This window comes from Pandoraea sp. PE-S2R-1, from assembly GCF_002179865.1.
Classification (GTDB): Bacteria; Pseudomonadota; Gammaproteobacteria; order Burkholderiales; family Burkholderiaceae; genus Pandoraea.
Map to the genome: position 1 here is coordinate 115344 of NZ_NGUR01000012.1, position 57671 is coordinate 173014.

The following is a 57671-nucleotide window of genomic DNA, read 5'->3' on the forward strand; positions in this document are numbered from 1 at the left end:
GAGCAGGATAAATAGGGTCGTAGAGGCAGAACGGATATAGCACGCGAGTTGCTTCTGCCAATGCGGATCGTCATGCATGACGAGCTTTGCGCGTAATTTGTCGAGAACCGTTGTGAGCATGGCGGCGCGAATCGATGGACTTGGCGTGACCATGCTGCCGGGCGCTTCGCCGCCGGAAGGTTCGGGCGGCCCCAGCGCGGCAAGCATTTGTTCGAAGACCCCGAGCTCATTCATCCATCCCATGAGGTTGGCAACGCTGTCGCCCCGAAACCGCAGGGCCCCGGGCTTACCGATTTCGATGGACCAGCAAATCAGGTCGCCCAGCGCGAGCAATGCGAAATACGGCGCCAGCATCATCCCCGGCGTGAAGACAGCGCTTCCGATGCGTAACACTTGAACGGGTGAATACGCCGGGTTGGGTGGAAATACTGTGGAAGAGGTGGAAGTCGATGGCACCATGGTCGCTTCGTACATAACCTCGGCAGCGATCCCGGCGAAGTACCCCGGCGCCATGTACGGGGCGGCTGCGCTTGCCGCTTGCGCGGCAAAATTGGCCATGTGGGCCATCAGCACCCCTGCCCCGGCAACCCGCGAATAGCGAGGAAGCGCCTCGGCCGGGAGCATGGTTTGGTGTTCCGAAGGAGGGTCGATTCCGGGAGGCGAGGAATTCAATGGGACAACTGATGTCGCTGCGGCGGGCAATCCGCCAATGCTGGATAGCATCCTGCAAGCTCCATGGCGCCGAGGTTCGTGCCATGGCACGACGCTAGCCGGCGACGTTGACGATGCCTGGCATCGCGTCACCCCACATTGCGTAGCGGGGGAAATCACAACGTTATGCGCGGCCATTGTCCATCCGCTTTCAGATTTCGCCTGCCTGGAAATGTCACCCGTCGGCACGCGTTTTGCGCATTCGCAGTATCATCGGCGTTCTGACGGCCGAACGCTCTGCAATGGGCGGCGCCCGACGATACATTTCCCCCGCACAATCAGCACAATCATGAATACCCCGCAAAACCAGAGCGACCGCTCCGAGATCACCTTCCGATTCCTGGCCGAACCGGCTGCCGTCAACTTTGGCGGCAAGGTGCACGGGGGCTCGTTGATGAAATGGATCGATGAAGTGGCCTACGCTTGCGCCGCCACGTGGTCGGGCCGTTATTGCGTCACGGTAAGCGTGGGCAATATTCACTTCCACCGGCCGATTCTGGTGGGCAATCTGGTGGAACTGCGTGCGCGCATCGTCGCCACGGGGCGCACGAGCATGCACATCCATGTGTCGGTGCACGCAGGTGACCCGAAATGGGGCGAGCTGCGTCAGACGACTGACTGCCTGATGGTCTTCGTCGCGGTCGATGAGAGCAATCACCCGGTCAGCGTGCCGTCGTTCGAGCCGAAGACCGACGAGCAGAAAGCGCTTGCGAAGTACGCCATGGACGTTCGTGCTGCCTTGGGCGCCATCGACGCCCTCAAGCCCGAGAACGTCGCCAACTAAGTCGGCAATGCGGGCGGTAGTCTCACCGCCCGCCATGCTGTTTAGTCAGCGTTCGCCGTACCCCCGCCCTGCCCCACTTCCCCTCGCTCCCACGTTCTGACGCTAGCGTCCCACGGCGTCTGACGGCTGTCGCCTGTCAACGTTGACAGTGTTTGGCCGTGATTCGTGGTGCTTCAATGAAGGCAACTCCGGCATATCGCCGCCTTCGTGGGAGCGTCAACATGTCTCCGATCAAGCATTTCAGCAGCAACGCACAATTGGCGTTCGAAACCTATGCGTCGATGAACCGGCACGTAGTCGTCAGCCCCAAAAGCGGTCAGGGCCTTTTAAGAATTCCGATCGCCAGTCTTTTCGCCGATGCCGGTACGTCACCGGCGCTCGACATCAGTCTGTCGTGCAAGACCCACGAAGGCGACCTCAATATTCTTCCTTGCGGCATCTACACGTCCTTTAATGACAGCATGGCCAGTGGCGGGGCCTTCCGTCGATATGAAGACCTGCCGTTGTACGACGGGCGCACACTCAACTTCGAGTTGCGCCGAGGTGAATCATTCAACGGCGGAGACTTTCTGATAGAGCAAGCAGGCAGCGCGGTGATTGTTTATCACAAGAATGGGATCTCCGAAAAATTCGAAATTAGTGAAACACTTGGGTCGCAGGCAAACGCTCAAAAATTATGGATATTCCCGACGCACTACATTCTGCCCTCGGGCCGATCACTGAAATTCGATTGGAAAACGTTCCGAGCCACACCGCGAGTTGTCGCCATCAGTGACGACGACGGGCGTCTGCTTGACGCGGACTGGATGGATTCTCCGGCCGACAGACGCGGCCTCGAGATCCCACCACCCGCCTTGAAAAACATCACCCTTTTCCCCGGTAGCGACGAACAGGTGAGCTACACCTGCAAATACGCCAAGTACCCCAACACTTTCGAGCAAACCATTGAAGTCACAGGCGCGATCGGAACCGCCAAGACAATCTACGTTCTCGAAAATGAACAAGGCGCGATCAAGAAATTCGAAATGCGCCGCCAGCAGTCACTGCCGGCGGAAAAGAAGGGAGATCCGGATGTGCTGGAAACCTCAACGCACGCCGAGTTGATGGAGTTCAACGACAAGCAGATCGTCAAGCACACCACCCTGCCCGGTGAGACCGTCACCGCCTTGATCGAGAGTTACAAGTACGACGCCAACAAGACCACCATTGCCTGCACACAAGGCAACAAGAACGTTCTCTCGCGCGTGTACTCGTTCAATGACACCGGACAAGTCTCCGAAGCCGTCACCGCCGCCGATGTCACCGTACTCACGGAACAAAGCGTCAGCATCGACAAGGCGCGCGGCACCGCGACGCATAAAACGATCAAGAAAATCGCCAATGTCGTCGTTGACGAACTCGCGCTCGAATACGATGCCAGCGGCAACCTCATCAAGTCCACTCAAGGTGACACGATCACCGAATGGACCTACTTCAACAACTACGCTGCGTACACGGTCAAGGAAAACGCGACGAGCTATCACGACACCAGCTTCTTCGGCATCCTGTTGAAGGTCGTGGATTTCACCAATCCGATTGGCCTCGGCTTCGTCGCGTTCGGTTCCGGTGGGCTGACATGGGGCACAAGAATCGATTCGACGGTCACGATGTCGATCACCAAAAACGACTACGCGAAAGCCGCCTTTCAACTCCCTTTCGACATGAGCTACGCGGGCGACACCCAGAACTTCACCTCGCACGTGGAGTCCGAACTCGTTTGTCGACGGGATGGCGACAAGAAATATGCGCTACGTCTCACGTACTACGGTTATGCCAGTCTCACCTGCAAACCCGTGAGTGGGGTTGACCGGGAATACGTGCTTCTGCCGGGCAGAAAACTCACCGTGATGCACCCGTCATACGAAGAAATCGACGTCAGCGCGGAGCAACTGAAAATCGCCAAAGCAGCCGCTAAGGCACTGTTCGATAGTCTCGACAAACAACTCAGTACCGCCGGCGACAAGAAATCCAAGGACCAGACGCAGAGCCTCATCGACACACTGAACAAAAGTCTGGTCCAGCAGAGCAAGACCAACGCCCGCGGTTTTAAATTGAAACAGCCAAGCGCCGGCAAGTGGACCGACCGCTCGATGCACCTCGAAGACATCGCCTATCAGACGAACGTCAACGACCCCGGGTTTGGCCAGATCAGCACAACCTCGGCGTGGCTGATCGGTGCGGGCGGCGGCAAGGTCAGAGGTTCGGAAATCAAGACCTCGTTCACTTACAAGACCGACGCCAAGAACAAGCGAAAGATCACCGTCCTGACGACGACCGAGACGGCGGATGCAACGACGTTCACATTGAGCCAGACACGCTCCGCGCTAACCGGACGCATCGATGAATCTGTCGATGGCGAGGGCGTCAAGACCACGTGCAACTATGACAAGGTCGGCACGCTGATCAAGGAAACCGCCTCGCAGGGGGGTGTCACTGCCGGGCAACGCGAGTACACCATCACACCGCTCAAAGGCCGGCGATGGCAGCACGAAACCCTCGACTCGGTTTCGAAGCAACGCACCCGTGTGATCCGAGACGAACTGGCACGCGATTGTGAGAGCTGGGCAAGTCCCGATGGCAAGGTCTGGTTGCTGATGAGCCGATGCACCTACGATGCCCAAGGCCGTCTGGCGAGCGACGAGCAATACGATTACGACTACGCGAACGTAAAACACAGCATGCTGACGACGAACTGGACCTATGACGACGCCAAAAACACGTGCAGCGTCAAGAAAGTTCAGACCGACGCCGGCGGGAAAGAGCTCGACACCCAGTCGCTGACACTCGCGAGCAAAGCCATGGGCGAAACCATGGTGGTCGGTGCCGCCGAAACGCAGCGCGACTACGATGCTGCCGAACGCACGCTCACTGAAAGTGCCGGCGCATCGGGTGCGCCGTCATTCAGGAAACTCACCGCCTTCGACGCCGGCGGCAACATGACGTCGGTCAACACCGAGACCATCGACGGGAGCAGAACAACGCTCCCCGGAGACAAGATCACGATGGCCTACGACGGCCAAGGCCGCCTGAAGACGCTCACGCCTGCGAAAGGCGCTCCCACGGCCTTTACCTACGACCGCTTCGACCGCTTGCTCACGTCGACCACCGACGGCATCGAGATCAGCAACATCTTTCCCGACGAAACACTTGCCAGTGTCGCCGTCACGGCTTACCTCAAGGACGACAAGGGCACGATCTCGCTGGGCGAACAGCGGGTCGACGGTCTCGGCCGTCCCGCCCGAGAGATCAGCAACGGCACCGATGCCATCTTCGAGTACAACGGCGCATCGCGCTGGGGCAGGCAAATCGATGCTGGCGAGCGTCCCGCAACGGTCACGGGCTACAAGAGCGAGATCGACGGCAGCGGGCTGAGGTACACCGAGACCATGACGGACAACGCTGGCACGCGTGCATCGAAGACACACTTCAGCCATCGGCAACAAATCATCGCGTTCGAGGACATCACCGGCGCGAAGACGGCCTTCCAGTACGACGCTTTCGGACGACTTGAGCGCTCCATCAACGATAGCTGCGAAGCCACGTACGTCTATTCGGATAACGGCCTGCTGTCGAAAGAAACGATCAAGGCCGCGAAACAGAATCTCACCATGACGGTGCAGTACAGCTACAACCGCTCGGGGATCGAGATCAAGCGCAAATTCGAATGCACCGGCGTCAAGACGCATGTCATTGAAAGCCAACGCATCGGCGACGGACGCATCGACCGCATCATGCTCAAGGTCGACGACAAGACGTCGAACGCCGACTACTTCGAGTACGACGCCTCACAACGCCTGAAAACCTGGTCCTGCTCGCAGGCGGGTTTCGCAGGTTATGGCGGCAAGCAATACGTCAAACAGGTCTTCGATTACGACAAGCTCGGTAATGTACTGTCGAGCGAGAACGAGTTCTACACCGGCACGAGCCGTCCGGAGGTGCTCTCGGTGTCGACGACGACGCGCACCTACGACGCCAAACCCGGTGTGCTCACCTCATTGGACGGCAAGCCGTACGACAACGATGACGCCGGGCGGCTGACCAAGCGATCGAACCGCACCCTCGCCTACTATGGCAACGGCCGGGCCAAGAGTTGCTCTGCCACGGCAGGTGGGAAAGACGGTGATTTCGTCTTCACGTATGACGATCTTGGGCGAATTCGTGGGGGTTCTGCCGGTAAGGGAAAGTGGAACGAGACCTACCACTACCGTGGGCAACGGCGATATGCCGTTTCTCAGCAGGACGATGCAAAGAAGCACGGTTTCAACAAGCGCACGCTCGTCCTGAAGAACGACAGCCCGTCATGCTTCCTGCAAGAAGCATCCACGACGATCGACGATAAGACGACGGCAACCAGTTCGTTCGAACTTCGCGATCAGGCGGGGACCGTATTCGCCAGCATCGACCTCGACACCAAGGCCATCACGTACTACCGCTTTTCCCCTTACGGCTACCGGACTTCGGATCCCGGTGCGGTCACCTGGCTCGGCTTCAAAGGCGAGCCGCTGAACTATGTGGGGTTCTACCATCTCGGCAACGGCTACCGGATGTACGACCCGGAGCATTGCCGCTTCCAGTCGCCCGACATCATGAGTCCGTTCGACATAGGAGGAATTGCCGCCTACGTCTATTGCCACGGCGACCCCCTCAACTATCACGATCCGAGCGGGCACGCGGAGATTGCGCAGTACAGTCGCCTCGACACGATGCCGCTCATGTACACGCAGGAATTCCGTATTGCGGCAAGCGTGCTGGGCCTTCTGGCGACGCCATTTACCAGCGGCAGTTCTCTTGCCCTTGCGATCGGCGTGACCGGGCTCGCTGCGGTCGGCAGCGCGTTCGATATTTCCTCCATTGTCCTGGAGGATAGTGATCCGGAGCTGGCGAGCGTACTGGGGTATCTCGGACTTGGTTTTGGTGTGGTCAATCTGGGCACCGGGGTATTGGGCACGGCACGGCGGGCGCCTGCGGTGGTTGCGGGTCAGGGACTTCGAGGCGGCGGCTTATATAGCCGGATGGTCGCTCGCTTTGGCCGGGTGAAGCCCGGCTTTGCCGGCAACGCCACGAAAAAAATGGGCCTCCAAGGCAACAAGGGATTCAAAGCGCTCACGAAGGGAAACAGCTACGCAGGCGTGATCAACGGTGCCTATGGATCCACGCCGTACGGCGACGCTGCGGCGAAAGTGTCCAACTACCTGTCTACCGATTTTTCAACGGCAGCCTACGCCAAGGAGATGCAGGGCCTTGCCAACACAAAGTCGCTCGACATAGGGGGGCTGTTCGGCAACTTGGACCGTCAGCACGGCGTCGACCTCCTCTTACCTATGCAACAAATCACGTTCGACCAAGTGATGGACGCCCTCGCCGGCGCCGGATACCACTACAAGGTTGTCGACGGTCTGTTTTGCCGCAATGCCACAAGCGTCATGGCACCGGGTTTCGCAAAGTCGGGGCTGAGCAGGATTTTTGACGGTATGGACTGGTGGAGCGGCGCTCGAATGACTTCCTGAGCGCAAGATCCGCAAGTCCTTTTAAGGAGCGAAAAATGTCACGAGGTAAAGTCAAATTCTTTAACAACAACCGAGGTTTCGGCATCATCACGCCGGATGATGGCGGTGATGCTGTCTTCCTGCCTTCGGCCTCACTCGTGGGGTTTGCAGCGATGGGTATCGAAGCGGACACGCCTGTCGAATATGACGTCGTTCAAGGCGCCAAGGGGCCCATGGCGAAGAATGTGAAAATCGTGGCAACCGAGTGATTCGCGGTGAGGCCCGCCCTGGTCCGGAAGCCGTCAACATCCGGCTCGTAGCCGCCGGCGCGTCACGCTCGCCGGTGCTTCGGAAAATGTGTGATGGGACTCGCGAACGCGAGTCCCTGTAAATGACGTTGTTGCTGCGGATTACTGCGTCTTGAGCAAGCGCTGCGGCGTGAGAAGTGCCTCACTGTCGAGGCGGGCGACGCCGAGCAGGCGTGCTGCGTTGTCATCGAACGCTTCCGCATAAACCTTCACTTCGATACCCTCTTCGTGCCCGGACGCGCAGGTGCGCAGCGTTTGCGGGCAACGCGTTTCGTCGAGCCGCAGTCGTTGACCGTGGCCGAAGCGCTTCGCAAGCGTGTCGTCGAGCCATACCGTCGGCAACGTCTTGAGCAACGCATCCACCGGCGCGAGCTTTTCCACCCGCTGCGGCTGGTCGATGGCGTTGAGGTCTTCCAGCGTCACCGCACCGTCAAGCGTCAACGGGCCCACCGCTGTCCGGCGCAGTGCTCGCAGGTGAGCACCACAGCCCAGCGCTTCACCAATGTCTTCCGCCAGCGTACGCACGTACGTCCCCTTGCTGCACGTCACACGGAAGGTGAACTCCGGCGCGTCGGGCAGCGAGCAATCCAGCAATTCGAGCGAATGAATCGTGATCTGGCGTGCTTCGCGCTCGAGCGTCTGACCGGCGCGTGCGTACTCATACAGCGGCTTGCCGTCACGCTTGAGTGCGGAATACATCGGCGGCACTTGCGAGATCGGTCCGGTGAATTGCGGCAATACGGCGCGAATGGCCGCCTCATCGACCGTCACGTCGCGGGTTTGCAGCACTTCACCTTCGGCATCCCCCGTCGTCGTGGTCTCGCCAAGGCGAACACGTGCCTCGTAAGTCTTGTCCGCTTCGAGCAAATCCTGCGAGAACTTGGTGGCCTCACCGAAACACAGCGGCAGCAAGCCGGTGGCCAACGGATCGAGCGTGCCGGTATGCCCGGCTTTCAACGCTTGCAGCAAGCGCTTGGCCTTGATGAGCGCGTCGTTCGACGACAGACCCAACGGCTTGTCCAATAGCAACACGCCATCGAGGGCGAATCGGGGAAGTTTTTGGCGGGGTGCCTGCGAACGCGGGTCCGTCATGATGCGGGAGAGCTTGAGATTTTCGTGGAGAATCAGCCACGCCGCGCGTCGTGCGCCAGCAGGCTTCGTGCACCGCCGGACTGGCCTTTCGGCAGCCCGGCGTGCTCAGTCGGTCGAACCCGGGACTACGGAGACCACCGCTTACTTGCGGTCGTCGTCCTTGCCTTCGTCCTTACCTTCGTTATCAACGTCGTTCGTGTCTTGTTCTTCTTCGTCGACACCGCCCGCTTCCTCTTCTTCCTTCGCGCGCGTGGCGTTGGCCGTGTCGATGAGGCGCGACATTTCGATCGCACGTTCGATCGATTGGTCGAAGTGGAAGTGCAACGTCGGCACGGTGTGAATGTGCAGACGCTTGAACAACATGTTTCGCAGATAACCGGCCGCTTCGTTGAGCGCTTCGCCCGTCTGCTTGGGGTCACCCGTCAGCGTGGTGTAGTACACCTTCGCATGCGCGTAATCCGGCGTGACTTCCACACTTTGCAGCGTCACCAGACCAATACGCGGGTCTTTCACTTCACGCTGGATCAGCTCGGACAGATCGCGCTGAATCTGATCGTTGATGCGCAGATTGCGGCCGCCCGGAATATTACGTTTCTTTGCCATGACTCACTCGCTAGTAATGCAATGGCCCACCCCACCGGTTACCCGGCCTGGTGGGCCATTCCACATCCGTTGAACGTCGCGCCTTACAGCGAACGCGCAACCTCAGTGATTTCGAACGCTTCCAGTTGGTCGCCTTCCTGGATGTCGTTGAAGTTCTTCACCGACAAACCGCACTCGAAGCCCGTCTTGACTTCCTTGACGTCGTCCTTGAAGCGCTTGAGCGAATCCAGCTCGCCCGTGAAGACCACGACGTTGTCGCGCAGCACGCGGACATTCGACGAGCGCTTGACGAAGCCGTCGAGCACCATACAACCGGCAACCGTACCGACCTTCGGCACACGGAACGTCTGGCGAACTTCGACGAGACCGGTGATTTCTTCCTTCTTCTCCGGTGCCAGCATGCCCGACATTGCCGCCTTCACTTCATCCACTGCGTCATAGATGATGTTGTAGTAACGGATGTCGATGCCGTTCGACTCGGCCAGCTTGCGCGCCAGTGCATCGGCACGCGTGTTGAAGCCGATGATGACCGCCTTCGAAGCCGTTGCCAGGTTGACGTCGCTTTCGCTGATACCACCCACGGCGGCGTGCACGATCTGCACACGCACTTCCGGCGTCGAGAGCTTGTTGAGCGACTGCGCCAGTGCTTCCTGCGAACCCTGCACGTCTGCCTTGATGATGAGGGGCAGCGTCTTGACTTCGCCGTCGGCCATCTGTTCGAACAGGTTCTCGAGCTTCGCGGCTTGCTGCTTGGCCAGCTTCACGTCGCGGAACTTGCCCTGACGGAACAAGGCGATTTCACGCGCCTTGCGCTCGTCTTGCACGACCAGCACTTCTTCACCGGCACCCGGCACTTCCGACAGACCCTGAATTTCCACAGGGATCGACGGACCGGCTTCCTTCGCGTTCTTGCCCGTTTCGTCGAGCATGGCACGCACGCGGCCATAAGCCTGACCGGCCAGCACCATGTCGCCACGCTTGAGCGTGCCCGACTGCACCAGAATCGTCGCCACCGGACCCTTACCCTTGTCGAGCTTGGCTTCGATCACGATCCCCTTGGCCGGGGCCGCTTCCGGTGCCTTCAGTTCCAGCACTTCCGCTTGCAGCAGCACGTTCTCGAGCAGATCGTCGATACCCGTACCGGTCTTCGCCGACACCGGCACGAACGGCGAATCGCCACCGTACTCTTCCGGCACCACGCCTTCGGCCACGAGTTCCTGCTTCACGCGGTCGGCGTTGGCTTCCGGCTTGTCGATCTTGTTGATCGCCACCACGATCGGCACGCCGGCCGACTTCGCGTGAGCGATCGCTTCCTTCGTCTGCGGCATCACGCCGTCGTCGGCCGCCACCACCAGAATCACGATGTCCGTTGCCTGAGCACCACGGGCACGCATGGCCGTAAAGGCCTCGTGACCCGGCGTGTCGAGGAACGTCACCGTGCCGCGCGGCGTTTCAACGTGATACGCACCAATGTGTTGCGTAATACCACCCGCTTCGCCCGACGCCACCTTGGCGCGACGGATGTAGTCCAGCAGCGAGGTCTTGCCGTGGTCGACGTGACCCATCACCGTCACCACCGGCGGACGCGGCAAGGCTTCGCCTTCCGGTGCGTCATTGCCCAGCGACAGCAGCGTTTCCGGATCGTCCATCTTCGCGGCAATTGCACGGTGGCCGAGTTCCTCGACCATGATCATTGCCGTTTCCTGATCCAGCACCTGGTTGATGGTCACCATCTGACCCATCTTCATCATCAGCTTGATGACTTCCGAGGCCTTCACCGCCATCTTGTGAGCCAGATCGCCCACGGTAATGGTTTCCGGCACGTGCACGTCACGTACGATCGGCTCGCTCGGTGCCTGGAACTGATTGTCCTGCGCATGACGATCGCCACGACGGCCGCCACGGCCACCGCCACGCCATCCGTCCGAGCCACCGCTTGCGTCGCCGCGGGTCTTCATGCCGCCACGCTTGTTGCGGTTATCGGCATCCTTCTGCCACTGACCCGGCTTCTTGTCCTTCTTGTCGGCGGTCGTCGTCGACGGTGCAGCCGTGGTCGCAGGCTTCTTGTCTGCCGGCTTGGCCGACGTCGAACCTTCCGGCTTGGCCGGCTTGTGCAACGTACCCTTGGCTTCCGGCTTGGCGGCGGCCGGCGCCGCTACCGGTGCAGGTGCCGGCTCCGGTGCCTTCAGCACGCGGCGCGGGGCATTCAGCATTTCGCGAATGGCACGCGCTTCGGCTTCCGCCGCTGCACGACGCTTGCGAATCGCTTCCTCTTCGGCACGCGCCTTGTCGGCCGCAGCACTGGCCTTCTCGGCGGCTGCACGCGCTTCTTCGCTGGCCTTGCGGGCCTGCTCGCGCTCAGCGTCTGCCTTGGCGGCCGCTGCCTTGTCAGCTTCCTGAGCAGCAGCTTGCTTGGCCTGCTCAGCCTTTTCCGTCTCGGCCTGAGCAGCCTTGTCGGCTTCAGCATCGACCTTGACTTCGGCTTTCGCTTCCGCCTTGGCCTTCAGCTCAGCCGCAGCCTTGGCCGCCGCCGCAGCGCGCTCCGCTTCTTCACGGGCACGACGCTCAGCCGCTTCCTTCTCTTCACGCTCGCGGCGCTCGGCCTCTTCGCGTTCGAGTTGCTCTTGGCGAAGCTTCAGTTCCGCAGCCTCGGCAGCAAGACGCTCCGCCTCACGGCGTGCGTCTTCCTCGCGTTGGCGCAGTGCTTCGTCTTCGGCCGAAACCGCAGCGTTTTCAGCGCCCTCAGCCACATCGTCGCGCTTGACGAACGTCCGCTTCTTGCGGACTTCGACTTGAATCGTGCGCGCCTTTCCGGTCGAGTCGGCTTGCTTGATTTCCGAGGTCTGGCGACGCGTCAGAGTGATCTTCTTTTTGTCGCCGTCGCCAGCGCCGTGCGATCGGCGCAGGTGTTCCAGCAAACGGGCCTTGTCGGCTTCCGTTACCGAATCGTCGGCGCTGAGTTTGTCCACACCGGCGGCTTTGAGTTGCTCCAGCAACACGCCGGCCGGCATTTTCAGTTCTTCAGCAAATTGGGCTACGTTGATGCTCGCCATTCAAACCTCTTCAAGCAAGGCCACGCGCCTTGCGGTTAACTTCAAAGTTCACTGTTCCATATGCATGCCGGGGCAGGTCATCATTGGAACCAGTGCTCTCGCGCTTTCATGATCAAAGCCTTCGCAGCTTCCTCGTCGACACCGGTCATTTCGGTCAGTTCGTCGACGGCCAGCTCGGCCAGATCATCGCGCGTCTGAATTTCATGCTCGGCCAGTTTGGCCAGCAACTCGGGCGTCATGCCGTCGAGGCTCTTCAGGTCGAGCGCAACGCCCTCAACCTTCTCCTCGGTGGCAATCGCCTGCGTCAGCAGTGCGTCGCGCGCACGGTTGCGCAACTCATGCACCGTGTCTTCATCGAAAGCTTCGATTTCGAGCATTTCGTTGAGGGGCACGTAGGCGATCTCTTCCAGACTCGAGAAACCTTCCTCGATCAGGATGTCCGCCACTTCCTCGTCCACATCGAGACGCTGCATGAACAACGTGCGCAACGTACCGCGCTCTTCGCTCTGCTTCTCGGCCGATTCGTCCGGCGTCATGATGTTGATCTGCCAGCCGGTCAGTTCCGACGCGAGACGCACGTTCTGACCGCTGCGGCCAATCGCCACGGCCAGTTCGTTCTCGTCGACGACGACGTCCATGCTGTGCTTCTCTTCGTCAACGACGATCGACTGCACCGCCGCCGGCGCCAGGGCACCGATCACGAATTGCGCCGGGTCTTCCGACCACAGCACGATATCGACGTTCTCACCGCCCAGTTCGTTACGCACGGCCTGCACACGCGTACCGCGAATACCCACGCACGTACCGATCGGATCGATACGCTTGTCGTAGGCCACCACGGCGATCTTGGCGCGCACACCCGGGTCACGGGCAGCGGACTTGATCTCGAGCAGGCCTTGCTCGATTTCCGGCACTTCCATGCCGAACAACTCGATCAGGAACTCCGGTGCGGTACGCGAGAGTTCGATCTGCGGGCCACGGGCCGTACGATCGACCTTCACGATGTACGCGCGAACGCGGTCACCGATGCGGAGGTTTTCTTTCGGAATCAGTTGATCGCGACGCAGCAGCGCTTCGACACGGCCCGACTCGACGATCAGGTTGCCCTTATCGAGACGCTTGACCGTACCGGTCATGATCTTTTCGCCGCGCTCGAGGAAGTCCGACAGGATCTGCTCGCGCTCGGCATCGCGAATGCGTTGCAGAATCACTTGCTTGGCGGCTTGCGCGCCGATGCGGCCGAATTCGACCGACTCAACCGGCTCTTCGACGAATTCGCCGAGTTCGATCGCGTCGTTGTCTTCCTTGGCTTCAAACAACAGAATCTGCTTGTCCGGCTCTTGCAGGCCAGCCTCGTCGGGCACAACCAACCAACGACGGAAGCTCTCGTGCTCGCCCGACTCGCGGTCGATGTGCACGCGAATGTCGACGTCTTCGGTGTAGCGCTTTTTGGTGGCCGAAGCCAATGCTGCTTCCAGCGCGCCGAACACGACATCTTTGTCGACGTTCTTTTCGCGCGCGAGCGCATCGACCAACAGCAATACTTCGCGACTCATCGTTTGCGACTCCTAAAATCAATCTGCGGCACTAGGCGCGCACGGTCAATATCCGCGAGGGTGAATTCGAGCAGCGCCGGGCCGCCCTTGCCTTCGAACTCGAGGCTCAGATTTTCGCCTTGCGGCGCCTGCAAGATGCCGCGGAACTGCTTGCGGCCGTCCAGCGGCACACGCAACGTGAGACTCACTTCAACACCGGCAAAACGCTCGAAGTCGCGCAGCTTTCGCAGCGGACGATCCAGCCCCGGTGACGACACTTCGAGTCGGTCATAGTTGACGTTCTCGACCATCAGCACGTGCGAGAGCTGACGGCTTACCGTCTCGCAGTCATCGATGCCGATGCCCTCAGGCTTGTCGATATAAACGCGCAGCAAACCGCCGCCGGCGCGTTCAAGATCGACCAGCTCGTAACCCAGGCCTTCGACCGTGGTCTCGATCAGTTCTGGCAATTGCAACTTTGCTCACCCTAGAAAAACTCGTGCGCATCAGCGCCCGACTATATCTGCGCGCCCCGCATGGGACGCCGCACGATACCTGCCTCGACCGTCCGGGCCGGCGTGCCTGTGTCGACACACCCACTCCCCAACGCGGCGGTATCGGCCGCGCAAAACGCTCGCGGCAAAAAAAAATGGGCGAAACGCCCATTTCTTACATCCTCATTGCGCATGAGGTGCGCGCCGCAACAGAAAGTCCGGCACGCCAACCAGCTTATTCACTGATTTTATATGGTTTTTTGGCCATTTTGCAACGCTTGGCATGGCAAATGCCCGTGGGACGGGCGTCTTCACAACGCCGCTGCAATGCAATAAGTCCGCCGCCTTCCAGCGTGTCAGTCGGGCGCCCGGGGTGTCGCGAATGCCGTGCATCCGCTCCGCCATGCCGGGCCTGCCGTGAAGCATCAGCGCGAACGGTTACCGCCGCGATTGCCCCGGTTGCCGCCCGTGTTGCCCTGGCCGCCACCGCCGCCGGCACGATTGCCGCCGCCGCTGCGATTGCCGCCGCCGCTGCGATTGCCGTTGGCGTTGCCGCCACGACCGCCACCGCCACCGCCGCCGCTACCGCCTCGGGATTGACCGCCGAAACCGCCACCACCCGCGGAATTGCCGCTGCGCGATTGACCACCAAAACCACCGCCACCCGCCGAATTACCACCCCGCGACTGGCCGCCAAAACCACCTCCGCCAGCGGAATTGCCGCCGCGCGATTGGCCGCCGAAACCACCACCGGACGCATTGCCACCACCGAAGCGGCGACCTTCACCGCGCGGCGATGCCGCCGGCGCCGGGAAACCACCGCTCGGACCGACAAACGTAGTCAGCGGATTAGCACGCGGACGACGTGCCTGACCGTAGCCCTGCTCGCGAGTGAACACGCCAAGCGCGGTCTGCATCGGGTCCGGCTGACGGCGCGGCTCTTTCGGCGCACCTGCCCCACCACGCGTACCCTTGCCACCCTTTTCGGCTTCGCTTGCACCGGGCACCTTCATGCCGACGGCGGCGAAGAGCGAACGCACCTGAGCGTCGTCCAGTTCTTCGTAGCGGCCACGCTTCAGACCGCGCGGCAGCGTGAGCGGGCCGTAACGCGTACGGATAAGACGGCTCACCATCAGACCTGCCGCGTCGAACATACGACGCACTTCGCGGTTACGCCCTTCGGTCAGCGCCACGTGATACCAGTGATTCGAACCTTCGCCGCCGCCATCCTGCAAGCGCAGGAAGTTGGCCTTGCCGTCGTCGAGCTCAATGCCACGCAGCAATTGCTGACGCGACGATTCGCTCAACTGGCCGACCGTGCGCACGGCGTATTCACGCTCGATGCCATAACGCGGATGCATGAAACGGTTGGCCAGATCGCCCGACGTCGTCAGGATCAGCAGACCTTCCGTGTTGAAGTCGAGACGGCCCACGGCCAGCCACTTCGCAGTCTTCATCGGCGGCAGACGGTCGAACACCGACGCGCGGCCTTCCGGATCTGCATGGCTGACGATCTCGCCCGATGGCTTGTGATACAGCAGCACGCGCGGGGGCTTGCTGGTGATCCGGCGCTTGACGAGCTTGCCGTTGATGCGAACCTGATCGGTCGGCAGAATGCGCTGGCCGATGTGTGCCGGCTCGGCATTAACCGATACGCGACCGGCAAGAATCAGTTCTTCCATCTCGCGACGCGAGCCCATGCCCGCCTCGGCGAGCACCTTATGCAGCTTGGGCGCTTCGTCGTCCGGCGAAAGCACACGGCGATCGGCCGATTTGCGGGCACCGCCACGCTTGGCGTCGCCTTCGGCTTCTTCGCTATCGAAGCCACCCGACGTCACAAACGCGAACAGATCGTCGTCGCCGGCTTTTCCGCCGCGGGGGCCTGCACCGGCACTGCCGGTCGCCTTGCGTCCACGGCCCTTGCTTGCGCCCTGGGGTTTGCCTGCGCCAGCACCTGCGCCGCCACCATTACCGGCAGCGCCTGCATTCCCGCCATTGGCTGCGTTGCCAGCAGGCGCGCCTTGCGCCCCTTGGCCCGTGCCATCGCGCTTGGCACGCGGCTTGCGCGCGCCAGTGCCATTACCGCTGCGGCCACGGCCTTGTGCGGCAGACGCGGCGCCATCGGCAGCCACTTCCTGAGCTTGCGGCGCGTCGCCCTGCGGGGCGTCGGCCGAGTCGGACTCGCCCGGGCCGCCTTCATCACCTTCTCGCTTGGCTTGCTGGGCCGCACGACGGCGGGCGATCAGACTACGCGGACCACGGCGCAAACCGCGGCGCGACGCCTTGTCATCGCCGCCCTCGCCTTCCGGCGCGCGTGCTTCGGCACCGGCATCGCGTGCGTGCAGGTCCTGGGATTCTTCGTTTTGTTTCAACACAACCTCATTGGAAAACGGGATCGTGGCGGGCAGGCAACTATCGCTGCCCTGATCCGTGTTCGCACCATGAATGCGCGGCAAACCTATGCCGCGGCTTCGTTTTTGTCGCTAACGGCCCTGTGCGAACCCGGCGCGATGCGCCGGAGCCTCAGGTACCGGTGACGAGATTCTTGTCGTCCCCGCCGTTTTCGTCGTCGTCCTCGTCCGCACCGGGCAAGGGCTGCCCGGATGCGGCTTCGTTCGCCGCCGTGTCGGCAGCGTGCGGGGCCACATCTTGCGTTGCCGGCGCGGCGGGATCGGCCGCCTGCGTCGTCACGTGCTGCATATCTTGCGGCGGATCGTTGTCGATCGGTGCCGCAGCTTCCGAGTCTTCGGAATATTCCTCATGCTGCTCGACAGCGGCATCGATTTGTTCGGCATCGACCGGATCACTGTCCAGTGCGTCGACCGACTCATCGACGTGCTCATTGACCTGCGCATCGTCCTGCTCACTGACGTGCTCAACGCCCGCGAGTTCCGTCGATACCGGCAAAACACCGTCTTCACCCTCGGCAATGACTGCATCGAGCAGTGCGTCGTCGGTGAGTGCCTGCGCCGCCTCCGACACCGGCCGCTGGTCTTCCGGCACGCCCTGAGCGAGCGGCAGATCGTCGGCACGCGCTTCGGCCAGTCGAGCCAGCGCTTCGGCGTCGGCGACCGGCGCATCGTCCGAGGTCGCCTCGTTGTTGCTGTCTTCGCCTTCGGCACGTTCGCCGAATTCGATGTTCTGTTGCGCGAGCAAATCGATTTGCGCCTGCGCCGCCGGGTCTTCCAGCGGCGGCAGTGCGTCGAGTGCACGCAAGCCGAGATCGTCCAGGAAATCCTTGGTCGTCGCGTACAGACCAGGGCGTCCTGGCACGTCTCGATGGCCGATCACCTCGATCCAGCCACGATCTTCAAGCTGCTTGATGATCTGTGTATTGACCGTCACACCGCGAATTTCTTCAATATCGCCACGTGTGACCGGTTGACGGTATGCAATGATCGCCAGCGTCTCCATCACAGCCCGCGAGTACTTCGGCGGCTTTTCCGGATTGAGGCGATCGAGATATTCACGCATGCGCGGACGGCTCTGGAAACGCCAGCCGGTGGCCAGAGCCACCAATTCCACACCTCGGCCATCCCATTGCACGCGGATTTCCTCGAGCAGCGCGCGCACCGTATCGCCTGACACGGTGTCATTGAAAAGCTTTCGCAGATCGCCCACCTTCAGCGGCTCTTGCGCGCAAATCAACGCGGTCTCGAGGACGAGTTTCGCCTCTTGGGTATTCATGTGCGACTAAGCAGACCGGGGGCTTGGCGACCCGGTATCAGGAATAAATGGATGCTTGGAACACGAGAAACGGTCGTAACCGCTTCGCATAAGCGCGCGCCCTTTTGTGTTCGGTCGTAGTGACGGCGGCGCGACCTGGATGCTTCGAAACGACCTGCCGGGAAAACGCCCAGGCCGATAGTGCGGCGAGACGGACGTCCGGTATGTGCGCAATTATTACTGAAACACTGTCGCCCGTAAAGCGTCGTCGATATGTCTGGGTCCCGCGCTCGCCCTTACCGGCCGGGAGAATGCCGCCATCGCCCCGCCGGCCGCCATTTGCCAGCCTGCGGCGTCTTGTCGCATTCGCACACGGCGCGGACCGACACAACCCCTCAAACGCCCGTTCTGCGCCCCTATCGAGTCCAACAGGCCACGCCGTCGTTTGAAACGGCGGGTAGACGCACCATGGTAAACTTCTGAAATAACTTCAAGGGCATTCATGACCACCGAGATCGGACGCATTCCAGTCGCTCAGCCGCGTTGTTCCACGTGTTCGCTGGGGCAGTTCTGCCTGCCCGTCGGCATTCCGGCACCCGAACTGGAACGACTGGATGCACTCGTGAGCGAGCGCCGCCGCCTGAAAAAGGGCGAAGTGCTCTATCACGCCAACGATGCGCTCAACGCCGTCTACGGCATCCGTTTCGGCTCTCTCAAGAGCTGCGTTACGGCACCGGACGGGCGCGAGCAGGTCGTCGGCTTCCACCTGCAAGGCGAACTCATCGGCCTTGATGCCATCGCCGACAACCACCACCCGAGCACCGCCGTCGCACTCGAAGACAGCGAACTCTGCATTGCCCGTTTTGGCGAACTGGAGACGCTCTCGCGTCAGGTGCCCACGCTGCAACGTCAGATGCACCGCCTGATGAGCCAGGAAATCCGCAACGAACACCAGCAGTTGCTCGCGCTCGGCACCATGCGCGCCGAAGAGCGTCTGGCGGTATTCCTGCTCAACCTGTCGGAGCGTCTGGCCGCACGCGGCTACGCTGCCAACGAATTCGTGCTGCGCATGAGCCGCGAAGAAATCGGCAGCTTCCTCGGTCTCAAGCTCGAGACGGTGAGCCGGCTGTTCTCCCGCTTTGCCCAGAACGGCATGATCGAAATCCGCCAGCGCCACGTCAAGATCATCGACGCCACCGCTCTGCGCACACTGGCTGGCGCCCCCTCCGCCTGCTAAGAGCGGCTTGCGCGCCTAACCGATAAGCTACCGGTCGACTGGATCGCCCGCCTTGCGCCAGATCAAGAGTCGCGTAACGTCGACGACGACGCACGCGATTCGCGACACAGGCCGGGCGGTGCGCGCAGGCGTTCGACAAGCCCGGGCAAACCCTCCATAATCGGCGCGTTCGCCGTCCCGCCACCTGTGGTCCGGCGCATCACCCCGACGGAGGCCGCCGTAATGCCCGCAGCCATTTTTCTGAGTCCGGAAGACGCCGAGCACGCTTATTACGAAGCGCTTCGTGCCGGTGACATCGATATCCTGATGAACGTGTGGTCGGAAGACGAGGAGATCGTCTGCATTCATCCGGCCGGTCCGCGCCATGTCGGCCCTGCGGCCGTGCGCACGAGCTGGCGTCAGATTCTGTCCAAAGGCGGCCTGCAATTGGCCGTCAGTCATCTTCAGGTCGCACGCAACCCGCTGTGCGCCGTACACAACGTGCTGGAACAGATTTTGGTGGAAACGCATCCCGAAGCGCGCTACGCGTTTGTGCTTGCCACCAACGTCTATCTCAAGGAAGCCGACGGCTGGCGCCTCGCCCTTCACCACGCGAGCCCCGCCATCGGTCACGAAGATACCCGCTCGCCGACGTCTCACTCGCATCGCCTGCATTGACTTCGTCGGCACGGACTTCGGCTGCACTGACGTCGCCTGCATTTCACCGCCTGCAACTAGTCGGACGGGTAGCCCCCCACCTGCTCGCCGACGACGGCCGACTCCCTGCCTCTACGGCTCACACGCCCGCGTCCGTGGCGGCAGAATCGTCCTGCGTGTCGTCCTGCGTGTCGTCCTGCGTGTCGTCCTGCGTGTCGTCTTGGCTGTCCCAATAAGGCGCAGGACCGAAACGCGCCTGAAGGAAATCGATCAGCGCATGTGTTTTCGGCGGCACGAAAGCGCGGCTCGGGTACACCGCCCAGATTGCGACTTCATCGGCCAGCGGATACGCCGACAGCACCGGCACCAGTTCGCCGCGCCGCAAGTACGCCCCGATATCCCACGTCGACTTGGGCGCAATGCCAAGCCCCGCGACCACGGCGTCACGCAGCACTTCGCCGTTATCCGACGACAGCCGCCCCGTCACCCGCACGCTGAGTGCACCGCCAGAAGTCATGAAGCGCCAGTCACGCTGATCGCCCAGTGTCAGGCAGTCGTGCCCGGCCAGATCGCCCGGATGTTTCGGCGCACCACGGGCAGCAAGGTAGGCCGGCGACGCGCACAACACCCGCCGGTTGGGTGCGAGCTTCCGGGCAATCAACGTCGAATCACGCAGCGCCCCCACGCGAATCGCCAGATCCACGCCCTCCTCGATCAGATCGACCACACGATCGGTCAGCCGGAAATCCAGCGAAATCCCCGGGTACTGCGCCAGAAACGCAGGTAGTGCAGGCGAAACGTGTTGCCGCCCGAACGACGACGAACACGACACCCGCAAGCGCCCCTGGGGTGCCGCAAGCCCCTGCCCGACCGACGCCAGCGCCTGCGCCTCTGCCATCAGCAACGCCTGTGCCTGCACGAGAAAAATATCGCCTTCCTGCGTGAGTGCCACCCGGCGCGTCGTACGATGAAACAAGCGCGCGCCGAGCACGGCTTCAAGTTGGGTGAGCCGTGTACTGGCCGCAGCAGGCGACAAACCGCGTTCGCGGCCCGCAGCAGACACGTTTCCCAGTGCCGCCACCCGCACGAACAACGCGACAGTCTCCAGGTCCAACGACATTTATCGCCTTTTCAAAAAAATCTTTTCTGCATTATGCGGATTATCAAAGTAATCGACCAGTCGTAATCTCTCGTCATCATGGTCGGCGCTGGTTAGCCTCAGGGCGAAGCGCCTTGCCCTTTCAAGGAGAAAACAGATGAAAGCTGTCGGATTAACGCGTTACCTGCCCATCGACGACCCCAAGTCGCTCGAAGACGTCGAACTGCCCACACCGACTCCGGCGGGCCGCGACTTGCTGGTCAAGGTCGAGGCCATTTCCGTGAACCCGGTCGACACGAAGGTCCGTGCCCCGAAAGACCGGGTGGAAGACGCGCCGCGCGTGCTCGGCTGGGACGCAGCGGGCACCGTCGCCGCCGTTGGTCCGGACGTCACGCTCTTCAAGGTCGGCGACCCGGTGTACTACGCGGGCAGCATCACGCGCCCCGGTGCCAACAGTGAGTTCCATTTGGTGGATGAGCGCATCGTCGGCCACATGCCGGCGTCGCTCGACTTTGCGAATGCCGCGGCGCTGCCGCTGACGACCATCACCGCTTGGGAAGGCCTGTTCGACCGCCTCGGCATCGCCCCGGACGGCAGCGACGAAGGCAAATCGATTTTGATCGTCGGCGGTGCCGGGGGTGTCGGATCGATTGCGATTCAGCTAGCGCGCCGTCTTGCCCGGTTGAATATCGTGGCGACTGCCTCGCGACCCGAGTCTGCCGACTGGTGCCGTCAGTTGGGTGCCCAAAACGTGATCGACCACTATCAGGACATCCCTTCGCAACTGCAAGCGCTCGGCTTGCGTCATGTGGATTTCGTCCTGTGCCTGAACGACACCGACAGGCATTTCCCCGCGCTGGCCGAAGCCGTCGCACCGCAGGGCAAGATTTGCTCGATCGTGGAGAATTCGGCGCCGCTGGAAGTCGGTTTGCTGAAAAGCAAGAGCGCCACGTTCGTGTGGGAATTCATGTTCACGCGGGCAATGTTCGAAACGCCCGACATGATTGCGCAGCACAAGCTGCTGACCGAAGTGGCGCGACTGGTCGACGCGGGCACGTTGCGCACGACCGTCGGTGAGGTGCTGGGCCCGATCAACGCGGTCAATCTGCGCCGCGCCCATGCGCAGTTGGAAGGCGGACGCACCATCGGCAAGCTGGTGCTGGCAGGATTCTGAGCCCGGTATCCGATAAAAAGAAAGGCGTTTGCGCACGATTGCGCAGACGCCTTTTCTACATCCTGTTCACGACAACGCGCGGGCACCCGCCCCGCCCGCTTCACTTCGTCGTCGGCACCGTCCCTTCAGACAACGCCACCGCTTCGGCCGGATGGATGATCTCGCCGCCCAGCGCGTTCACGCCGGCCACCAGCCGCTCAAACGCTGCGCCAACCTGCGCCGGGTCGCCCTTCACCCCGAGATCGATGTGGCGCCGCGCATAGACCGCACCGCGCTCGGCATCGCCCACGCTCGGCAGGCTGAATACCTTGATGCCGTCATATTCGGCTTCGATGGCTTCCATCAGCGGCGTCAGCGTCGATTCCGCCAGCCCGAACACCAGCACCGAGCGCTCGGCGTGTCGCGTCAGATGGTGCAACTGGGTGTAATACGTGTCGAGCACCCACGCCATCATCGGCCACGCCATCACCGGGAAACCCGGCATGAAATGGTGTTGTTCGACCGAGAAACCGGGAATCTTGTTGTACGGATTGGGCAGGATGCGCGCGCCGACCGGAAACTCGCCCATCTTCAGACGATGGCGGTTGTCGGGGTTCGTCATGTCGGCACGGCCGTCACCGCTCGTGTCTGCAATGCGTTCCATGATGAGCGCCTCGGCTTCGGGCGTGAGGGCCAGCGGCACGTTGAGCGCCGCCGCCGCGCACTGACGCGTGTGGTCGTCGGGGGTGGCGCCGATGCCGCCGGTCACGAACACGACGTCGTCGGTCGCCAGCGTGCGGCGCAGCGTGGCCGTGATGCGCTCGGGATCGTCGCCCACATACTCGGCCCAGCCCAGTTGCATGCCGCGCTCGGCGAGCAACTCGATGATCTTGGGCAGGTGCTTGTCGTGGCGACGACCGGAGAGGATTTCGTCGCCGATGATGATGATGCCGACCGCCATGATGCTTCCTTTGTGTTGTCTTGCCGACGCGCTCGCGTTGCTCGTTTTGCCCGATGCAGCGCGCCGTCGGCGCTTGGGGGAGGGTCTTGAATCCGGACCGCGGCCGTCCGGCCCACTGAACGTCCGCAGATCAACGATTGTGCCACTTTCGCGGCTAATCGTTACAGCACTTGCACACGAGCGTCGCCCGCTCACTGCCGCGTCACCGCCCTTCCGGCGGCGGCAGCATGGGCGGCGCACCCGAGGTGCCCGAAGCACCCGCTGCGCCCGCTGCGCCCGCAGCATCGCCACTTTCGTGGGTCAGCGTCGTGGCGGCCGGCAGCACGGTGCCGTGAAGCGTCGGTTCGTGATGGGCGGCCTCTTCGATGCGCAACCGCGAGAGCGCGCGCAGGCAGTAATGCGCGAACCACAGCGCCGAAAACACGAAGATCACCACGTAAAGCCAGATCGCCAGCAACGCAATGACCGGGAACAGCACGATCATGATGACCGACGACACCCACAGCAGCGTCGGCAACGAGCCCAGCAGCCCGGTCGCCACCCCGATGACCAGCAGCGGCAAGCGTCGTTCCCGCACGATCCGCTTGCGCTCCTCCGCACTCGCGTGAAACGCCAGCGCGTCGTAAGTCATGACCCGATACGTCAGCCAGCCCCACAACAGCGGCGGCACGATCGCGAAGAACGGCGGCACGAGCCACAGCGGCAACGTCACGAGTGCCGCGATGAGAAAGATGACAGTAGCGCCCAGCGACTGGCCGAGGCTGCCCCAGAACGAGCCGCCCTTGCGCGCTTCCAGATGAATGAAGTGCCGGCGCGACAAATGCCGCAATACGGCCGGCATCGACCAGCCGGCGATCAGCAGCAGCGCGGTGACGACGATCAACGGCACGAGCAGCGCCACGAGAATGAACGGGGCGAGCGCCATGCGCACGCTATCTACGCCGAAGTAGCCGAAGAACCGGTAAATCCACTGCGTGAACTCCCACTGCTCAAGCCACAGCCGCAGGAAGTCGGTGAACGGCTCCCAGCCGAACCAGATCACGGCCCCCCAGATCAGGCCGGAAACAAAAAAGGGCATCGCCGTGAGCCACAACATGCGCGGGTGCAGCAGGCTCACGAGCGCGCGGCCAAGCGCGCGAAGAATATCGTTCATGCAGATTCGGTGCGGTCAGTACGGGAAGCGGATGGACGGCCATCGCGGTCATTACGACCGTTGGGGCCATTGGTGATATCGGTGACACCGGTGACATTGGGGCCATTCCGGCGAGTCGGCCGCAGGCTTCTGGCCATGCGTTTGAGGCCGAGCCATTGCTGGGCCCAGAACCCTTCGCCATAGTCGGCCGAGCGGCCGGCCGGCGGCGGCAGTTGATCGCGAATGCCGGTCGCCACGGCGGCGGACGAAAAGTCTGCCGTGCGAAACGCCATATCCCACCAAGGAAACAGCACGCCGAAATTGCAGCCGCGATGGCGCCCCTCATGTCCGGCGCCGATGGCGTGATGGCGGCGATGGAACGTCGGACTCACGAGCAACCGCTCACCCAGCCACCCGAAGCGCAGCCGGGTATTCGCATGCTGCAAGCTTTGCAGCCATTCCGACACGGCCACGAGCAGCACGAACTGCACCGGGCTCACGCCGATCAGGATCGCGATGGTCGCAAAAAACGCGGCCTTGATCAGATCGTCGAGCAAATGGTTGCGGTTATCCGTCCAGAGCGACATTTGCCGCTGGCTGTGATGCACCGCGTGCAGCGCCCACCACCAGCGGAACGTGTGGCCCCAGCGGTGATACCAGTAACCCGCAAAATCGAGAATCAGCAGATAGATCAGAAAACTCGCCAGCGCGTGATCCGTCACCCCCGGCCAGACATCTTCCAAATTCAGATTGACGAAACCCATCAGGCGCAGCCACGACTGCAAGGCGTCAAAGAGCGGGCGGAACGCGAAGAAGAACACCAGATTGAACAGGCCGCACCGGTGCACGAGCGTGTAGAGCACGTCCACACGCACGGCGCGCCGTTCGCGCCATGCTTCAGCGGGCGCAATGGCTTCGAGCGGGCGCAGCAGCACCAGCATGAGCACAATCTGGAGAACGCCGATGAGGAAGAACTGCACGGCGTCGTAAGCATCGTCGGCGAACGACATCAGCCCGGTGGCGAACAGCACGGGCTGCACGATGCGGGTATAGATCTCGGTCTGCGCCGCCGAGAAGGCGGCGTAGAAACCGTCGACCAGCGTTTCGAACATGGAGCGGGGCCGGGCGTCACGGGGACACCCGGTCAGAGAAGCCGTTGCGGCAATGCCCCGATGTTACAGCACCGGCGCGCGGTCGTAGAAGTAGATCCCGTGCGGGGAACGGCCGACCGGAATGGTGTTGATCAGCTTGCGCGACGCGAGGTCGATGATGCCGACCTTGCGCGCCCAGCGGAACGTCACCCACAGCGTCTTGCGGTCCGCCGAGAGCTCCATGTCGTCAGGCCCCGGCAGCAGGCCGGTGATGTCGCCCACGTTGGTGAGCGCGTCCTGATCGATGATGCTGATCGTGCTCGACACGCGGTTCGAAATCAGCACGTGCTTGCCGTCGGCCAGCGAGCGGAAGTTGTGCGCGCCCTTGCCCGTCGGGATCGTCTTCACGACCTTCTGGTTGCGCCAGTCCACCACAGCCGCGTAATCGGCACCGGTCATGCCCACCAGCAAGTACTTGTCGCCGGGCGTGAGCCACACCCCTGCCGGGCTGTCGCCGACCTTCATCTTCCAGATCACTTTCTGGCTGGCCAGATCGATGGCGGCCACTTCGTTCGACTCTTGCAGCGAGATGAACACGAGCTTGCTGTCTTGCGTGAAGACCAGGTGGCTCGGCATCTTCTTGAGCGGAATGCGCGACGCTACCGTCAGATTCTTGCCGTCGAACTTGTAGACGTCCACGCGATCCAGACGCAGACCGTTGGCGACGAACCACTTCTTGTCCGGCGAAAAACCGATCTGATATGGGTCTTCGATGTTCTCGATCTTGCGTTGAATCTGCCCCGTCTTCGGGTCGAGGAACACGAGGTTGTTGCCCACCGAATTCGCCACGATGAGCGACTGGTTGTCGGGCGTCGCCATCAGGTGATGCGGTTCCTTGCCGACCGGAAACGTCTGGATGACCTTCTGGCTAGTCTTGTCGATCAGGCTGACGCTGGCGTCGCCGGAATTGAGCACCACCACCACGCCGTCCGGCACCGCTGCGGGCGCGGCCGGTGCGGCCACGGCCGCCGGCCCGGCAAGCGCCGTCAGGCCGAAGGAAGCAGCCAGACTGGCGGCGATCAGGAATTTACGCATTGCGAAATCTCTCGGGAAAAAAGAGTCACTGAAGAGTCTCTGCGAGCTCGCTGCGGGGCCATCGTCTGGCCGCCGCAGCGTCGCGAAAAAGTTTCGCTATTGTAGGCTGGGAAATTGCCTAAGCGCGCGCCTCACCGGCGCTTTTTTGATCAGACGAAACAGTATCTCGACAGTTCCTGATGTAGCGCAAACCGGCACGGGCAATCAGCGTTGCAACGCCTCCCAGACCTTGTGCAGACGCTTGACCGACACCGGCATCGGCGTGCGCAGCTCTTGCGCGAAGAGCGATACCCGCAGCTCTTCGAGCAGCCAACGGAACTCCTCCAGCCGCACATCGCCGTGGTCGCGGCGCTGCGACGTCGCCCGTTGCCAGTTTTGCAGCAGCGGGCCCAGTTCGCTCATCGCACGTGCATCGCGGGCCGGGTCGGCCTTGAGCTTGTCGATACGCGCCGCCATCGCCTTCAGATAGCGCGGGTAATGGGCCAGTTGCGCGTACGGCGTGTCGATCAGGAACCGCTTGCCGATCAGACGCTGCAACTGCGCCGTGAGGTCGGCGTAGGCCTGCGCAAACGGCTTGGCCTGCGCCAGCTTCTTCTGCAAGGCCGCATATTCCGTGAGAATCAGCCCCGCCAGCCGCGCGATCTCCTGCGCGAGCAGCGTGAGCCGGCCGCGCCCTTCGTCCTTGCGCGCGACGAACGAGGTGTTATCGCTCGGCCACGGCAATTGCAGGCAGGCGCGCTCCAGCGCGAGATCCACGATCTGATCGCGCAACTCCTCCTGCGTGCCCAGATTCATGTACTGCATCGCCATCTGTTGCAGGCCGGGGATGTTCTTCTCGAGGAATTTCACCTGTTCGCGCAACTGAATGGCGAACAGACGCCGCAGCCCGGCGCGGTGCTGACGCTGGGCTTCATCGGGGTCGTCGAACACTTCCAGATCGCAGTGATCGCCACGATCGACGAGTGCCGGGTAGCCGAACAACGTCTGCCCGCCACGCCGGATTTCGAGCATTTCGGGCAGTTCGCCGAAGCTCCACGTCGTGAGGTTGTCGTATCGGCCCGGCTCCACCGCTGCCGCAGACGCGCCCTGCCCGGCACCCGCGCCGCGCGAGGCTGCGCCCTTCGCACCCCCAGCAGCCCCCGCCGCGCCGGTCATGTCGCCCTTGCCAGCCTGCTTGGCAGACTGACGGCCACCGCCATCGCTGCCCGCACCACTCGCAAGCACGCCAGTGGGCGTCGTGCCGCTCTTTGCCGCGAGCTCTTGGAACGTACGCTGCGCCTGCTGACCGAGTTCTGCGCGCAATTGCGCGAGATTGCGGCCCATGCCGAGTTGGCGCCCGTGCTCGTCGACGATCTTGAAGTTCATCGTCAAGTGCGCGGGCAGCATCTCCAGCTTGAAATCGCTGGGGCTGAGCATGACACCGGTCTGCTCGCGCGCATCGGCCATCAGCGCGTCGAGCAAAGCCCCCTGCCCGAACGTCGCACGGTCGACAAACCCCGCCGCGTACTCGGGCAACGGCACGAAGTGACGCCGCAACTTCTGCGGCAACGACTTCATCAACAGGTGCGCTTTTTCCTTGAGCATGCCCGGCACCAGCCACTCGCAGCGGCGCGCGTCCACCTGATTGAGCGCGAAGAGCGGCACGGCGAGCGTGACACCGTCGCGCGGCGAACCCGGTTCGAAGTGGTACGTCAGCACCATCTCGATCCCCGCGATGACCGTCTTTTTCGGGAACAGATCGGTGGTCACGCCGGCCGCTTCGTGGCGCATCAGGTCGTCACGCACCAGATACAGCAGCTTCGGCGTGCCCTTCGCCGTCTCGCGATACCAGTGCTCGAAACTCGTGCCGTCGTAGAGATCCTCCGGCACCTGTGCGTCGTAGAACGCGTAAATCAGCTCGTCGTCGACCAGCACGTCCTGCCGGCGCGACTTGTGTTCCAACTGTTCGATGTCGGCGATCAGCTTGCGGTTATGCGCGTAGAACGGCAGCTTGGTTTCCCATTCCCCTTCCACCAGCGCACTGCGCAGGAAAATCTCGCGGGCACGACGCGGATCGCGCGGGCCGAAATTCATCCGGCGGCGCGCGTAGATCGTCAGGCCGTACAACGTGCCACGCTCGTAGGCGGTGACCTGCGCGGCCTTCTTTTCCCAGTGCGCGTCGGACAGCGAGGTCTTCACCAGATGCTTGCCCACGCGCTCGATCCATTCCGGCTCGATCCGGGCAATGCAGCGCGCATACAGGCGGCTCGTCTCGACCAGTTCACCGGCCATCACCCAGCGGCCCGCCTTCTTCACCAGCGACGACCCCGGCCAGATATGGAACTTGATGCCGTGGGCGCCGAGGAAATGCGGATCGTCGTCGGCCTTGCAGCCGATGTTGCCGAGCAGACCGGCGAGCAACGCGAGGTGCACCTGTTCATACGTCGCTTCCGACTCGTTGAGGCGCCAGCCCTGCTCGCGCACCACCGTCAGCAACTGGCTGTGCACGTCGCGCCATTCGCGCAAGCGCAACTGCGAGAGGAAGTTCTCGCGGCACGCCTGCCCGAGCAAGCGGTTCGACTTCTTGTGCGCAATCGCCTCGTCGAACCAGCGCCACATCTTGATCCACGAGAGGAATTCGGACTTCTCGTCGGCGAACTTGCGATGGGCGTTATCGGCGGCGTCCTGCGCCTCGATGGGCCGATCGCGCGGATCTTGCACCGCCAGTCCGGCGGCGATGATGAGCACTTCGCGCAGCGACTGCTGATCTCGCGCGGCGAGAATCATGCGGCCGACGCGGGGGTCGAGCGGCAAACGGGCCAGCTCGCGCCCGAGCGGCGTAAGCTGATTGGTGTCGTCCACGGCACCCAGTTCGTTCAGCAACTGGTACCCGTCGGCGATCGCGCGGCCCGGCGGCGGCTCGATGAACGGAAAGTCCTCGACCTTCGCCAGACGCAGCGATTGCATCCGCAAAATGACGGCGGCGAGCGACGAGCGGAGAATTTCCGGGTCGGTGAAGCGCACGCGCGACTGGAAGTCCGCTTCGTCGTACAAGCGGATGCACACGCCATCGGCCACCCGGCCGCAACGCCCGGCGCGCTGGTTCGCCGCCGCCTGCGAGATCGATTCGATCTGAAGCTGTTCGACCTTGTTGCGATAGGAATAGCGCTTCACACGCGCGGTGCCTGCGTCCACCACATAGCGAATGCCGGGCACCGTGAGCGAGGTTTCCGCCACGTTGGTGGCCAGCACGATGCGCCGCGCGTTCGACGCCTTGAAAACACGCTCCTGGTCCGTCGCCGAGAGGCGGGCGAACAACGGCAGAATCTCCGTGTGCGGCGGATGGTGCTTGCGCAGGGCCTCGGCGGCTTCGCGAATTTCGCGCTCACCCGGCAGAAACACCAGCACATCGCCCGAGCCTTCACGGCATAGTTCGTCCACCGCGTCGACGATGCCATCCATCAAATCGCGATCACGGTCGCGCGCGCTGGCGCGGCTGCCCTCGCGCCCTTCCGCGTTGGCAATGCGGGCGTCGTCCTGAATCGGGCGATAGCGCACTTCCACCGGGTACAGGCGGCCACTGACTTCGATCACCGGCGCGGGGTGCAGCGTTTCACCGTCCATCGTGCCGAAGTGACGGGCGAAGCGGTCCGCGTCGATCGTGGCCGAGGTGATGATCACCTTCAGGTCGGGCCGGCGCGGCAGCAGTTGCTTGAGGTAGCCGAGCAGGAAGTCGATGTTCAGACTGCGCTCATGCGCCTCGTCGATGATGATGGTGTCGTACGCACGCAACAGCGGGTCGGTCTGCGTCTCGGCCAGCAGAATGCCGTCGGTCATCAATTTGACCGACGCGCCATTCGAAAGCGTGTCGTTGAAACGCACCTTGAAGCCGACGATTTCGCCGAGCGGGGTGTTCAATTCGTCGGCGATACGGCGTGCCGTGGCCGAGGCCGCGATACGGCGCGGCTGCGTGTGGCCGATCAGGCCTGTGCCGCCCGCACCCAGCCCGCGACCGAGCGCGAGACAGATTTTGGGAAGCTGAGTGGTCTTGCCCGAGCCGGTTTCGCCGCTCACGATCACGACCTGATGGCCCGCGATGGCGCGGGCGATCTCCTCGCGGCGGCCGGACACCGGCAGCGCTTCGGGAAACTGAATCTCGGGAATTCGGTTGGCGGCGGCCTGCTTCGCGGCCAGCCGCTCGGCGTCGCGTTCAGCCCGTTGGGCGGCCGTCATGCGGCGTTCGCCGGCATTCTCACGTCCGCGTTTAGGTCCCGCAGCCGGCACTGTCGGCTTCGGGGGCTTAGATTGTCGATTTCGTTCATCACTTGCCATGGGCGCGCATTATATAATCTGCGGATGTTTGCGCACGTACACCCATGCTGACCGAACCCGATCCCGCCCTACAAGACGAAGAGACCGCCCACCAAGCCCAGTTTGTGGATTGGCTGCGCTCGGTCGCCCCCTACATCCATGCATTTCGTGACAAGACCTTCGTGGTCGCCTTTGGTGGCGAACTTGTTGCGGCCGGCGGGCTCGATACCCTGATTCAGGATGTCGCGCTGCTGTGCGCCATGGGCATGCATATCGTGCTGGTGCACGGCTCGCGACCCCAGGTCGAAGAGCAGATGCGCCTGCGACATATCGAATCGCACTTTGCCCAGCAGCTCCGTATCACCGACGCGGCCGCGCTTGAAGCGGTCAAGGAAGCGGCCGGTGAGTTGCGTCTGGATATCGAAGCGTCGATCAGCCAGGGTTTGCCGAATACGCCGATGGGCAACGCGCGCATCAGCGTGGTGTCGGGCAACTTCGTCACGGCGCGCCCGGTGGGCATTGTCGACGGCGTGGATTTCCAGCACACCGGCGTGGTGCGCAAGGTCGATGCCGAATCGATTCGCCTGTCGCTCGCCAACGGCAAGATCGTGCTGCTCTCGCCGCTCGGCTTCTCGCCGACGGGTCAGTCGTTCAATCTGACGATGGAAGACGTGGCATCCTCGGCGGCGATTGCGCTGCGCGCGGACAAGCTGATCTTCATCACCGAGACGCCGGGCATTCTCAACGAATACAACGAGTTGCAGCGTGAGCTGACGCTCGAAGACGCCCAGCGCATGCAGTCGCAGGGCGCGCTCGACCGCGACTCGGCGTTCTATCTGAAATACGCCACACGCGCTTGCCGCGCGGGCGTGGGACGCGCGCACATCGTGCCGTTCGCGCTCGATGGCAGCATGCTGCTCGAACTGTTCTCGCACGATGGCGTGGGCACCATGATCTCGTACGAGAACCTGGAAAGCCTGCGTGAAGCGACGGTCGACGACGTCGGCGGCATCTTGCAGCTCATCGAGCCGCTGGAATCCGACGGCACGCTGGTGCGTCGCGGACGTCACCAGCTCGAGCGCGATATCGACCACTTCTCGGTCATCGAGCACGATGGGCGTCTGTTCGGCTGCGCGGCATTGTATCCGTACCCGAGCGAGCGCATCGGCGAGATGGCCTGCCTCACGGTGGACCCGGAAGCTCAGGGTTCGGGGGACGGCGAGCGGCTGCTCAAGCATATCGAGCAACGCGCGCGGGCGCGGGGGCTGGAGCGGCTGTTCGTGCTCACCACGCGTACCGAGCACTGGTTCCTCAAGCGCGGCTTCGTCAAGGCAGGCGTCGACGACCTGCCGGCCGACCGTCGCCGGCTTTACAACTGGCAGCGCCGGTCGCTGGTGCTGATCAAGAAGCTGTAACACGACACCGGGGGACGGGCCGCGTGGTTTGAGACCGATGTTTCATCGGCACCTTGAGTCTGACGCGCCCTGCCCCCATATCCGGATATCGGCCACGGCAAACGACGTCTCGATGTCGTCGCGTGAGTGCGTGGCCGCTCTTTTCACGCCCTACCCAAGATTACGAAGGAGTTCCCCATGGCTCGCATGGTTCAATGCATCAAACTCGGCAAGGAAGCCGAAGGTCTCGATTTCCCGCCGATGCCCGGCGAGCTCGGCAAGCGCCTGTGGGAGAGCGTGTCGAAAGAAGCATGGGCCGGCTGGCTCAAGCAGCAGACCATGCTCATCAACGAAAACCGTCTGAACATGGCTGACCCGCGCGCGCGCCAGTATCTGGTCAAGCAGACCGAGAAGTACTTCTTCGGCGAAGGCGCCGATGTGGCGCAAGGCTACGTGCCGCCGCCCTCGGAGTAAGCCTCGCGCACCGCCGGTGGCCTTGAGGGTCATTGAGGGTCACCGCCGGCCGAGATGAAAAAAGGGGTTCTCGACGTCATGTCGTGAACCCCTTTTTCTTTGCCTGAACCGCTGACTGCCAGCGGCTGTCAACGTTGACCGGATGCGTGTCAGGCAGGCTTGCCCGTCATGCCCATGCCTTCAACCGCCGCATTTCCCGCGTTGGCACCGAGCGACGCTGCCCCGCAGTGGTGGCAATAGTGCGCGAACGCGTTCTTGCGCGTCTTGCACGTGCCGCAGTGGTCGAACAGGCAAATGCCGCAGTGCATGCAGAAATCGCGCTCCGGGTCGTCGAGCTTCACCGGACGTTCGCACCCCGGGCACACCGCCTTCGACAGCCGCGCTTGCGCCAGATCGTACGACAGCGTCTTGCGGCGCTCCTGATCCGGCAACTGCTCCTCCGCCTTCTGCCGCGCCAGATAGCGTTGCAGCGAGACGATGGCGTAGCGCCCGATCAGCACCGTCAACACAATGCCCACCAGATAGCGCACATAACCACCGTAGTCCGGCAGATACGGCACCAGTTCGACAAAGAATGCGAACAGCGCGAAGAAGATAAAGCCCCAGACGAACGGCCACCACGTGCTCTTGCGCTGACGCACGAAGAGCCAGCCGCCGATGGCCAGCAACGGCAACGTGATCGCCAGACGAATGCCGAAGACTTTCAGGTCCTGCGAGCGCTGGATCGCGGCCAACTGTTCGCTGGCTGCCGTGTTGAGCGCAAAGCGTGCCGTACGGGCCGACTGCACTGCGCGCGAGGCGTCGAGTTGCTTCGTTTCCAGCGTGTCGACCTGCGTTTGCGCATCGCGTTCGGCAGCCTTGAGCGCGTCGAGGGCGCGCGTGCGGGAGACGAGTTCGGCATCCTGACTCGCCTGCGCCGTAGCGGTGCGCGTGGCCACCCAATCGTTGAACGACTCACGCGCATTGCGATAAGCCGTGCTGCGCGCCTTCAGTTGCAGACGTGCCGTTTCCAACTTCGTCTGGATGTCTTCGGCCTGCGTTTCTGCCTGCTTGATGGCGGCATCGGCGCGAGTTGCCTGTGCCGGATCGATAAACGAATCGAGCGTGGGCGCCGGAGCGACGCCCGGCAGCTTGTCGACGACCAGACCGCCGAGACCGATCAAAAACGCCGCAAACAGCACGGCGATCAGCCACAACCCACGGCGAAACCAAGTTTCGGGAAGACGACGCGATTGAGCCATCCTGCCCTCCAGGGTCAGTTATTTGTAGTCGATGGTCTTGACGCCCTCGGGCGTGCCCATGAGCGTCAGGTCGGCACCACGTTGCGCAAAAAGGCCTACCGTCACCACGCCCGGCAGTTGATTGATTTGCGTCTCGAACGCCACCGGATCGAGAATTTGCAGGCCGTGCACGTCGAGAATCGCGCAGCCGTTATCGGTCATGTACGGGCTGCCGTCGGCGCGCACGCGCGCTTGCGGCTTGCCGCCGAGGGCGGTGAGTGCACGGGCGACGCTGGCCTGCGCCATCGGGATGACTTCCACCGGCAGCGGGAACACGCCGAGCACGGCGACGAGCTTCGACGCGTCGACCACGCAGACGAATTCCTTCGCGACCGAGGCGACGATCTTCTCGCGCGTGAGCGCCCCGCCGCCGCCCTTGACCATGTGGCCCAGCGCGTTGATTTCGTCCGCACCGTCCACATAGACGGGCAGGCTGTCGATCTGGTTCAGGTCGAACACTTCGATGCCGTGCTTGCGCAGGCGCTCCGTGCTCGCTTCCGAGCTCGATACCGCGCCGCGATAGCGGCCCTTGTGGGCGGCGATGGCGTCGATAAAGCAGTTCGCCGTGGACCCGGTGCCCACGCCGATCACGCTGCCTTCGGGCACGTGTTGGTTCACATAGTCGGCAGCAGCCTGGCCGACCAAGCGTTTGAGTTCGTCCTGGGTCATGGGGAATTCCGGCAAAGTTTGGTAAAGTCGGAAGTTTACCGGAGTCGGGCGTGCCGCGCCGTATTTCGTCGCACGGCATGCCGGCAGTTTCGCGCCGACCGCCCCCCCGTTGCGGGGCGGCATCATCGGCATCATGTCATGCAGTGCATTACTCGTAAGGCCCGCCATCATGAATCAGCTCGATCAGCTCAAGCGCCACACCATCGTCGTTGCCGACACCGGCGACTTCCAGGCCATGGATGCCTACAAGCCGCAGGACGCGACCACCAATCCGTCGTTGATTCTCGGTGCCGTGCAAAAAGACGCCTACAAACCGATTCTCGCGCGCGTGGTGAGTGAGCATCGTGCCGAGACCGTCGACGAAATCATCGATCGGCTGCTGATTGCGTTCGGGCGCGAAATTCTCGACATCGTGCCGGGGCGCGTGTCCACCGAAGTCGATGCGCGTTTGTCGTTCGACACTGCGGGCACCGTTGCCCGTGCGCGCAAGATCATTGCCATGTACGAAGCCGAGGGAATTGAGCGCAAGCGCGTGCTGATCAAGATCGCGTCGACGTGGGAAGGCATTCGGGCGGCGGAGATTCTCCAGCGCGACAACATCCACTGCAACATGACCTTGTTGTTCTCGCTGGTGCAGGCGGCGGCATGCGCCGAAGCCGGTGCCCAACTGATTTCGCCCTTTGTCGGCCGGATTTACGACTGGTACAAGAAGTCTGCCGGGGCCAAGTGGGACGAAGCCGCCAACGCAGGCGACAACGATCCGGGCGTGCAATCCGTCGCGGCGATTTATCGCTATTACAAGCATTTCGGTTACGACACCGAGGTCATGGGCGCGAGCTTCCGGTCAGCCGGCCAGATTCTGGCGCTGGCGGGTTGCGATCTGCTCACCATCAGCCCGGCGCTGCTTGAGCAGTTGCGCACGACCGAAGGCGACGTGCCGCGCAAGCTCGATGTCAAAGACGCGCGTGATGCGGCGATCGATCGCGTGAAGACCGACGAGCCGTCGTTCCGCTTCCAGCTCAACGACGATGCCATGGCGACCGAAAAGCTTGCCGAAGGCATTCGCGCGTTTGCTGCGGATGCGATCAAGCTCGAAGCGTTGATCGAAGCGGCACGATAAGCCACAAGGTTCGGGCGGATCAAAAGCAAAAAGCCGGCGAAAGCCGGCTTTTGCGTTGCTGCTGCGCGGATCGTGACCCGTGACCCTTGACCCTTGACTCTTGACTCACATGCGACTTACTTCGCTTTGGCGGCCACTTTGCGTTGACGCACGGCTTCGTACAGGCACACGGCGCTGGCGACCGAGACGTTCAGGCTTTCGCAGCCGCCCGACATCGGGATGCTCATCAGCATGTCGCAGTTCTCGCCCACGAGGCGGCGCATGCCCTCGCCTTCTGCGCCCATGACGATCGCCATCGGGCCGGTGAGCTTCGTGCCGTAGATGTCGGCGGGTGCGTCGTCCGACGTGCCGACCACCCAGATGCCGCGATCTTTGAGTTCGCGCAGCGTGCGCGACAGGTTCGTCACCATGATGTACGGCACCGTTTCAGCGGCACCGCTGGCGACCTTGGCCACCGTTGCGTTCAGGCCGACCGCGCGATCCTTCGGAGCGATCACAGCGTGAGCACCGGCGCCATCAGCCACGCGCAGGCAGGCGCCGAGGTTATGCGGATCGGTCACGCCATCGAGAATCAGCAGCAGCGGGTCACCCGAGATGCCGTCGAGCAATTCGTCGAGGTTCAGCGCGAGCGAGACTTCCTGCGCGCGGGCGACCACGCCTTGGTGGCGTGACGAACCGGCCATGCCGTCGAGGCGTTTGCCATCGGCCTGCACCACCTTGATCTTCACGCCCGGCGCGCCCTTGGCGGCTTCCACGGCTTTCAGAAAGTCCGACATGCGGCGGTCGCGCCGGGTCGGGTCGTAGTAGATCTCTTCGATGCTGGTTGCGTCGTGGCGCAGGCGGGCTGTGACGGCGTGAAAGCCGAACAGCATTTTCAATTGACTCATTTCACATCCTCAAAATAGCGTGTGCCGAGGCAGGCCCCGACGTCGGGCGGGCCGGACGGGTCGCGTTGGCCGGGGGCGTCGAATTCTCTGAATTCGCCCGGCTGTCGCACAAAGTACGACGGCGGCGGCACCCTTGCCGGGTGTCCGCCGCCGCAACCCTACGCGGTCTTCTGCGCTGCCTTGCTTGGACACGGGGGTCGGCACAAGGCGCACATCTTACTGCAAAGCGCGAACGGCCCCTGCGCTTTCCATGACATCGTGCACTGGGTGCATCGTGTCAGGCACAGGGCAATCCGGTCAGCGGCGCGGCTTCTTTGCCGGGCCGCCTGCGCGTTTCGACGAGGCCGTTTTACCGCCCGAGCGCTTCACGGGCGTGGGTGCGCCGCGTTCGCCGTGGGGGATCTTGACCTTTGCCGGCTTCGGTTTGGCTGCGTGCTTGCCGGCCGGGGCCAGTTGCACGCCGTTGAGCAGCGCGCCGCCCTTGGGCAGTTGACGCACCGACGGCCCTGCCCCTGCGCCAGCCGTGCCTGCTACGCCCGGCGTACCAGCGGCAGGCGTCGGCACCGGTGCGCCACCGCGCTCCGTGCGGCCTGAGGTCTTGGCGAGACTGCGGGCATTGGCTTCCTTCACCAGACGGAAGTCGATCTTGCGGGCATCGAGGTCCACACGGCTGACTTGCACGCGAACGCGGTCCGTCAGGCGGTAGCGAATGCCAGTGCGCTCACCACGCAGTTCGTGGCGGACTTCATCGAACTGGAAGTAATCGCTGCCCAGTTCCGTCACATGGACGAGGCCTTCGATGAAGAGGTCGTCGAGTTGCACGAAGATACCGAACGACGTGACCGCGCTGACCGTGCCGCCGTATTCCTCGCCGAGCTTGTCGCGCATGAAGTAGCACTTGAGCCAGGCTTCCACGTCGCGCGAGGCTTCATCGGCGCGGCGTTCATTGGCCGAGCAATGCAGGCCGAGTTCTTCCCAGACTGCGTCGCGCTTCTTCGCCGAGGGTGACTTCTTGTTCTTCGCCGCGTCGTCCTTTTGGAGCTTACGGGCGTGCGGCGAAATCCCGGTCGTCATATCGACGCCCTGCGGAATCTCGGGTTCGTACTTGCGGCCGGCGAGAATGGCCTTGATCGCGCGGTGCGTGAGCAAGTCCGGGTAGCGGCGAATCGGGCTCGTGAAGTGGGCGTAGGCCGGATAAGCGAGGCCGAAGTGGCCGATGTTATCGGGGCTGTAGACCGCTTGCTGCATCGAGCGGAGCAGCATTGTCTGGAGCATCGGTGCGTCGGGACGCGATTCGATTTGCGTCATCAGCTCCGAGTAATCCGAGGTTGCGGGTTCATCGCCGCCGCCGAGCGAGAGGCCGAGCGTCTTGAGGAACGTGCGCAGCACCTGAAGCTTCTCGCCCTTCGGCCCTGCGTGGATACGGTAGAGCCCGGGTTGCTTGTGACGCTTGAGGAAGTCGGCGGCACAAACGTTCGCCGTCAGCATGCATTCCTCGATCAGGCGGTGGGCGTCGTTGCGGGTGCGCGGCAGGATCTGTTCGATCTTGCCTTGCGCGTTGCAGACGATATACGTCTCTGTCGAATCGAACTCGATGGCGCCGCGCGACTTACGCGCTTTGGCGAGCACCTTGTACAGCTCGTAGAGATTTTGCAGATGCGGCAGCAGTGCGGCGCGGCGTTGGGCCTCCGGGCCCTTCGTGTTGCCGAGTACGGCGGCCACTTCCGTGTACGTGAGGCGTGCGGCCGAGTGAATCACGGCCTGATAGAACTGGTATGCCTTCACGTCACCGGTCGGGGTGACGATGGCATCGCAGACCAGCACACAGCGATCGACGTCCGGGTTCAGCGAGCAGAGGCCATTCGAGAGTTTCTCCGGCAGCATCGGAATGACGCGGCGGGGGAAGTAGACCGAGGTACTGCGCGTGAGGGCGTCGGCGTCGAGCGGGCCGCCTGAGGTGACGTAATGCGACACGTCGGCGATAGCGACGATCAGGCGGAAACCGTTGGCGCGGCCGATCTTGACGGGTTCACAGTAGACCGCATCGTCGAAGTCGCGGGCATCTTCACCGTCGATCGTGACGAGGGGCACATCGCGCAGGTCCACGCGGTGGCGCAGGTCTGGGGCGCGAACTTCGTCGGGGAGTGCACCGGCGGCGGCGAGGGCTTCGGGGGAAAACTGATGGGGCACGCCGTATTTACGGACGGCGATTTCGATTTCCATGCCGGGGTCATCGATATCACCGAGCACTTCCGAGACGCGGCCGATGGGTTGGCTGTAGCGGCTGGGGTAATCGGTGAGTTCGACCGAAACGACTTGTCCGACCTTCGCTTTGCCTTGCGAGCGGGGCGGGATGAGGATGTCGTGCCCGATGCGTTTGTCTTCCGGGGCGACGACCATCACACCGTTCTCGTTGAGAAGGCGGCCGATGACGTGGGTGTTGGCGCGGCTGACGACTTCGACGATGTGGCCTTCTGGGCGGCCGCGGCGATCGTAGCCGGCGACGCGCAGGAGGACGCGATCATTGTGCATGACCTTCTTCATCTCTTCCGTGGGGAGATAGAGGTCATCGCCATCGTCATCGCGCACGGCGAAGCCGTAGCCATCGCGGTGGCCGATGACACGGCCGGCGATGAAATTCGAGGGGTGAGTCAGTTGATAGTAACCACGGCGATCGAGACGAATTTGGTCATCGCGTTCCATGGCGGCGAGGCGTTTAAAGAAGCCTTCGCGTTCTTGCTTTTTGATGGCCAGGGCTTCGGCGATATCGTTGGCGGACAGCGCGGAATCGGCGGTGCGCAGTACACCGAGGATTTCTTCGCGGCTCGGAATCGGATAGGGATATTTGCTCAAAGGTCGGTAGCGTTACTGTGCCGGTTGAGTCCGGCCGAGCGGCGCACCATGCGCCCTACGGTCCGTGGTGATGTTCGCGCACCGGTAAAGGGGGTGTGTGGCGAGAACAAGGACAATCATACGGCAAACCTTGCGAAAACTGCCACCTGTGCGGATTTTGGTTTTTGCGTGGGGGTTGGGTGGGGAGTTTGAAATTTTTTTGTGCGGAAGTGTTGACAGTGCGAGGGTGCATGCGCATAATCTCACTTCTTCGCAGCGAGCAGGCAGTAACGAGTGAGCTGGCGATGCCCAGATGGCGGAATTGGTAGACGCACTAGTTTCAGGTACTAGCGGGTAACACCGTGGAGGTTCGAGTCCTCTTCTGGGCACCAAGACAAAGAAAGGCAGATGATCGAAAGATCATCTGCCTTTTTGTTTTGGCGCCCAGAAAGCAATGTGCTAATGCACATTGCGTGGGGACTCGAAAGGCATCGCTTGCAAGCGATGCCGGGGTCGCGCGGAGTGTGACCGAGTCCTCTCGGTGCCGGTAGGCGCCGTATGGGCGGATGGGGTTGCGGCTGATCGTGGGCCAGAATTGGCGGTGTTATTCCGGTGCTAACGAGCGCCTAAGTCCTCATCACCTTCTCAACCGTAATCGGCAGATCCCGCACGCGTTTCCCGGTAGCGTGAAACACCGCATTCGCCACCGCAGCGGCCAATCCGGTAATCCCAATTTCCCCGATCCCTCTCACGCCAAACTCATTGAGCGCGAGGTCAGGGTAATCAAGAAGAATCACGTTGATATCGGGTTGATCGGCGTGAACGGGGACGAGGTATTCGGCGAAGCTGTTATTGGCTGGGAGTCCGGAGTGGGGATCGTAGTCGGTGGCTTCGAAGAGGGCCATGCCGATGCCCATGACGATGGCGCCTTCCACCTGATTTCGGGCGGTGAGCGGATTCACGATCTTGCCGACATCGATCGCGCTGACCACGCGAGAAACGCGCAGGTGAGAAATACCGGGATCGAAGCGGACTTCCACAAAATGGGCGCCGAAGCTACGGAAGGAGACTTTGCCTTCAGGGGCACCGCCGGTGGCGCCGTCGCCGATGGCGAGTCCGAGCCGAAGCTCTTTAAGCACGTCGCCGAACGGCACGTGTTTCCCGCGATAGACCAGCGCGCCGTCCGCAAACTGCACCTCTTCCGCTTTAGCCCCGGCAAATGCGCCCTTCCCTGCCACCGCATACGAAGTGAGTTGTCCAATAGCGTTGCGCGTCGCCGCAGCAACAGCGGGCATCACACTGGCCGTCGCCCATGAGCCACCGGAGAGCGGTGCTGCGGGCATTGCCGAGTCGGCGAGTTTCACATCAATCTTCGCGATGCTGACCCCAGTCAAATCCGCCACCGTCTGCGCGACCACCGTATACGTCCCGGTGCCGATATCTTGCACCGCGCAGGTCACCTCTACCGTCCCATCAGCGCGCAGCATCACGCGAGCCCTTGCAGGCGTACGCATCGCATCCCAGCTACAGGCGGCCATACCCATACCGATGACTTCATCGCCGTCCCGCATCATCCCAACACGGGCATCTCGCTTGCGCCATCCGAACGCATCCGCCCCTTGCACAATCGCTTCACGAAGATGATTACTCGACCATGGGAGATTGCTGCTTTCATCTCGCGTAGAAATATTACGCAGGCGAAATTCCAGCGGATCGAGACTGGCGGCGAGCGCCATCTCATCCACCGCCGACTCCAGTGCGAACAGCCCGGGCGCAGCGCCCGGCGCTCGCATGGACGTCGGCGCGCCTTGGTGCACCCGAGTCGTATGGTGGCTCACCAGAACATTGGCGCAGCCGTAAAGACTCTTCGACATCCCCCCGCAGTTTTCAGTGAAGTTATCGACAAACGCCTGCGTGGAAATCGACTCATGTCGTAGCGAAACAAGCTTCCCGTCAGCATCCGTCGCAAGCCGCAGCCGTTGCTCCGTTTGCGGCCGATGCCCCGTCGTCGTAAACATCTGCGCACGCGGCACGAGCAACTTCACCGGCCGTCCGACTTCGCGGGAAACAGCGGCCGCAGCAATCGAATGCGGCCAAATAAACAGCTTCGAGCCGAAGCCGGAGCCGATAAACGGCGCCTCGACAACCACACGCTCAGGATCAAGCCCGAACACGCGGGCAATCGTATTGCGGTGCACGGTAACGCCTTGCGTCGCCTCATAAAGATGAAGTCCGCCATCGCGCCACTGCGCCGTGGTGGCGTGCATTTCCATGGGGTTATGCGTTTCGACGGGCGTGCGATAAACCACATCCACGCGGCGTGCGGCGCTATCGAACGCGGCGGCGGCGTCACCGCGCTGGTGCCCTCGCCCGCCGTCTTGCGTGCCGTTGCGGGCGACGCCTTGTTCAAGACTCGTGAGCGGCGTTTCCTTCAGATAATCCACCCGCACCCGGTACGCCGCTTCACGCGCATGTTCGTACGTATCGGCGACCACCAGCGCGACAAACTGCCCGGCGTAGTAGACCTTGTCATCCTCAAACGGCAGCCGGTGCTCGTCGGTAATCGACGCCTCGAGAATCGCGTTGAATCCGCCACCGCGTTGCGGCACGCGAAAGAGCGCCGGGAAATGATCGTGATGAAAGATATCGACGACACCGGGCACGCGCCGCGCGTCGCGCACATCAATGCTGCGGATCGTGCCGCGCGCTACGGTCGAGAACACGCCGTACGCATAACAGAGCCCGGGAGGATGCCAATCTGCGGCGTAATGTGCGGCACCGGTGACCTTCTTGCGGCCATCGATGCGACGAATCGGCTGACCGATCGTGGGCGTCGTCATACCGTGCCTCCCGCCGCGAGTCGTGAGAGATTTCGGACGATGGCCTGTTCGCACAGTGCGATCTTGTAGCCGTTCTGTCCGTAGTCATGTGCGCCGTCGAGCGCCGCCGCTGCTGACCGCTGCCAGAGTGCGGGCGACGCTTGCCCGCCCCGCAGCACCTGTTCAGCTTGCAAGGCGCGCCACGGCTTCGTCGCCACCCCGCCAAGCGCCACCCGCGCGTCGCGCACCACACCCCCGTCTAGCGACAGAATCACGGCACACGACGCCAGCGCGAATTGATAGGACGCCCGGTCCCGGCGTTTCAGATAGGCACCTCGCGCGTTTGCGAGCGGCACATCGAGCGTCACATGCGTAATGATTTCGTCGTCGAGGAGTGCATGTTCGCGCCACGGCGTGTCGCCGGGCAGCCGATGAAAATCGGCGAAGGCGATATCGCGCTCGCCTGACGCGCCTTGCACGTGCACCGTCGCGCCGATAGCGGCCATGGCGACACACATGTCGGAAGGATGTGCCGCGATGCATTGCGCGCTGCCACCGAGCACCGCGTGCAGACTGCGGTGGTGGCCGCCGATGGCGGCACACCCCGAGCCCGGCTCCCGCTTGTTGCACGGCGAGACGCCGTCACGGAAATAACCACATCGCACGCGCTGCATCACATTCCCGGCCGTCGTTGCCTTGTTACGCAGCGCAGTACTCGCGCCACTCAGCAGCGCCTGTGACAGCACCGGGTAATCGCGCACGACATTCGGGTCATACGCCAGCGTTGTATTCGTCACCAGCGCACCAATGCGCAGACGTCCGTCGGGCAACCGATCGATACGGTCCATGCCGAGCCGATGAATATCGATCACGCGGGCCGGCCGCATCACATCGAGTTTGACCAGATCGAGCAACGTCGTGCCGCCCGCGAGATAGACACCCTCACCCACATACATTGCGGCGTTCTCGGGCGTGGTGTGCGCCGTCGCGTGGACGCTGATCGCCTGCGCGAGACTTTGTGGCCGGATGAATTCGAACTGTCGCATGGTGCTTAGCCTCCCATGCGCGAGCGCGCATCCTGAATGGCGGCAAGGATATTGCGATAGGCGCCGCAGCGGCAGATGTTGCCGCTCATGGCTTCGCGCACGGCCGCGTCGTCGTGACCGATGCGTTTATCGGCGAGGACCGCGACCGCGCTCATGATCTGACCGGACGTGCAGTAGCCGCATTGATAGGCGTCGTGCTCCCAGAACGCCGCTTGCACCGGGTGCAGCGTGTCGCCGCGCGCGAGACCTTCGATCGTGGTGACGGCGTCGCCTTCGTGCATCAGCGCCAGCGAGAGGCATGAATTGATCGAAATGCCGTTGACGTGCACCGTGCAGGCACCGCACTGGCCGTGATCGCAGCCCTTCTTCGTACCGGTGAGTTGAAGTTGATCGCGCAGCACATCGAGCAGGATGGCGTTCGGCGCCACATGCAGCGCGCGACGCTGGCCGTTCACCGTCAGCGTGAGGGGCTCCCCCTCGACAGGCGCCGCAGCACCGGCGTTGGCGCTCGTGTTGGCGATGGCATTCCCGTCAGTGGTTTGCGCATGGGCGTTGGGCAGCCACGCGGCGCTGGCACCGGCAAGGCTCGACGCGCCGAGCGACTTCAGAAACCGGCGGCGTCCGGCCGGATCGGCCACGGCGGCGGCAGCATGAGCGGCGGCTGTGGGCGGCGATGGCGGATGAACCGAAGCATCGGGTGAATGGGGTGAATCGGGCGACGGCGGTGACTGCGGGGGTTGATGGCCATCATGCGAGCCATGGGCGTGGCTGGAACATGACGAATGGGGGGAATGGCAAGCATGTTCCTTCATCGAGAGGCTCCCTGAGGGCAATCGTTGAGGACGGCGACCGTTCGCCGCAAATCCATTCGAGCACTATAGAGAAAGCTTGCGCGGCTTGCAGGTGTCAGGAAACTGCCATCTTGACGCCATCTGACGTTCGTTGCGGGTGTTCGCGCACGCATGCGGCAGCGGCTGCGCGCTCACCGCATGCTTCGGGATTACGGTCAGATTTTCGCGTCGCGCAGGCGGGGTGCCATGAATTCTGGTCCTATTGGCGAAGTCACGTATTTGGCGAGGATTTCGTCGATATCGGCAAGATCCTGTGCGGAGAGTTGCCAGCCGAAGGCATCGTGAACGCCGTCGAGTTGATCCGGGCGGCGCGCACCCCAGAGGGCAATCGTCGGCCCTCGATCGAGCACCCAGCGAATCGCCAGCGCGAGCACCGACTTGTCGTGACGCGCCTTCGCGAAGTCCTTGAGCGCACTCACGGCGGCCAGATACTGGCCAAACCGCGGCGCTTGAAACTTCGGGTCGGACTTGCGCAGATCGTCGCCTTCAAACGTCGTGTTCTCGTTCATGCGCCCCGAAAGCAGACCACGGCAAAGCGCACCGTAGGCCAGCACGACGAGCTTCTCGCGCTTGGCATACGGGAGCACATCGGCATCGATCGCCCGTTCGAACAGGTTATACGGCGGCTGCACGGCGGCGAGCGGCGCTGCGCGGCGGAACGTGTCCATCTGTGCGGGCGAGAAATTGCTGACACCGATAGCGCGGATCTTGCCGGCTTCACGCAGTTTTTCCAGCGTGGCGGCCGTCTCATCAAACGGGACCAGCGTATCCGGCCAATGCACCTGATAGAGGTCGATGTAATCCGTGCGAAGGCGTCGCAGCGAGTCCTCGACTTCCGTCTGAATGCGGGCGGGCGTCGAATTACGGCGAATACCGTCGTCGCCCCACGCCAGCGCGACTTTCGTGGCGATCACGGCCTTGTCGCGCAGGCCTTCGAGGGCACGGCCGACGATCGCTTCCGAGTGGCCGAAGCCATAGACCGGGGCTGTATCGATCAGGTTGATACCGCGCTCCACCGCGCTGCGAATCGTGGCGACCGAGGCGTTGTCGTCCGTCCCGCCCCACATGGCGCCGCCGATGGCCCACGTCCCCAGGCCGATGCGGCTGACCGGCGTGTCGATGCCTGCGATGTGTAGCGTTTCTGTCACGTCCTTCATTGAGCGACCTCCCGAAAACATGTAATTCTGTAGAATTTAGCTCATAAAAAATTGAGTATTATTCAACGAACGCTTAACTCGTTGTACGTGCTCGACGTTTCTGGTTTTGGATATTTGATACTTGTTGGGACCTACATGCCTGCTTTCACTCGCGGCGAGCTTGCCGATCTGAACGTTTTCGTCACCATCTGCCGCCGGCAGAGTTTTCGGGAGGCCGCCACCGAGTTGGGCGTGACCACATCGGCGTTGAGCCATGCCATGCGCAACCTTGAGGCACGTTTGGGGGTGAAGTTGCTCAACCGCACCAGCCGGTCGGTTTCACCGACGGCGGCGGGTGCGGCGTTGGCGAAAGAACTGGAGCAGGGTCTTGAGCAGATTGCGTCGGCGATCGGGGCGTTGGATCGTTATCGGGCGTCACCGGCGGGTCGATTGCGTTTGAACGTGCCGCGCGATGCGGCGCGGCTGTTACTCGACCCGATCTTGCCGCGATTTGTGGCGGCGTATCCGGACATCGAGTTGGACATCACCGTTGACGACCGCATGCTGGATATCGTGGCTGAGGGGTTCGATGCGGGGATGCGATATGGCGACACCGTGCCGGGCGACATGATTGCGACACCGTTGACGCCGTCGTTGAAGTGGATTGTGGTGGCATCGCCGGCGTACTTGGCGCGGCATGGGCGGCCGAAGTTGCCGCAGGATTTGTTGTCCCACAATTGCATTCGGATGCGGTTGGGCGACAACTCGCTGTACAAGTGGGAATTGGGGAACGGGTCGAATGCGATCGAGCTGGATGTGCCTGGGGCGTTGAGTATCAACGAGACCGATGGCGTTGTGGCGGCGGCGTTGGGTGGGTTGGGGTTGGGTTATGTGCTTGAGCAGAATGTGAGGGCGGAATTGGCGGCGGGCACATTAGAGGCGGTGTTAAGTGAATGGGCGGTGGATGGGCCGCCGTTGTCGATGTATTACCCGAGTCGCCGGCAGACGTTGCCTGGGTTGCGGCACTTGATCGACATGATTCGATCCGAGCATATGGGGCGAGCGGCTTGAGGAAGCGTGAGTGGGTGCTTTATGAAGTGAGTTAAAGAAATGCTGGGGGTGTTGATGACTTTTTCGTTAAAACCTGTTGACAGCATGTGAGGGTCTCGGCATAATCTCACTTCTTCGCAGCGAGCACGCAAAAACGAGTGAGCTGGCGATGCCCAGATGGCGGAATTGGTAGACGCACTAGTTTCAGGTACTAGCGGGTAACACCGTGGAGGTTCGAGTCCTCTTCTGGGCACCAAGACAAAAAAAGCCGGTGATCGAAAGATCACCGGCTTTTTGTTTTGGTGGTCAGAAAGCAATGTGCTAATGCACATTGCGTGGGGACTCGAAAGGCATCGCTTGCAAGCGATGCCGGGGTCGCGCGGAGTGTGACCGAGTCCTCTCGGTGCCGGTAGGCGCCGTATGGGAGGATGAGGATGCCGCTGATCGTGGGCCAGTACATCGCGGCGGCGCCATTCCCTCGTAGCCCTTCACCCTTCACCCTTCACCCTCACCCTTCACCTCACCCTCCACTCCAGTCATAAGCATTCAACAAAAAAATAGTTGTGTGGGGAGATGTGTGTGGGGAGGATGGATGTTTTGCCTGAGGTGATGGGCGAGGCACGAGAGAGAGTTGGCAGCCATGTCGCGAGATCGGGTGACGAGTGACGAAGCGGGATACGAAGCGGGATATCAAGCGTCGGATCCATCCGAGCAACCTGACCGGGTGGCGGATTGGTTATTGGCGGGGTTGGAATTAAAGAGCACGTTATTCCATGTTGGGGAATATTGCGGGGCTTTTCAGGCGTCGACGGCGGGTCACCAACGTGCGAGTTTCCATGTGGTGTTGGCGGGTGGATGTTACTTGCACGTAGGCGCAGAGAACGGCCAGCCTGCGCGATCGATACGACTGAGCAAGGGCGATGCGGTCTTCTTGCTTTCGGACCTGAGTCACTGCTTGTCGCCGGATGCGGCCCCGCCCGCAGACTTATCAGTGCGCGCGGGAAAAATGACCGCGTTACCCGCCAAGGAAGACGAGCACACCACCACCTCAACCGTCGCCTTAGCCTGCGGCTTCTTCGAATTCCGCACCGAGTTGGACGCGCTGGTGCTCGGCATGTTGCCGAACCCGATCATTGCGCGGCGCGACAGCGGCCGGCATGAGGGTCTCACGCAAGTCTTCGCGTTAATCCAAGCGGAAGCACGGCGCCCGAGCGAGACACCCTCCCCGTTGCTCGCGCGGCTCACCGACTTGCTTTTCTACTATGCGTTGCGTGAAGCCGTGCATGCCGAGGACGTTGCGCCGGGCATGTGGCGTTTGATGCGGCGCGACGCCTTTGGCCGTCTCGCCGCAGCCATCATCGAGTCGCCGGGTGAGCGATGGACCACGGACACGATGGCCGATTTCGTGCACATGTCGCGCGCCCGTTTTTGCAAGCAGTTTGCTGAGATCGGCGGTCAGCCGCCTGCGCAGTTCGTGACATTGGTGCGCATGAAAACGGCGGCAGCGCTGCTACGTTCCGGCGTGTCATTACCCGACACGGCGGAGCAGGTCGGTTATCAGTCCGAGTCTGCGTTCGCGCAGGCATTCAAGCGCGTCACAGGCATTCAGCCGGGCGCGTGGCGTCGGCAGACGAGCACCGATAGCACCACCGACGCGCGTTTGCGAGCCCCCTCCCCTGCGCCTTCCGCTGACGCAACCGTCACACATTACGCGTTACACTGACGCGCCCGCGTCGCCATGCCCGCTCATGGGAGGGCATGGCAAATTCAGCAATACCTCCGACGCGTCCAGCCAGACCAAGCGCCGCAGCAAAGCAACGTCAGACGCCGCAGTCTGCCGGATGAGACGAATCCGCAGTATTTCCAGACGCGCGCGCATTGAGTGCTTGGCCGGGCCTCTGCACAATGGAGGCTCGACTTTGAGGAGCCCGATATGAGCCGACTGCCGTTGCATACCGTTGAGACCGCCCCGGAGGCGAGCCGTCCGTTTTTGGAAAAATCGTTGGCGGCGAATGGATTCCTGCCGAACCTGGTGGCGTCGCTTGCCAATGCGCCGACGGCGCTCGAGACGTATTTGACCGTGGGCGCGATCAACGGCCGTGCGAGTCTGACGCTGGCCGAGCGCGAAGTGGTGCAGATTACGGCGGCCGGCATTCATGGCTGCGGGTTCTGCGTCGCGGGACACACGGCGGTGGCGCTCAAGAAGGCCCAACTCCCCGAAGCACTGGTCAATGAAATCCGCGATCAGCAGACGCTTTCCGATGCGAAACTCGATGCCGTTGCCGTGTTCACGCGTGCTGTCATTGCCACGCGCGGCGCGGTCTCCGATGCCGAGTTCTCGGCATTCAAGTCTGCCGGGTTTGACGATGCGGCCGCATTGGAAGTGGTGCTCGGCGTATCGTTGGCGACGTTGTGCAACTTTGCCAACAATCTCTCGCAAAACGAACTGAATCCGCAACTGGCGGCGTATCGCTGGGCGCCGAAGGGTCAGGCGGCATGAGCACGCACGCCAGCCCGTCCGCTGCTGCGGCCGGCGCAACCGCAAACACGGCAAACACGGCAAACACCGCAGACGTCCCTTTCGGCCTGAGCGAGCGCGCGCCCGCACTTGCCACATGGCTGGACGCGCATGCCGAAGTGCTGGACACCGACGCCACGCTGAGCGCCGAGGTTGTGCCACAACTGGCACAGGCCGGGTTGTTGCGCGTTGGCGTGCCCGTGGAACTGGGCGGGGCTGGCGGCACGATAGGCGACGCCATCGACAGCGTTGCGGCGGTGGCGAGTCATTCATTTGCCGCTGCGTTCGTGCTGTGGGGCCAGCGCACGTTTATCGAATATCTGTTGCAAAGCCCGAATCGCGGTTTGCGTGAGCGTTTGCTGCCGTCGCTGCTCAGTGGCGAGCTTGCCGGGGCAACGGGGTTGTCGAATGCGATGAAGTATTTATCGGCCATCGAGCCGTTGCAGATTCGCGCGACCGACCGCACCGGTACGGGTGGCACGCCTGCGTGGCACGTGACGGGTGGCTTGCCGTGGATCACCAACTTGCGCAAACAGGGCTTCGTCGCAGCGGCTGCGGCCGACCACGACGCAGGCGGCCCGCCATCGATCTTCGCGATTGCGCACGATGCAGAGGGTGTAACGCGCAGCGACGATCTCGACCTGATCGGTTTGCGCGGCACGAACACAGCGGCACTGCAAATGACGGACACGCCGCTTGACGACAACGATCGCATTACCGACGACGCCCCCGCATGGCTGGTGCGTGTGCGGCCCGCGTTTCTCGGCTTGCAGTGCGGTATGTCGCTCGGTCTTGCGCGCCGCAGTCTTGCGGCGACGAGCGACGGTGGCCCAGGTGCACGCGCCGCCGTGGCCGATGAAGTTGGCGCGCTTGCCGACCAGATCGACACGCTTGCCACGCGCCTGAAATCCGGCGTCGCGCAAGGCGAATTCGTCACCACACCGGCGAAGCTATTCGAGTTGCGCATTGCGTTGGCGGGCGTGGTTCACGATGCCGCGACGCTCGAAGTGCAAACGGGCGGTGGACGAGGCTACCTGCGTGGGCTGTCGGGCGTTGCGCGACGTCAGCGCGAGGCAGCGTTCGTGCCGATCGTGACGCCGAGCCTCGTGCAGTTGAAAAATCAATTGGCGGCGCAGCGAGCGAAGTCGGGCGAATCCGAAGCTTCTGCTGCACAACCCCGGACCGGAACGGCCTCATGAACCAACCCACGGCGACGCAACGCGCGCGTGCCGACACGCTGAGCACCCCGGCACACGAGGATGACTCGCGCGACGTCGAGCGCGCTGCCAAAGCATCGGAAAACGCATCTGCAACGCCGAGCGTGAACGCCACGCCGTTCCTCACGTTGCGCGGTGTCGGACTGGCCTACGGGCCGCGAGAGATTCTGCGGGGCGTCGACCTGAGCGTCGCACCCGGCGAACTCGTTTCCGTGCTGGGCCCGAGTGGTTCGGGCAAGTCGACGTTGTTGCGGATCGCCGCCGGGCTGCTGCCACCGAGCACCGGCACCGTCGATATCGATGGCACGCCAATGAGCGGTCCGCGCCCCGACGTTGCCCTTGCGTTTCAAGACCCTTGCCTGTTGCCGTGGCTCTCGGTCGAGCGCAACGTGGCCTTCGGCCTCACGTTCGCGCGTCAGCCCAAGCTCTCGCGCGAAACCCGTCGCGAGCGCATCGACGCGGCACTCACCGAAGTCGGGCTTGCCCATGCGCATCATCTGCATCCGCGCCAGTTGTCGGGCGGCATGGCGCAGCGTGTTGCGTTGGCACGCTGCCTCGCGCGGCAACCACGCGCGTTGCTGCTCGATGAGCCATTTGGCGCTCTCGATGAAGTCACGCGCGCCGACATGCAGCGACTGCTCGTCACCGTCGTGCGCGATACCGGCGCGGCCACCGTGCTCGTGACGCACGACATCGACGAAGCCCTGCTCGTCTCCGATCGCATCGTGCTGCTCGGCAATCAGGGCCGCACGCTGGCGCAATGGCACGTCGACATTCCCGAACCGCGTGAGACGCAGGTGGAAGCGCTGGGTGCCCTGCGCATTGAAATCCTGCAAGCGCTGCAACGCGCGATGTCACGCGACGCGACGAGTGCGGCAAACGCACCGGGCGAATCGCGTCTGTCTCGCGCCGCAAACACGCCGGACGCCTCAAACGCGACGGCGAATTCGCTGTAAATAATCGACCACACCGACCAGACCTACGGGGATCTCTTATCCATGTGCCAAATTTCCCGCCGTGAATGGCTCAAGCTTGCTTCGATGATGACGGTCGCCGGCGCTGCGCCGCTGCTGGCTTCTGCGGCTGCACGTGCCGCGGCCGAGCCCGATGCGCCGTTGCGCATCGGCTACCTGCCGATCACCGACGCCACGCCATTGCTCGTCGCGCACAACAACGGTTACTTCGAGCAGGCCGGTATCAAAGCAGAAAAGCCGACCCTGCTGCGTAGCTGGGCACAGTTGATCGAGGCATTCCTGTCGGGTCAGGTCAACGTCGTTCACCTGCTCTCGCCGATGACCGTCTGGGCCCGTTACGGCAGTCAGGCGCAGGCCAAGGTCGTGGCGTGGAACCACGTCAACGGCAGTGCGATTACCGTGACGAACGACATCAACAAGGTGAGCGACCTTGGCGGCAAGACTGTTGCCGTGCCGTTCTGGTATTCGATTCACAACGTAGTGCTGCAAGGGCTGCTTGCCGCCAACGGTTTGACGCCGGTACTAAAGAAGTCCGGCACGCCGGCGGCCAACGAAGTGAACCTGATCGTGATGGCCCCGTCGGACATGCCACCGGCGCTGGCCGCCAAGCAAATCGCGGGTTATATCGTCGCGGAACCGTTCAACGCTGCGGCCGAGAACCTCAAGGTCGGCAAAGTGTTGCGCTTTACCGGCGACGTGTGGAAGAACCATGCCTGCTGCGTGGTAACGATGCACGAACGTGATCTGAGCGCACGCCCCGAGTGGACGCAGAAGGTCGTCGACGCGATCGTGAAGGCACAGGCATGGACGCGCACGCATCCGGAAGACGCCGCCCGCCTGCTCTCGAAGGAAGGCGAGAATCGCTACACGCCGCATCCGTTCCAGGTGTTGCAGCGCGTGCTGGCCCCGTCGGCGGCGGAAGAAGGCCGTTATCTGGCGGACAAGGCGATCGTGCATGCCGACTGGCACGAGAAGCGCATCGACTTCCAGCCGTATCCGTACCCGAGTTATACCGAAGCCCTCGTGCGTCGTATGCAGAAGACGCAGGTGGAAGGCAACGCGCAATTCCTCGCCAAGCTCGATCCGGCGTTTGTCGCGCGCGATCTGGTCGACGACCGCTTCGTGAAGAAGAGCATTGCGGCGGCGGGCGGCATGAAGGCCTTTGGGTTGCCCGAAGGGTTCACGCGTCAGGAGGTCATCGTTGTCTGATCTGGCGTCCGCAAAGGCAAGCGTTGCGGGTACCGCAGGCTCAGCAACCCATGCGAGTGCAGTCTCCGCTGGCCACCGCGCTTGGCTAGGGTTGGCGGGACTGGCAGGCATTATCGCGATCTGGTGGCTGGGCATTGCGTTACTGACCACACCGGGCTCACTGGCCGCGCAGTTCTCACCCGCAGCAGCGCTGAGCGCCCTGCCCGATCTGTTTCGCGACGAGCAACTCGGCCTGCATATTCTCGCGAGCTTGCGACGCATCGGCGTCGGGCTGGCATGGGCGCTGGTGCTGGGCGTGCCGCTCGGCTTTCTGATCGGTCGCGTGCGCTGGCTCGACGCGACGCTCACGCCGTCGCTGCAATTCCTGCGCATGGTGTCGCCACTGTCGTGGATGCCGATCGCCGTGATGTCGCTCGGCGTTGGCGATCCGGCAGTGTACTTTCTGCTCGCGTTTGCAGCACTGTGGCCGCTGGTGATGAGCACCGCCGCAGGCGTTACGCAAATCGACCGGCGCTGGGTGCAGTTGGGCGAGAGTCTCGCCGCCACCCGTTGGGAGATGCTCTGGCACGTCTACGTTCCTGGCATCGCGGCGCATGTGCTGACGGGCGTGCGTCTGGCGATCGGCATTCTGTGGATCGTGCTGGTCCCGGCAGAAATGCTGGGCGTGAACGCCGGACTGGGCTACCTGATTCTCGACACCCGCGACCGGTTGGCCTATTCGGAGCTGACGGCGGTCATTCTCGTCATCGGCGTGCTCGGCTTCGGCCTCGATTGGGCTGCACGCTTCATCTATCGCCGCTTTAGCGGAACGATGACCGACGAGTGAGCGAGCGCCTCCCCGGCCTTGTTCACCACACCATCTGGTGCGCCGTGAAGGCGCGCTAAGCCCGGCGTCAACGGGCTGACGAGTCGCCGCGTCAGCCCTCCCGTCTCATCTCCCAAAAACGCGAGACGCCGAACGCTTTCATAAAGCACGCTCTTAGCATGCCTCGTACGACACCAGATCCCTTGCCCAACTCGGCATGAATCGATCCAGTGCGTTTTCGATACTCATACGAGGCATGACGGCAATGCATGATTACCTTCGCATCAGTGGGCTTATCGCGCTCGGCATGATCGCCAGCGCTGTTTCGTACGCCGGCGTAACGTTTCCAATCCAAACGCCATTGCTAACGTCGACAAGAAATTTCCGCGACATTGCCGGCGTCGCGGCCAAATACGGTGGCACGGGTCTCAGCAATGGCGTCGCCAACAATGGTGTCATGCGCACCGGCATCTTTTTTCGATCCGGCGCCCTCCCGGCCCCCTCCCTCGCTGAAGAAGCCGCGATCGGTTCCATTGGGCTCACGGAAGTGATCGATCTACGCATGCCCGCCGAAATTGCCGAGCGCACTGACAAACCTATTGCGGGGACCGTCTTTCGCAACATCGACATGTTCAGCCGAATGGATCTGGAGATTTTGACGAGACCCGCGACATCCGTGGTCGCGACGAACGCGGCATTTGTGACAACTTATGGAAAATTTGTCACCGATCCCGCGGCGCGCGACACGCTCAGAACCGTGCTGCTCGACCTTGCCTCATCCAATGGCCCCGTACTCATCCACTGCACGGTAGGCAAAGACCGGACCGGCTGGGTAATGGCAATTTTGGAAGACATTGCCGGTGTGGCACCTGCCCAGCTGATGGACGATTTTCTCGCATCAAACCAGTACTCGGCTCTTTCCATCGAGTCTCTGAAACAACTAAGACTCGCCGAGTACACCCCCTTGCTCGGCGCATCCGTTGCTCAGGAAATATCCGACGCTGAAGGCACCCTGGCGAGCGTGTCACCCGTATGGCTACAGACGTCGCTAGATACCGTGACGCGCGAATACGGCAACATGCAGAACTACCTGATTCAGGGGTTGCGCCTCACTCAGGCGGACATCTATGTGCTGCGCGCAAAGATGGTCCACTACCATTCCCTGCCGGGTCAGGCCGCGCTCAAGGGAAACGCGGCGCGCGGCGCCGAGTTGCTCGTCAAGCTGCAAGAAAGCCCACTCTCGGGACGCTACACAGCGTTCAACAACTATTTTCAATCCGCCGTCGATGGGGGCACGCTCGGTGGGGTCGCCAACCAAATCGGTGGTCAGATTCACGCGGATTCCACGGCCAATCTGCTCAGACAACCGCTGGCCGTAGAGTCGGCCATGCGTGCCTACGTCACCGCACCGGCCGCTGTCAGACAGACACCTGTTTGGGTGACGGTCTGGGCAAATACATCGCGCGCGCGCGGCGCGGCCGGCGTGGCTGGCAGCAAGCAACGCGAGTACGGCGTCCTCGCGGGGATTACACAGCCGGTAACGCCACAACTGGCCCTATACGCCGCAGCCGGGAATGAAAATCAGCGGACGGAAACTGCCGACGCCATGTCAACGCTTGACAGCTTGCAACTGGTCGCAGGAACACGCTACGCGTTCTTTCCCGGGAAAAACAGCCTGTTCGTCGACGGTAGCGTCATGGGCAGCCGGGGCAACTATCAAAGCACGCGCGGCCTGGGCAATGGTCTGGGCACGGCCACCGGTTCAAGCAGAAGCTGGTTGTACAGCACCACGGCCATGCTCGGGAAGTCGTTCGACATGCCAGGGATGACGCTCACGCCGCAAATCGGTGTGCGCTATACCCAGGGGCGTTTGGGCAGCTTCACCGAAAGCGGCAGCGAACTCGCGCTCAATATGCAGGGCCAAAAGCAGCACGTCCTCACCACGCGTGCGCGGCTCGACGTGCACTTTCACGACAGAGCGCTGGGTGCATGGACATTCCGGCCGACATTGACACTGGGACTCGAACGCACGCTTGGCCCGGCGACCGTCAGTAGTTTCGGCACGCTCCAGGGCTATGGCATCAGTCAGACGGCCGCCTACCGCGCCCGTCTGTTCGGCTTGGCTGAACTCAGTGTTCAGGCCGGGCGTGGACCGTTGACGGCAGAATGGCGCGAGACCGTCGGCGGCGGTGAACACGGGGCGATTTCGCTCGCAAGTCTCGCGTCGCTGACGTACCTATTCTAAGAAGCAATTTGCCCCCTCGCCGTCCCCGAAAGGCAAGGCCATCCCGTCAGACAAGGCGGGCCAGTCCCCCATCCGCCACGCGCGTGATCCGGATGTAGTCCACATGGGTGATGCGGCCCTTGATCCTGATTCGCGCTACCTCGTGCCCTCAGGCCGCTACAATAGCGGCCTGAATTCATGACGCCCGACGGAGAACGGATCATCGAGCTAGAACGTATTTTGCAATCGCAGGGCTTCGGCAGTCGCAAGATGTGCCGCAAGCTGGTCGCCACCGGCGCCTTCGCCATCGACGGCGTGGTGCGCGACAACCCGCGCGAATCGATCGATCCGCACGGCCTGCACTTCACACTGGACGGCGAACCGTGGGAATACCGCGAGCATGTCTACGTGCTGCTCAACAAGCCCGCCGGCTTCGAGTGCTCCACCAGCCCCACACACCATGAAGGCGTGCATTCGCTGCTGCCACTGCCGTTGGCCGTGCGTGGCGTGCAACCCGCCGGACGTCTCGATCAGGACACCACCGGCATGCTGCTGCTCTCCGACGATGGCCCGTTTCTGCACGCCATGATGTCGCCACGACGTCACGTCCCCAAGCGCTACATCGCGACCACCAAGCACCCTGTGACGGACGAGATGCTGCAAGCGTTGCGTGATGGGGTGTTGTTGCGCGACGAAACCGAGCTGTTGGCCGCCACCGACGTGATGAGCCCTTCGTCACACGAGATCGCGCTCACGATCACGCAAGGCAAATACCATCAGGTCAAGCGGATGGTCGCTGCGGCGGGCAATCGGGTGGAAGGTCTGGTCAGAACCGCCATCGGCGGTTTGCCGATGGGGACACTTGCGGAAGGGGAATGGCGCTATCTCAACCCCGACGAACTGCTGTCACTGCCGTACGAAATTCCAGCAACCGGTCAGCGGTAACGCCAACACCGCCGGATTCGGCAGAATCGGTGGAATCGGTGGAATCGGTGGAATCGGTGGAATCGAGGCGGACGACGGTGGCGATGGTAACGACGGCGACGAGGGCGGTGCCAACTAAGCCACCAACTAAGCCACCAACGAAGCCGTCAAGTCAGTCGCGCAATGAGCCGCCCGGCTTACCGCCCGCCGCGTCGCGGACCGGGGGTTCGGGCACCCGGACGCCCGGGCGCCGAATTGCCAGCCGCCCCAGTGGTCGAGGACGTGCCCGGTGTGCCCGGCTTGGCAGCCGTTGACGCCCCAGCCGACGCGCCACGCCCGCCCGCTGACGGCCGCGAGGCACCGCCGCGCGGCAGCAGCACCTTGTGGCTATCGTCCTCAAGCACGTACTGGGCACCCTTGTCCTGTCCCAGCGCCTTGACCAGATACGGCATGGTCGTTTTCAGCGTTTCATACAGCTGGAACGGCGGGTTCACGATGAACATACCGCTGCCGTGCAACCCCATGCCGCCCGGCACCGGGGAACTCACGGTCAACGTCACGTGCACCCAGTTCTTGATCGGCTGGTCCTTGATCGTCAGTCGCTTCATGCGTTCGGGCAGTTGCGCGGCCTCGCGGCGCTGCACCAGCGGATACCACACGGCGTACATACCGGTCGGGAAGCGATCGAGCCCTTCCTGCACCGCTTGCGTCGTGCGCGTGTAATCGCGCTTGTCTTCATACGACGGATCGATCAGCGTGAAGCCGCGACGCGGGGCCGGCGGCAGAATCGTCTTGAGACCCGAGAACCCATCGGCGCCGAAGATCATCGTGCGGCGAGCCACTTCACGGCCTTGTGCCTCGAAATTCTCGCGCAGGACTTCCTGCTCCGTCGGGTGGGCCTCGAACAAACGCAGGCGGTCGCGATCGCCCAGCAGTTGCAGTGCGAAATACGGCGAACCCGGGTAGTAGCGCAACTGGCCGTCGGAGTTGAACTCACGCACCAACGCCACGTAGTCCGCCAGCGCGGGCGGCAGGTCGTTACGTTCCCACAGACGGCCGATGCCGGTGTGATACTCGCCCGTCTTGTCGGCCCACTTGCCGTCAAGCGCATAGCCACCCGCGCCGGCGTGCGTGTCGATATACCAGAACGCCGTGTCTTTCTGGCGCATGTAATCGATGCATTCGACGGCGATGAAGTGTTTCAGTACGTCGGCGTGGTTGCCGGCGTGGAAGGCATGGCGGTAGCTGAACATTAGGCAGTTCCTGATTCGTCAGGCGCGATTGTAGCCGACGCGGCGCCCCAGCGCCCTCTCCGCACCTTCAGCGCCCTCAATCGCGTCGCACTAAAACCCATCGGACGCTTCGCAAACACCTCGCAAACACCTCGAAAACATCCTGCAACGCCCCGCGCTCAGGCGCGCTTTGCCGCCTTGGCGCCACCCTTCGCCAGCGCCTTGACGGCCTTGTGACGCGGGCATGCCACCAAATGGTCGTTGATCATGCCCGCCGCCTGCATGAACGAATAGCAGATGGTCGAGCCGACGAAGGTGAAGCCCGCCTTCTTGAGCGCCTTGCTCATCGCATCGGACACTGCCGTGCTCGCGGGCACCTCGCCCAGTGCCTCCCAACGATTCTGCAATGGCTCGCCGCCGACGAACTGCCAGACGAAATCGGAGAATCGAGTACCTGAGGCCTCCATGGCCAGATAAGCCCGCGCACCCTTGATCACGCCGTTCACCTTCAGGCGGTTGCGCACGATGCCCGCGTCGGCCATCAG

Annotated in this window: 39 protein-coding genes, 2 tRNA genes and 3 pseudogenes (2 of these 44 cut by a window edge); 20 read left to right on the plus strand and 24 right to left on the minus strand. The window is 62.6% G+C overall.

Annotated elements, in window-relative coordinates:
- On the minus strand, positions 1–723 hold the 5' portion of the coding sequence (locus CDV44_RS27825) for a hypothetical protein (protein ID WP_141118749.1). Its footprint begins 210 nt before the window's first position; only the first 723 of its 933 coding nucleotides appear in the window; the start codon lies at positions 721–723; its stop codon lies beyond the left edge, outside the window.
- Positions 724–1000: 277 nt separating this feature from the next.
- Between CDV44_RS27825 and CDV44_RS15685 the strand changes: the two genes are divergently transcribed.
- The 3 genes from CDV44_RS15685 (at position 1001) to CDV44_RS15695 (ending at position 7289) form a co-directional block, all read left to right on the plus strand.
- Complete coding sequence (locus tag CDV44_RS15685; RefSeq protein ID WP_058379063.1) at positions 1001–1495, plus strand: acyl-CoA thioesterase; 495 nt, start codon at positions 1001–1003, stop codon at positions 1493–1495.
- Positions 1496–1716: 221 nt separating this feature from the next.
- On the plus strand, positions 1717–7041 hold the full coding sequence (locus CDV44_RS15690) for an RHS repeat-associated core domain-containing protein (protein WP_170936006.1): 5325 nt from the start codon (positions 1717–1719) through the stop codon (positions 7039–7041).
- A 35-nt stretch (positions 7042–7076) separates the two neighbouring features.
- Positions 7077–7289: a cold-shock protein gene (locus CDV44_RS15695; RefSeq protein WP_087688866.1), complete on the plus strand. Its 213-nt coding sequence runs from the start codon at positions 7077–7079 to the stop codon at positions 7287–7289.
- A gap of 141 nt (positions 7290–7430) precedes the next feature.
- Here CDV44_RS15695 and truB read toward each other — a convergent pair whose 3' ends face one another.
- The 7 genes and pseudogenes from truB to scpB form a co-directional block, all read right to left on the minus strand.
- The gene (gene truB / locus CDV44_RS15700) at positions 7431–8420 is read right to left on the minus strand and encodes a tRNA pseudouridine(55) synthase TruB (protein WP_087688867.1); all 990 of its coding nucleotides are present in this window, start codon (positions 8418–8420) and stop codon (positions 7431–7433) included.
- A gap of 234 nt (positions 8421–8654) precedes the next feature.
- Positions 8655–9023 (minus strand): annotated as a pseudogene (gene rbfA, locus CDV44_RS15705) (30S ribosome-binding factor RbfA); the annotation flags it as partial.
- 83 nt (positions 9024–9106) lie between these two features.
- On the minus strand, positions 9107–12076 hold the full coding sequence (gene infB / locus CDV44_RS15710; RefSeq protein ID WP_058379068.1) for a translation initiation factor IF-2: 2970 nt from the start codon (positions 12074–12076) through the stop codon (positions 9107–9109).
- A gap of 80 nt (positions 12077–12156) precedes the next feature.
- The gene (nusA, locus tag CDV44_RS15715; protein ID WP_087688868.1) at positions 12157–13632 is read right to left on the minus strand and encodes a transcription termination factor NusA; all 1476 of its coding nucleotides are present in this window, start codon (positions 13630–13632) and stop codon (positions 12157–12159) included.
- A complete protein-coding gene (gene rimP, locus CDV44_RS15720; protein ID WP_058379070.1) occupies positions 13629–14087 on the minus strand; it encodes a ribosome maturation factor RimP in 459 nt (152 codons plus the stop codon). The genes nusA and rimP overlap by 4 nt, the downstream gene beginning before the upstream one ends.
- A gap of 443 nt (positions 14088–14530) precedes the next feature.
- Entirely contained in the window at positions 14531–16477 is a 1947-nt protein-coding gene (locus tag CDV44_RS15725; protein ID WP_371328771.1) for a pseudouridine synthase, read from the minus strand.
- Between the two features lie 151 nt (positions 16478–16628).
- Positions 16629–17792, minus strand: a complete 1164-nt coding sequence (gene scpB / locus CDV44_RS15730) for an SMC-Scp complex subunit ScpB (protein ID WP_087688869.1) — start codon at positions 17790–17792, stop codon at positions 16629–16631.
- A 481-nt stretch (positions 17793–18273) separates the two neighbouring features.
- On the opposite strand from scpB, the gene fnr reads away from it, so the two are divergent.
- Positions 18274–19008 carry a fumarate/nitrate reduction transcriptional regulator Fnr gene (gene fnr, locus CDV44_RS15735; RefSeq protein ID WP_087688870.1) on the plus strand — a complete coding sequence of 245 codons (735 nt, stop codon included), beginning with the start codon at positions 18274–18276 and terminating at the stop codon, positions 19006–19008.
- A gap of 222 nt (positions 19009–19230) precedes the next feature.
- A complete protein-coding gene (locus CDV44_RS15740; protein ID WP_087688871.1) occupies positions 19231–19665 on the plus strand; it encodes a nuclear transport factor 2 family protein in 435 nt (144 codons plus the stop codon).
- A 118-nt stretch (positions 19666–19783) separates the two neighbouring features.
- Here the strand turns inward: CDV44_RS15740 and CDV44_RS15745 are convergent, their stop codons facing one another.
- On the minus strand, positions 19784–20764 hold the full coding sequence (locus CDV44_RS15745) for a LysR family transcriptional regulator (RefSeq protein WP_087688872.1): 981 nt from the start codon (positions 20762–20764) through the stop codon (positions 19784–19786).
- A gap of 136 nt (positions 20765–20900) precedes the next feature.
- Here CDV44_RS15745 and CDV44_RS15750 point away from each other — a divergent pair, with 136 nt between their 5' ends.
- Positions 20901–21917, plus strand: coding sequence for a zinc-binding alcohol dehydrogenase family protein (locus tag CDV44_RS15750; protein ID WP_087688873.1), 1017 nt, complete (start codon positions 20901–20903; stop codon positions 21915–21917).
- Positions 21918–22017: 100 nt separating this feature from the next.
- On the opposite strand, the gene CDV44_RS15755 is transcribed toward CDV44_RS15750, so the two are convergent.
- From CDV44_RS15755 to hrpA, 5 genes and pseudogenes are all read right to left on the minus strand, one after another.
- Positions 22018–22857, minus strand: coding sequence for a molybdopterin-binding protein (locus CDV44_RS15755; RefSeq protein WP_087688874.1), 840 nt, complete (start codon positions 22855–22857; stop codon positions 22018–22020).
- 202 nt (positions 22858–23059) lie between these two features.
- Complete coding sequence (locus CDV44_RS15760; RefSeq protein WP_249277576.1) at positions 23060–24010, minus strand: EI24 domain-containing protein; 951 nt, start codon at positions 24008–24010, stop codon at positions 23060–23062.
- 107 nt (positions 24011–24117) lie between these two features.
- Positions 24118–25101, minus strand: a pseudogene (locus CDV44_RS15765) (sterol desaturase family protein); the annotation flags it as partial.
- A gap of 63 nt (positions 25102–25164) precedes the next feature.
- Entirely contained in the window at positions 25165–26175 is a 1011-nt protein-coding gene (locus CDV44_RS15770) for a beta-propeller fold lactonase family protein (protein ID WP_087688876.1), read from the minus strand.
- Positions 26176–26379: 204 nt separating this feature from the next.
- Positions 26380–30486, minus strand: a complete 4107-nt coding sequence (hrpA, locus tag CDV44_RS15775) for an ATP-dependent RNA helicase HrpA (protein ID WP_087688877.1) — start codon at positions 30484–30486, stop codon at positions 26380–26382.
- A 44-nt stretch (positions 30487–30530) separates the two neighbouring features.
- On the opposite strand from hrpA, the gene argA reads away from it, so the two are divergent.
- Positions 30531–31880: an amino-acid N-acetyltransferase gene (gene argA / locus CDV44_RS15780; RefSeq protein WP_058379079.1), complete on the plus strand. Its 1350-nt coding sequence runs from the start codon at positions 30531–30533 to the stop codon at positions 31878–31880.
- Positions 31881–32057: 177 nt separating this feature from the next.
- The gene (locus tag CDV44_RS15785; protein ID WP_058379080.1) at positions 32058–32333 is read left to right on the plus strand and encodes an oxidative damage protection protein; all 276 of its coding nucleotides are present in this window, start codon (positions 32058–32060) and stop codon (positions 32331–32333) included.
- Positions 32334–32482: 149 nt separating this feature from the next.
- Here CDV44_RS15785 and CDV44_RS15790 read toward each other — a convergent pair whose 3' ends face one another.
- Positions 32483–33574, minus strand: a complete 1092-nt coding sequence (locus tag CDV44_RS15790; protein ID WP_087688878.1) for a serine endopeptidase — start codon at positions 33572–33574, stop codon at positions 32483–32485.
- Positions 33575–33592: 18 nt separating this feature from the next.
- The gene (gene rpiA / locus CDV44_RS15795) at positions 33593–34282 is read right to left on the minus strand and encodes a ribose-5-phosphate isomerase RpiA (RefSeq protein ID WP_058380347.1); all 690 of its coding nucleotides are present in this window, start codon (positions 34280–34282) and stop codon (positions 33593–33595) included.
- A gap of 166 nt (positions 34283–34448) precedes the next feature.
- Here rpiA and tal point away from each other — a divergent pair, with 166 nt between their 5' ends.
- Complete coding sequence (tal, locus tag CDV44_RS15800) at positions 34449–35402, plus strand: transaldolase (RefSeq protein ID WP_087688918.1); 954 nt, start codon at positions 34449–34451, stop codon at positions 35400–35402.
- A 116-nt stretch (positions 35403–35518) separates the two neighbouring features.
- Here the strand turns inward: tal and rlmB are convergent, their stop codons facing one another.
- Both rlmB and rnr read right to left on the minus strand, forming a co-directional pair.
- The gene (rlmB, locus tag CDV44_RS15805) at positions 35519–36289 is read right to left on the minus strand and encodes a 23S rRNA (guanosine(2251)-2'-O)-methyltransferase RlmB (protein WP_087688879.1); all 771 of its coding nucleotides are present in this window, start codon (positions 36287–36289) and stop codon (positions 35519–35521) included.
- Positions 36290–36586: 297 nt separating this feature from the next.
- A complete protein-coding gene (gene rnr / locus CDV44_RS15810) occupies positions 36587–39142 on the minus strand; it encodes a ribonuclease R (protein ID WP_087688880.1) in 2556 nt (851 codons plus the stop codon).
- A gap of 286 nt (positions 39143–39428) precedes the next feature.
- Here rnr and CDV44_RS15815 point away from each other — a divergent pair.
- Positions 39429–39513: transfer RNA gene (locus tag CDV44_RS15815), tRNA-Leu, on the plus strand.
- A 234-nt stretch (positions 39514–39747) separates the two neighbouring features.
- Here CDV44_RS15815 and CDV44_RS15820 read toward each other — a convergent pair.
- From CDV44_RS15820 to CDV44_RS15835, 4 genes are all read right to left on the minus strand, one after another.
- The gene (locus CDV44_RS15820) at positions 39748–41961 is read right to left on the minus strand and encodes a xanthine dehydrogenase family protein molybdopterin-binding subunit (protein WP_087688881.1); all 2214 of its coding nucleotides are present in this window, start codon (positions 41959–41961) and stop codon (positions 39748–39750) included.
- Positions 41958–42986, minus strand: coding sequence for a xanthine dehydrogenase family protein subunit M (locus CDV44_RS15825; protein WP_087688882.1), 1029 nt, complete (start codon positions 42984–42986; stop codon positions 41958–41960). The genes CDV44_RS15820 and CDV44_RS15825 overlap by 4 nt, the downstream gene beginning before the upstream one ends.
- A gap of 5 nt (positions 42987–42991) precedes the next feature.
- Positions 42992–43507, minus strand: coding sequence for a (2Fe-2S)-binding protein (locus CDV44_RS15830; RefSeq protein WP_371328774.1), 516 nt, complete (start codon positions 43505–43507; stop codon positions 42992–42994).
- 485 nt (positions 43508–43992) lie between these two features.
- A complete protein-coding gene (locus CDV44_RS15835; protein WP_087688884.1) occupies positions 43993–44994 on the minus strand; it encodes an aldo/keto reductase in 1002 nt (333 codons plus the stop codon).
- 135 nt (positions 44995–45129) lie between these two features.
- Here CDV44_RS15835 and CDV44_RS15840 point away from each other — a divergent pair, with 135 nt between their 5' ends.
- The 10 genes from CDV44_RS15840 to CDV44_RS15885 all read left to right on the plus strand — a co-directional run bounded on the left by CDV44_RS15840 (position 45130) and on the right by CDV44_RS15885 (position 55915).
- Positions 45130–46044, plus strand: coding sequence for a LysR substrate-binding domain-containing protein (locus CDV44_RS15840; RefSeq protein ID WP_087688885.1), 915 nt, complete (start codon positions 45130–45132; stop codon positions 46042–46044).
- A 150-nt stretch (positions 46045–46194) separates the two neighbouring features.
- Positions 46195–46279, plus strand: a tRNA-Leu gene (locus CDV44_RS15845).
- Between the two features lie 384 nt (positions 46280–46663).
- Positions 46664–47746: an AraC family transcriptional regulator gene (locus CDV44_RS15850; protein ID WP_087688886.1), complete on the plus strand. Its 1083-nt coding sequence runs from the start codon at positions 46664–46666 to the stop codon at positions 47744–47746.
- Positions 47747–47956: 210 nt separating this feature from the next.
- Complete coding sequence (locus CDV44_RS15855) at positions 47957–48523, plus strand: carboxymuconolactone decarboxylase family protein (protein ID WP_058379090.1); 567 nt, start codon at positions 47957–47959, stop codon at positions 48521–48523.
- Positions 48520–49740 carry an acyl-CoA dehydrogenase family protein gene (locus CDV44_RS15860; RefSeq protein ID WP_087688887.1) on the plus strand — a complete coding sequence of 407 codons (1221 nt, stop codon included), beginning with the start codon at positions 48520–48522 and terminating at the stop codon, positions 49738–49740. The genes CDV44_RS15855 and CDV44_RS15860 overlap by 4 nt, the downstream gene beginning before the upstream one ends.
- Positions 49737–50714, plus strand: a complete 978-nt coding sequence (locus CDV44_RS15865) for an ABC transporter ATP-binding protein (RefSeq protein ID WP_087688888.1) — start codon at positions 49737–49739, stop codon at positions 50712–50714. Before CDV44_RS15860 ends, CDV44_RS15865 begins: the two co-directional genes overlap by 4 nt.
- Before the next feature lie 42 nt (positions 50715–50756).
- A complete protein-coding gene (locus CDV44_RS15870) occupies positions 50757–51941 on the plus strand; it encodes an ABC transporter substrate-binding protein (protein ID WP_087688889.1) in 1185 nt (394 codons plus the stop codon).
- On the plus strand, positions 51934–52767 hold the full coding sequence (locus CDV44_RS15875; protein ID WP_087688890.1) for an ABC transporter permease: 834 nt from the start codon (positions 51934–51936) through the stop codon (positions 52765–52767). The genes CDV44_RS15870 and CDV44_RS15875 overlap by 8 nt, the downstream gene beginning before the upstream one ends.
- Positions 52768–53011: 244 nt before the next feature.
- On the plus strand, positions 53012–54991 hold the full coding sequence (locus CDV44_RS15880; RefSeq protein WP_170936008.1) for a tyrosine-protein phosphatase: 1980 nt from the start codon (positions 53012–53014) through the stop codon (positions 54989–54991).
- Positions 54992–55192: 201 nt separating this feature from the next.
- Positions 55193–55915: a pseudouridine synthase gene (locus CDV44_RS15885; protein ID WP_087688919.1), complete on the plus strand. Its 723-nt coding sequence runs from the start codon at positions 55193–55195 to the stop codon at positions 55913–55915.
- 374 nt (positions 55916–56289) lie between these two features.
- Here CDV44_RS15885 and CDV44_RS15890 read toward each other — a convergent pair.
- Positions 56290–57147 (minus strand): annotated as a pseudogene (locus CDV44_RS15890) (23S rRNA (adenine(2030)-N(6))-methyltransferase RlmJ); the annotation flags it as partial.
- Between the two features lie 158 nt (positions 57148–57305).
- On the minus strand, positions 57306–57671 hold the 3' portion of the coding sequence (locus tag CDV44_RS15895) for a DNA-3-methyladenine glycosylase I (RefSeq protein WP_087688893.1). The gene runs 234 nt beyond the window's last position; only the last 366 of its 600 coding nucleotides appear in the window; the start codon falls outside the window, past its right edge; it ends in the stop codon at positions 57306–57308.

Excerpts from the sequence above, each read along its gene's own strand:
- fnr (WP_087688870.1), top strand. The coding sequence starts at position 18,274 with ATGACCACCGAGATCGGACGCATTCCAGTCGCTCAGCCGCGTTGTTCC.
- CDV44_RS15760 (WP_249277576.1), bottom strand. The coding sequence starts at position 24,010 with ATGAACGATATTCTTCGCGCGCTTGGCCGCGCGCTCGTGAGCCTGCTG.
- CDV44_RS15790 (WP_087688878.1), bottom strand. The coding sequence starts at position 33,574 with ATGGCTCAATCGCGTCGTCTTCCCGAAACTTGGTTTCGCCGTGGGTTG.
- CDV44_RS15750 (WP_087688873.1), top strand. The coding sequence starts at position 20,901 with ATGAAAGCTGTCGGATTAACGCGTTACCTGCCCATCGACGACCCCAAG.
- CDV44_RS15860 (WP_087688887.1), top strand. The coding sequence starts at position 48,520 with ATGAGCACGCACGCCAGCCCGTCCGCTGCTGCGGCCGGCGCAACCGCA.
- rpiA (WP_058380347.1), bottom strand. The coding sequence starts at position 34,282 with ATGACCCAGGACGAACTCAAACGCTTGGTCGGCCAGGCTGCTGCCGAC.
- CDV44_RS15880 (WP_170936008.1), top strand. The coding sequence starts at position 53,012 with ATGCATGATTACCTTCGCATCAGTGGGCTTATCGCGCTCGGCATGATC.
- CDV44_RS15825 (WP_087688882.1), bottom strand. The coding sequence starts at position 42,986 with ATGCGACAGTTCGAATTCATCCGGCCACAAAGTCTCGCGCAGGCGATC.
- CDV44_RS15840 (WP_087688885.1), top strand. The coding sequence starts at position 45,130 with ATGCCTGCTTTCACTCGCGGCGAGCTTGCCGATCTGAACGTTTTCGTC.
- CDV44_RS15740 (WP_087688871.1), top strand. The coding sequence starts at position 19,231 with ATGCCCGCAGCCATTTTTCTGAGTCCGGAAGACGCCGAGCACGCTTAT.
- CDV44_RS15835 (WP_087688884.1), bottom strand. The coding sequence starts at position 44,994 with ATGAAGGACGTGACAGAAACGCTACACATCGCAGGCATCGACACGCCG.
- CDV44_RS15685 (WP_058379063.1), top strand. The coding sequence starts at position 1,001 with ATGAATACCCCGCAAAACCAGAGCGACCGCTCCGAGATCACCTTCCGA.
- CDV44_RS15690 (WP_170936006.1), top strand. The coding sequence starts at position 1,717 with ATGTCTCCGATCAAGCATTTCAGCAGCAACGCACAATTGGCGTTCGAA.
- argA (WP_058379079.1), top strand. The coding sequence starts at position 30,531 with ATGCTGACCGAACCCGATCCCGCCCTACAAGACGAAGAGACCGCCCAC.
- truB (WP_087688867.1), bottom strand. The coding sequence starts at position 8,420 with ATGACGGACCCGCGTTCGCAGGCACCCCGCCAAAAACTTCCCCGATTC.
- rlmB (WP_087688879.1), bottom strand. The coding sequence starts at position 36,289 with ATGAGTCAATTGAAAATGCTGTTCGGCTTTCACGCCGTCACAGCCCGC.
- hrpA (WP_087688877.1), bottom strand. The coding sequence starts at position 30,486 with ATGGCAAGTGATGAACGAAATCGACAATCTAAGCCCCCGAAGCCGACA.
- CDV44_RS15755 (WP_087688874.1), bottom strand. The coding sequence starts at position 22,857 with ATGGCGGTCGGCATCATCATCATCGGCGACGAAATCCTCTCCGGTCGT.
- CDV44_RS15865 (WP_087688888.1), top strand. The coding sequence starts at position 49,737 with ATGAACCAACCCACGGCGACGCAACGCGCGCGTGCCGACACGCTGAGC.
- CDV44_RS15870 (WP_087688889.1), top strand. The coding sequence starts at position 50,757 with ATGTGCCAAATTTCCCGCCGTGAATGGCTCAAGCTTGCTTCGATGATG.
- CDV44_RS15820 (WP_087688881.1), bottom strand. The coding sequence starts at position 41,961 with ATGACGACGCCCACGATCGGTCAGCCGATTCGTCGCATCGATGGCCGC.
- CDV44_RS15745 (WP_087688872.1), bottom strand. The coding sequence starts at position 20,764 with ATGTCGTTGGACCTGGAGACTGTCGCGTTGTTCGTGCGGGTGGCGGCA.
- infB (WP_058379068.1), bottom strand. The coding sequence starts at position 12,076 with ATGGCGAGCATCAACGTAGCCCAATTTGCTGAAGAACTGAAAATGCCG.
- CDV44_RS15770 (WP_087688876.1), bottom strand. The coding sequence starts at position 26,175 with ATGCGTAAATTCCTGATCGCCGCCAGTCTGGCTGCTTCCTTCGGCCTG.
- CDV44_RS15785 (WP_058379080.1), top strand. The coding sequence starts at position 32,058 with ATGGCTCGCATGGTTCAATGCATCAAACTCGGCAAGGAAGCCGAAGGT.
- CDV44_RS15850 (WP_087688886.1), top strand. The coding sequence starts at position 46,664 with ATGTCGCGAGATCGGGTGACGAGTGACGAAGCGGGATACGAAGCGGGA.
- nusA (WP_087688868.1), bottom strand. The coding sequence starts at position 13,632 with ATGAGTCGCGAAGTATTGCTGTTGGTCGATGCGCTCGCGCGCGAAAAG.
- CDV44_RS15695 (WP_087688866.1), top strand. The coding sequence starts at position 7,077 with ATGTCACGAGGTAAAGTCAAATTCTTTAACAACAACCGAGGTTTCGGC.
- scpB (WP_087688869.1), bottom strand. The coding sequence starts at position 17,792 with ATGAATACCCAAGAGGCGAAACTCGTCCTCGAGACCGCGTTGATTTGC.
- CDV44_RS15855 (WP_058379090.1), top strand. The coding sequence starts at position 47,957 with ATGAGCCGACTGCCGTTGCATACCGTTGAGACCGCCCCGGAGGCGAGC.